Source organism: Variovorax sp. YR216, from assembly GCF_900107745.1.
In the GTDB taxonomy this organism is placed as follows: Bacteria; Pseudomonadota; Gammaproteobacteria; order Burkholderiales; family Burkholderiaceae_C; genus Variovorax.
In genome coordinates this window covers 1-56,799 of sequence record NZ_FNRO01000013.1, presented here as the reverse complement: position 1 = coordinate 56,799, position 56,799 = coordinate 1, and the positions used below count along the sequence as shown (strand labels likewise).

At 64.4% G+C, this 56,799-nt stretch carries 52 protein-coding genes and 3 pseudogenes (1 of these 55 only partly in view); 34 read left to right on the top strand and 21 right to left on the bottom strand.

The features are described 5' to 3' along the window. Positions 1–304 carry the end of a Bug family tripartite tricarboxylate transporter substrate binding protein gene (locus tag BLW05_RS25390; protein WP_093166349.1) on the top strand. 677 nt of this gene lie to the left of the window's left edge, so the window shows 304 of its 981 coding nt (coding positions 678–981); the start codon falls outside the window, past its left edge; its stop codon occupies positions 302–304. A gap of 36 nt (positions 305–340) precedes the next feature. On the opposite strand, the gene BLW05_RS25385 is transcribed toward BLW05_RS25390, so the two are convergent. After that, positions 341–1,150, bottom strand: coding sequence for an IclR family transcriptional regulator (locus tag BLW05_RS25385; RefSeq protein WP_093166348.1), 810 nt, complete (start codon positions 1,148–1,150; stop codon positions 341–343). Between the two features lie 87 nt (positions 1,151–1,237). Here BLW05_RS25385 and BLW05_RS25380 point away from each other — a divergent pair, with 87 nt between their 5' ends. The 14 genes and pseudogenes from BLW05_RS25380 to BLW05_RS35540 form a co-directional block, all read left to right on the top strand. Further along, positions 1,238–2,680: a carotenoid oxygenase family protein gene (locus BLW05_RS25380; RefSeq protein WP_093166347.1), complete on the top strand. Its 1,443-nt coding sequence runs from the start codon at positions 1,238–1,240 to the stop codon at positions 2,678–2,680. 4 nt (positions 2,681–2,684) lie between these two features. After that, positions 2,685–4,397, top strand: a complete 1,713-nt coding sequence (locus tag BLW05_RS25375) for a class I adenylate-forming enzyme family protein (RefSeq protein WP_093166346.1) — start codon at positions 2,685–2,687, stop codon at positions 4,395–4,397. Beyond that, entirely contained in the window at positions 4,394–5,086 is a 693-nt protein-coding gene (locus BLW05_RS25370; protein WP_256330489.1) for an alpha/beta fold hydrolase, read from the top strand. Before BLW05_RS25375 ends, BLW05_RS25370 begins: the two co-directional genes overlap by 4 nt. A gap of 29 nt (positions 5,087–5,115) precedes the next feature. After that, a complete protein-coding gene (locus BLW05_RS25365) occupies positions 5,116–6,102 on the top strand; it encodes a Bug family tripartite tricarboxylate transporter substrate binding protein (protein WP_256330488.1) in 987 nt (328 codons plus the stop codon). Then, a complete protein-coding gene (locus tag BLW05_RS25360) occupies positions 6,099–7,082 on the top strand; it encodes an NAD(P)H-dependent flavin oxidoreductase (RefSeq protein ID WP_093166345.1) in 984 nt (327 codons plus the stop codon). Before BLW05_RS25365 ends, BLW05_RS25360 begins: the two co-directional genes overlap by 4 nt. Further along, the gene (locus BLW05_RS25355) at positions 7,072–8,565 is read left to right on the top strand and encodes a carotenoid oxygenase family protein (RefSeq protein WP_093166344.1); all 1,494 of its coding nucleotides are present in this window, start codon (positions 7,072–7,074) and stop codon (positions 8,563–8,565) included. The genes BLW05_RS25360 and BLW05_RS25355 overlap by 11 nt, the downstream gene beginning before the upstream one ends. Beyond that, positions 8,562–9,803 (top strand): acetyl-CoA acetyltransferase, encoded by a 1,242-nt coding sequence (locus BLW05_RS25350; RefSeq protein ID WP_093166343.1) that lies wholly within the window; start codon positions 8,562–8,564, stop codon positions 9,801–9,803. The genes BLW05_RS25355 and BLW05_RS25350 overlap by 4 nt, the downstream gene beginning before the upstream one ends. Positions 9,804–9,844: 41 nt before the next feature. After that, entirely contained in the window at positions 9,845–10,255 is a 411-nt protein-coding gene (locus tag BLW05_RS25345; protein WP_093166342.1) for a nuclear transport factor 2 family protein, read from the top strand. Beyond that, a complete protein-coding gene (locus BLW05_RS25340; RefSeq protein ID WP_093166341.1) occupies positions 10,252–11,283 on the top strand; it encodes an SDR family NAD(P)-dependent oxidoreductase in 1,032 nt (343 codons plus the stop codon). Before BLW05_RS25345 ends, BLW05_RS25340 begins: the two co-directional genes overlap by 4 nt. Before the next feature lie 2 nt (positions 11,284–11,285). Beyond that, positions 11,286–12,272 (top strand): Bug family tripartite tricarboxylate transporter substrate binding protein, encoded by a 987-nt coding sequence (locus BLW05_RS25335; RefSeq protein ID WP_093166340.1) that lies wholly within the window; start codon positions 11,286–11,288, stop codon positions 12,270–12,272. Positions 12,273–12,344: 72 nt separating this feature from the next. After that, positions 12,345–12,551: a hypothetical protein gene (locus BLW05_RS36065; RefSeq protein ID WP_177142805.1), complete on the top strand. Its 207-nt coding sequence runs from the start codon at positions 12,345–12,347 to the stop codon at positions 12,549–12,551. 17 nt (positions 12,552–12,568) lie between these two features. Then, positions 12,569–12,750 (top strand): annotated as a pseudogene (locus tag BLW05_RS25330) (FAD-dependent monooxygenase); the annotation flags it as partial. A 228-nt stretch (positions 12,751–12,978) separates the two neighbouring features. Beyond that, entirely contained in the window at positions 12,979–14,004 is a 1,026-nt protein-coding gene (locus tag BLW05_RS25325) for a class I fructose-bisphosphate aldolase (RefSeq protein WP_093166339.1), read from the top strand. A 5-nt stretch (positions 14,005–14,009) separates the two neighbouring features. Further along, positions 14,010–14,141: pseudogene (locus BLW05_RS35540) on the top strand (IS630 family transposase); the annotation flags it as partial. Positions 14,142–14,401: 260 nt separating this feature from the next. On the opposite strand, the gene BLW05_RS25315 reads toward BLW05_RS35540, so the two are convergent. Both BLW05_RS25315 and BLW05_RS25310 read right to left on the bottom strand, forming a co-directional pair. Further along, positions 14,402–16,408, bottom strand: coding sequence for a hypothetical protein (locus BLW05_RS25315; protein WP_093166337.1), 2,007 nt, complete (start codon positions 16,406–16,408; stop codon positions 14,402–14,404). Positions 16,409–16,768: 360 nt separating this feature from the next. Further along, on the bottom strand, positions 16,769–17,680 hold the full coding sequence (locus BLW05_RS25310) for a LysR family transcriptional regulator (protein WP_371126972.1): 912 nt from the start codon (positions 17,678–17,680) through the stop codon (positions 16,769–16,771). A 165-nt stretch (positions 17,681–17,845) separates the two neighbouring features. Between BLW05_RS25310 and BLW05_RS25305 the strand changes: the two genes are divergently transcribed. Continuing rightward, positions 17,846–18,385, top strand: coding sequence for a VOC family protein (locus tag BLW05_RS25305; RefSeq protein ID WP_093166336.1), 540 nt, complete (start codon positions 17,846–17,848; stop codon positions 18,383–18,385). 199 nt (positions 18,386–18,584) lie between these two features. Here BLW05_RS25305 and BLW05_RS25300 read toward each other — a convergent pair whose 3' ends face one another. Together BLW05_RS25300 and BLW05_RS25295 are read right to left on the bottom strand one after the other, a co-directional pair. Next, positions 18,585–19,058 (bottom strand): hemerythrin domain-containing protein, encoded by a 474-nt coding sequence (locus tag BLW05_RS25300; protein ID WP_093166335.1) that lies wholly within the window; start codon positions 19,056–19,058, stop codon positions 18,585–18,587. Positions 19,059–19,508: 450 nt separating this feature from the next. Continuing rightward, on the bottom strand, positions 19,509–20,420 hold the full coding sequence (locus tag BLW05_RS25295) for a LysR family transcriptional regulator (RefSeq protein WP_093166334.1): 912 nt from the start codon (positions 20,418–20,420) through the stop codon (positions 19,509–19,511). A gap of 83 nt (positions 20,421–20,503) precedes the next feature. Here BLW05_RS25295 and BLW05_RS25290 point away from each other — a divergent pair, with 83 nt between their 5' ends. The 4 genes from BLW05_RS25290 to BLW05_RS25275 are packed head-to-tail and all read left to right on the top strand — an operon-like array spanning position 20,504 to position 25,280. Next, positions 20,504–21,520, top strand: coding sequence for a Bug family tripartite tricarboxylate transporter substrate binding protein (locus BLW05_RS25290; protein WP_093166333.1), 1,017 nt, complete (start codon positions 20,504–20,506; stop codon positions 21,518–21,520). A gap of 18 nt (positions 21,521–21,538) precedes the next feature. Continuing rightward, positions 21,539–22,771 carry an aromatic ring-hydroxylating dioxygenase subunit alpha gene (locus BLW05_RS25285; RefSeq protein ID WP_093166332.1) on the top strand — a complete coding sequence of 411 codons (1,233 nt, stop codon included), beginning with the start codon at positions 21,539–21,541 and terminating at the stop codon, positions 22,769–22,771. Between the two features lie 38 nt (positions 22,772–22,809). Next, positions 22,810–24,651, top strand: coding sequence for a DUF294 nucleotidyltransferase-like domain-containing protein (locus BLW05_RS25280; RefSeq protein ID WP_093166331.1), 1,842 nt, complete (start codon positions 22,810–22,812; stop codon positions 24,649–24,651). Further along, positions 24,648–25,280, top strand: coding sequence for a 3'-5' exonuclease (locus tag BLW05_RS25275; protein WP_093166330.1), 633 nt, complete (start codon positions 24,648–24,650; stop codon positions 25,278–25,280). The genes BLW05_RS25280 and BLW05_RS25275 overlap by 4 nt, the downstream gene beginning before the upstream one ends. On the opposite strand, the gene BLW05_RS25270 is transcribed toward BLW05_RS25275, so the two are convergent. Further along, positions 25,281–27,014, bottom strand: a complete 1,734-nt coding sequence (locus tag BLW05_RS25270; protein WP_093166329.1) for a cation acetate symporter — start codon at positions 27,012–27,014, stop codon at positions 25,281–25,283. Continuing rightward, the gene (locus BLW05_RS25265; protein ID WP_093166328.1) at positions 27,011–27,319 is read right to left on the bottom strand and encodes a DUF485 domain-containing protein; all 309 of its coding nucleotides are present in this window, start codon (positions 27,317–27,319) and stop codon (positions 27,011–27,013) included. The genes BLW05_RS25270 and BLW05_RS25265 overlap by 4 nt, the downstream gene beginning before the upstream one ends. A gap of 147 nt (positions 27,320–27,466) precedes the next feature. Here BLW05_RS25265 and BLW05_RS25260 point away from each other — a divergent pair, with 147 nt between their 5' ends. Then, positions 27,467–27,949, top strand: coding sequence for a Crp/Fnr family transcriptional regulator (locus BLW05_RS25260; RefSeq protein ID WP_093166327.1), 483 nt, complete (start codon positions 27,467–27,469; stop codon positions 27,947–27,949). Positions 27,950–27,962: 13 nt separating this feature from the next. Here BLW05_RS25260 and BLW05_RS25255 read toward each other — a convergent pair whose 3' ends face one another. From BLW05_RS25255 to BLW05_RS25235, 5 genes are read right to left on the bottom strand one after another with little or no spacing between them, the layout of a single operon-like run. Continuing rightward, positions 27,963–28,712, bottom strand: coding sequence for a metallophosphoesterase family protein (locus BLW05_RS25255; RefSeq protein WP_093166326.1), 750 nt, complete (start codon positions 28,710–28,712; stop codon positions 27,963–27,965). A 35-nt stretch (positions 28,713–28,747) separates the two neighbouring features. Further along, entirely contained in the window at positions 28,748–29,989 is a 1,242-nt protein-coding gene (locus tag BLW05_RS25250) for a type II toxin-antitoxin system HipA family toxin (RefSeq protein ID WP_093166325.1), read from the bottom strand. Beyond that, entirely contained in the window at positions 29,982–30,314 is a 333-nt protein-coding gene (locus BLW05_RS25245) for a RodZ family helix-turn-helix domain-containing protein (RefSeq protein WP_093166324.1), read from the bottom strand. Before BLW05_RS25245 ends, BLW05_RS25250 begins: the two co-directional genes overlap by 8 nt. 54 nt (positions 30,315–30,368) lie before the next feature. Then, positions 30,369–31,136 carry a response regulator transcription factor gene (locus BLW05_RS25240; RefSeq protein WP_093166323.1) on the bottom strand — a complete coding sequence of 256 codons (768 nt, stop codon included), beginning with the start codon at positions 31,134–31,136 and terminating at the stop codon, positions 30,369–30,371. Beyond that, positions 31,133–33,124, bottom strand: coding sequence for a hybrid sensor histidine kinase/response regulator (locus BLW05_RS25235; protein WP_093166322.1), 1,992 nt, complete (start codon positions 33,122–33,124; stop codon positions 31,133–31,135). The genes BLW05_RS25240 and BLW05_RS25235 overlap by 4 nt, the downstream gene beginning before the upstream one ends. 215 nt (positions 33,125–33,339) lie before the next feature. Here BLW05_RS25235 and acs point away from each other — a divergent pair, with 215 nt between their 5' ends. The 3 genes from acs to BLW05_RS25220 all read left to right on the top strand — a co-directional run bounded on the left by acs (position 33,340) and on the right by BLW05_RS25220 (position 38,132). Continuing rightward, positions 33,340–35,331, top strand: coding sequence for an acetate--CoA ligase (gene acs / locus BLW05_RS25230; protein WP_093166321.1), 1,992 nt, complete (start codon positions 33,340–33,342; stop codon positions 35,329–35,331). 115 nt (positions 35,332–35,446) lie between these two features. After that, positions 35,447–36,955: a DASS family sodium-coupled anion symporter gene (locus tag BLW05_RS25225; RefSeq protein ID WP_093166320.1), complete on the top strand. Its 1,509-nt coding sequence runs from the start codon at positions 35,447–35,449 to the stop codon at positions 36,953–36,955. A 118-nt stretch (positions 36,956–37,073) separates the two neighbouring features. After that, a complete protein-coding gene (locus BLW05_RS25220) occupies positions 37,074–38,132 on the top strand; it encodes an Ldh family oxidoreductase (protein WP_093166319.1) in 1,059 nt (352 codons plus the stop codon). 4 nt (positions 38,133–38,136) lie between these two features. On the opposite strand, the gene BLW05_RS25215 is transcribed toward BLW05_RS25220, so the two are convergent. Then, the gene (locus BLW05_RS25215; protein ID WP_256330487.1) at positions 38,137–38,733 is read right to left on the bottom strand and encodes an MBL fold metallo-hydrolase; all 597 of its coding nucleotides are present in this window, start codon (positions 38,731–38,733) and stop codon (positions 38,137–38,139) included. 165 nt (positions 38,734–38,898) lie between these two features. Here BLW05_RS25215 and BLW05_RS25210 point away from each other — a divergent pair, with 165 nt between their 5' ends. Further along, entirely contained in the window at positions 38,899–40,485 is a 1,587-nt protein-coding gene (locus tag BLW05_RS25210) for a TniQ family protein (protein WP_177142810.1), read from the top strand. A 127-nt stretch (positions 40,486–40,612) separates the two neighbouring features. On the opposite strand, the gene BLW05_RS25205 is transcribed toward BLW05_RS25210, so the two are convergent. Both BLW05_RS25205 and BLW05_RS25200 read right to left on the bottom strand, forming a co-directional pair. Then, on the bottom strand, positions 40,613–41,365 hold the full coding sequence (locus BLW05_RS25205; protein WP_143044917.1) for a hypothetical protein: 753 nt from the start codon (positions 41,363–41,365) through the stop codon (positions 40,613–40,615). Between the two features lie 537 nt (positions 41,366–41,902). Then, a complete protein-coding gene (locus BLW05_RS25200) occupies positions 41,903–43,402 on the bottom strand; it encodes a DDE-type integrase/transposase/recombinase (protein ID WP_177142809.1) in 1,500 nt (499 codons plus the stop codon). A gap of 662 nt (positions 43,403–44,064) precedes the next feature. On the opposite strand from BLW05_RS25200, the gene BLW05_RS25195 reads away from it, so the two are divergent. The 3 genes from BLW05_RS25195 to BLW05_RS25185 all read left to right on the top strand — a co-directional run bounded on the left by BLW05_RS25195 (position 44,065) and on the right by BLW05_RS25185 (position 46,413). Further along, positions 44,065–44,409, top strand: a complete 345-nt coding sequence (locus BLW05_RS25195) for a transposase (protein WP_177142808.1) — start codon at positions 44,065–44,067, stop codon at positions 44,407–44,409. Then, positions 44,406–44,738, top strand: coding sequence for an IS66 family insertion sequence element accessory protein TnpB (gene tnpB / locus BLW05_RS25190; protein WP_093166314.1), 333 nt, complete (start codon positions 44,406–44,408; stop codon positions 44,736–44,738). Before BLW05_RS25195 ends, tnpB begins: the two co-directional genes overlap by 4 nt. Before the next feature lie 127 nt (positions 44,739–44,865). Next, positions 44,866–46,413, top strand: coding sequence for an IS66 family transposase (locus BLW05_RS25185; protein WP_093166462.1), 1,548 nt, complete (start codon positions 44,866–44,868; stop codon positions 46,411–46,413). 268 nt (positions 46,414–46,681) lie between these two features. Here BLW05_RS25185 and BLW05_RS25180 read toward each other — a convergent pair whose 3' ends face one another. The 4 genes from BLW05_RS25180 to BLW05_RS25165 form a co-directional block, all read right to left on the bottom strand. Beyond that, entirely contained in the window at positions 46,682–47,383 is a 702-nt protein-coding gene (locus tag BLW05_RS25180) for a TnsA endonuclease N-terminal domain-containing protein (RefSeq protein WP_256330486.1), read from the bottom strand. Between the two features lie 353 nt (positions 47,384–47,736). Beyond that, complete coding sequence (locus BLW05_RS35535; RefSeq protein WP_143044915.1) at positions 47,737–48,105, bottom strand: hypothetical protein; 369 nt, start codon at positions 48,103–48,105, stop codon at positions 47,737–47,739. 403 nt (positions 48,106–48,508) lie between these two features. Then, positions 48,509–50,104 carry a TnsD family Tn7-like transposition protein gene (locus BLW05_RS36865; RefSeq protein ID WP_371126974.1) on the bottom strand — a complete coding sequence of 532 codons (1,596 nt, stop codon included), beginning with the start codon at positions 50,102–50,104 and terminating at the stop codon, positions 48,509–48,511. 34 nt (positions 50,105–50,138) lie between these two features. Further along, complete coding sequence (locus BLW05_RS25165; protein ID WP_177142806.1) at positions 50,139–50,651, bottom strand: hypothetical protein; 513 nt, start codon at positions 50,649–50,651, stop codon at positions 50,139–50,141. 264 nt (positions 50,652–50,915) lie between these two features. Here BLW05_RS25165 and BLW05_RS25160 point away from each other — a divergent pair, with 264 nt between their 5' ends. From BLW05_RS25160 to BLW05_RS25135, 6 genes are all read left to right on the top strand, one after another. Further along, the gene (locus BLW05_RS25160) at positions 50,916–51,620 is read left to right on the top strand and encodes a metallophosphoesterase (RefSeq protein WP_093166309.1); all 705 of its coding nucleotides are present in this window, start codon (positions 50,916–50,918) and stop codon (positions 51,618–51,620) included. Positions 51,621–51,624: 4 nt separating this feature from the next. Beyond that, on the top strand, positions 51,625–52,461 hold the full coding sequence (locus BLW05_RS25155) for a metallophosphoesterase (RefSeq protein ID WP_093166308.1): 837 nt from the start codon (positions 51,625–51,627) through the stop codon (positions 52,459–52,461). A gap of 63 nt (positions 52,462–52,524) precedes the next feature. Next, positions 52,525–52,953, top strand: a complete 429-nt coding sequence (locus BLW05_RS25150; RefSeq protein ID WP_093166307.1) for a hypothetical protein — start codon at positions 52,525–52,527, stop codon at positions 52,951–52,953. Further along, on the top strand, positions 52,950–53,507 hold the full coding sequence (locus BLW05_RS25145) for an antitoxin Xre/MbcA/ParS toxin-binding domain-containing protein (RefSeq protein WP_093166306.1): 558 nt from the start codon (positions 52,950–52,952) through the stop codon (positions 53,505–53,507). Before BLW05_RS25150 ends, BLW05_RS25145 begins: the two co-directional genes overlap by 4 nt. After that, positions 53,504–53,977 (top strand): HAD domain-containing protein, encoded by a 474-nt coding sequence (locus BLW05_RS25140; RefSeq protein WP_093166305.1) that lies wholly within the window; start codon positions 53,504–53,506, stop codon positions 53,975–53,977. Before BLW05_RS25145 ends, BLW05_RS25140 begins: the two co-directional genes overlap by 4 nt. 67 nt (positions 53,978–54,044) lie before the next feature. Then, complete coding sequence (locus tag BLW05_RS25135; protein WP_093166304.1) at positions 54,045–54,371, top strand: hypothetical protein; 327 nt, start codon at positions 54,045–54,047, stop codon at positions 54,369–54,371. 698 nt (positions 54,372–55,069) lie between these two features. On the opposite strand, the gene BLW05_RS25125 is transcribed toward BLW05_RS25135, so the two are convergent. Both BLW05_RS25125 and BLW05_RS36060 read right to left on the bottom strand, forming a co-directional pair. After that, complete coding sequence (locus tag BLW05_RS25125) at positions 55,070–55,717, bottom strand: hypothetical protein (RefSeq protein WP_143044913.1); 648 nt, start codon at positions 55,715–55,717, stop codon at positions 55,070–55,072. Between the two features lie 314 nt (positions 55,718–56,031). Continuing rightward, positions 56,032–56,799: pseudogene (locus BLW05_RS36060) on the bottom strand (aminopeptidase); the annotation flags it as partial.

The following is a 56,799-nucleotide window of genomic DNA, read 5'->3' as shown; positions in this document are numbered from 1 at the left end:
GACCGGCTCGCAGCGATCGAGTTGGACACCGGAAGTTGCCACCTTTGCGGAGCAGGGCTACAAGGGCCTGGAGCTGATGACCTGGGCCGGCCTGTTCGTCCCCAGCAAGACCTCGCCGGACATCGTTCGGCGCCTGCACGACGAGGTGATGAAGGTGGTGCGCGAGCCTGACGTGGCCGCGAAGCTGGCGGACCTGGGCTATGTCCCCGGCAATCGGTCGCAGGCTGCGTTCGCGCAGCAGGTGAGCGACGAGAAGCAACGCTGGGCCGTCCTGATCAAGCAGGCCGGCGTCCGCCTGGAGTAAGGCGCTCCCGCCCGGGCAGGGCGCAATGTCCTGCCTTCAGTTCAGGCGGCGTGCCAGGGCGAGCAGCTTGGGGCCGACCACGTCCTGCAGCCAGCGCTCGTTCAGCGAGCGGCGCTGAAAGGACAGGTTGATGGCCGCCAGCTCGCCGCGCTCGAGCCGCCCCAGCGGCGCAGCCACCGCCTGCACGTCCGCATAGACTTCGCCCACCGACACGCAGCAGCCCGTGTTCGGATAGGCGGCGAGGCTTTGCATCAGCCGCTCCCGGTGGCGTGCCCATTGGTCCGGTGCCTTCACCTGAATCTGGTTGAGTAGCGCCTGCCGCTCCTGCGGGGTGCATGCAGCGAGGTAGGCCCGTCCCACGGCCGTGCCGCACATCGTGTAGGTGCGGCCGATGTCGATCGGGTGCCCCGCGCGAGGCGATGCGCGAACCACCTCGATACACACCATGTCCAACCGGTCGCGCACCGCGATGGCGACCGTGCCGCCGAATTCCTGCGCGAGCTCGATCATTCCCTCGCGTGCGCGCTGGCGGACGGGGAAGGTCTCCAGCAGCGGGAACCCGAGTGACAGCACCGCCGAGCCGAGGCGGTACTTGCCGGAGTCGGCATCCTGGGCGAGGTAGCCCATGCACACCAGCGTGTAGACCAGCCGAGAGATCGTCGGCCGGGGCAACTGCATGCGCTGCGCGAGATCCTTGTTGCCCAGCAGGGGCTGCTGGGGCGAGAAGCAGCGCAGCAGTTCCAGACCGCGCGCCAGAGTGCTGGCGAACTGGCGGTCGCCCTCGTAGTCGGCATAGGTCCAGGGAACGCGCGAAATTCCGGGCTCGACTGGCGGTGCGTTTGACATATCGAAATTGTCTCTGACATAGCGAGCTGGCGGAGACCGGGTCTACCCGGCGATTCCTAGAGTCGCGGCATTGCAGGAGACAAACACATGAAGCCCGACGACCTGCCGGTGCACGAGATCCCCGCGCTCGACGGGAACAACGCACCGGTCCATCAGGAAGACACCTTCGAGGATCTGCCGGTGATCGGCGAGATGCCCGCCGATTTCAGCGGCATCTACGTGCGCAACGGCCCCAATGCCTACTTCACGCCCGAGTGGCGCTACCACGCCTACGACGGCGACGGCATGCTGCACGCCGTTCGCTTCGACAAGGGCCGGGTCAGCTACCGCAACCGCTGGGTGCGCACCTCGGCGCTGCAGGAGGAGCAGGCGGCCGGCCACGCGCTGTGGAAGGGCCTGAAGGAGCCGTTTCGCGCGGACCGGCCCGACGAGCCGCTGAAGAACACCTCCAACACCGACGTGAAGTACCACGCCGGCCGCCTGGTGACCATGTGGTATCGCTCCGGCCTGCCCTACGCGGTCGACCCCTACACGCTCGAGACCCTCGGCCCCGCGGATTGCGGTGGCGCACTCAGCCGCATCTCGGCACATTCGCGTCCCGACGAGCACACCGGCGAACTGCTGTGGTTCGACTACGGGCTGCAGGCCCCCTACATGCGCTACGGCGTGATCGGGCCCGACCGCCAGCCGCGCCACGAGATCGAAGTGCCGCTCGACAGCCCCGGCCTGCCGCACGACATGGCGGTGACCGAGCACTACACCATCCTGCACGACTTCCCGCTTCGCCCGGACCCGCAGGCGCTGGCGGCCGACCGCTACAAGGTGCGCTTCCAGGAGAACCAGCCCTCGCGCTTCGCGGTGGTGCCGCGCTACGGCAACGCGCAACAGATCCGGTGGTTCGAGGCCAAACCCACCTACATGCTCCACGTGGTGAACGCGTGGGAAGAGGGCGACGAGGTGGTGATGGTGGGCACGCCCTACCGTGTCCATGAGGACGCGCAGGGCGCGCCGGACCTTCGGCGGGTGGAGCGGACCATCCACCTGCGCCAGCGCGACTTCATGCTCTACGAATGGCGCTTCGACCTGCGCACCGGGCGCACCAGCGAGCGCGCGATCGACGATGTGCTCAATACCGAGTTTCCCGTCATCAACAGTGCCTACCAGGGCCGGCGCAACCGCTGGTCCTACCACGTGCTGTTTCCGCAGGGTGGACGCGAGGAGCCGCGTTTCCCCGGCCTGGTGAAGTACGACCTGCAGACCGGCGGCTATGTCGCGTTCAGCGCGGGCCCCCGCTGGTTCTACAACGAGCCGGGCTTTGCGCCGCGCAACAACCCGCGCAGCGAGGACGACGGCTACCTGGTCACCATCGCATGGAACCCGGCGGACGGGCAGTCCGAAGTCCAGCTCTTCGATTGCCGCGGCGCCAGGTTCGCCGAGGGCCCCATGGCGCGCGTGCCGCTGCCGCGCCGGGTGCCTCACGGCTTTCATGCCACCTACGTCAGTCAACAGGTGCTGGAGCGCTGGAGCTGAAAACATGATCCTGGTTTCTCAAGAAAAGATCGATCAGTACGTGGCCAGCGGCTGGTGGGGCGAGCAGACGATGGGCGAACTGTTCATCGCGACCGCCGTCCGGCAGCCCGACGCGGGCGCGGTCGCCGACCCGCCCAACCGGACGGCGATCACCGGCGAGTCCGCACGCCGCTGGAGCTGGGCGCAGCTGCTGGCCGAGGTGGGGCGGCTGGCCGCCCTGCTGCATGCCCAGGGCCTGCGCAAGGACGACGTGCTGGTGGTGCAGTTGCCCAACTGCGTGGAACTGCACGCCCTGTACCTGGCCTGCGCCTGCAGCGGGGTACTGGTGTCGCCCCTTCCCATGCAATACCGCAGCCACGAGATCGCCCATGTGCTGGAGGCCACCGGAGCGCGCCATGCGGTCACCTGTGCACACGTGGGCAGCTACCAGGCCGCGCGCAGCTGGAGCGAACACTTCAGCCAGCGGGTGCGCGTGCTGGCCCATGGCCGCGACCTGCCTGACGGCGTGCAGCTGCTCGACCCGATGCTGGCATCGACCGAGCCCTGGGACGCGCAGGAGCTGCGCTCGCACATGGCGCGCATCGGCCTGAGCGCGCACGACGTGGTCACGATCTGCTGGACCTCCGGCACCGAGGCGCGGCCCAAGGGAGTTCCGCGCAACCACAACGAATGGCTCATCGTCGGCCAGTCGGTGATCGACGCGGGCCAGCTGCAGCCCGGCGCCCGCATGGTCATCCCCTTTCCCTTCGTCAACATGGCGGGCATCTCTACCAGCCTGGCGGCATGGCTGCTGGTGGGGGGCGAGCTGCACCATCACCATCCCTTCGACCTGGATGTGTTCATCTCCCAGCTGCGCGACCACCCGACCGACTACACGGTCGCGGCGCCCGCGGTGCTGAGCATGCTGCTGAAGGACCCCGCCCGGCTGCAGGGCGTGCAGCTCGGGCGCCTGCGCCGCATCGGCTCGGGCGGCGGGCCCCTGGCCGACTGGCTGGTGGAGCAGTTCGCGGAGCAGTTCGGCGTCGAGGTGGTGAACTACTTCGGCTCGAACGAGGGCGCCGCCCTGTCGTCCACGCCGCAGGACGTCCCGGACCGCCGTCAGCGCACGCGCTACTTTCCGCGCATCGGCGTGCCGGGCTTCACCTGGACGCTGTCGAACGCGAAGAAGGTGCGCACCCGCCTGGTGGATCTGGACACCGGCGACGACATCCTGGAGCCCGGCCGCATCGGCGAACTGCGCTTCCAGGGGCCGACGATCTTCAGCGGCTACTTCAACGCACCCGAGCTCACCGCGCGGGCCTTCGACGAACAGGGCTACTACCGCACCGGCGACCTGTTCGAGATCGCGGGCGAGCGCCACCAGTTCTACCGCTTCGCGGGGCGCCACAAGGACATCGTCATCCGCGGCGGCATGAACATCTCGTGCGAGGAGGTGGAAGGCCTGCTGCTGGCCCATCCCAAGGTGCGCGAGGTGGCGCTCATCGGCTACCCCGACGAGGTGCTGGGCGAGCGCGTCTGTGCGGTCGTGGTGGCGCAGCCCGGGCAGGAGGTGGTGCTGGACGAACTGGTGTCCTTCCTGCGTAGTGGCGAACACGTGGCCGCTTTCAAGTGGCCCGAGCGGCTCATCGTGGTGGACCAGTTGCCGCGCAATCCGCTGGGCAAGGTGCTCAAGCGCGAGTTGCGCCGCCAGCATGCCGGCGAGGAGACCGCTGCGTGACGCCCGTCCTGTTGCTCATCCCGGGCATGCTCAACGATGCCGCCGTGTGGCATGGTGTCGTCGAGGCGATGGGCCCGCAGGTGCAGGTGCGCACCGCCGCGCCGGTGCAACCCTCCATCGCCGAGATGGCGCAAGCCGCGTGGGCCCTGCTGGCCGACGTTCCGGCGCAGCAGCCGGTCGTGCTCGCGGGCTTCTCGCTGGGTGGCTACGTGGCCATCGAGATGCTGGCGCGGCCAGCGCGCCCCTTGCGCGCGGCGCTGCTGCTGTCCACCTCGGCGCGGCCGGAAACCCCTGAAGGCGCCGCCACCCGCGAGAAAAGCATCGCGGCGATGCAGCGTGACTTTGCGAAGGTGGTGGACGGGATCGTGCAGTGGAGCACCGTCTTGCCATCGCCCGAACGCGTGCGCGAGCTCACCGACATGATGCTGCGCGTGGGCGCGGACACCGCCATGCGGCAGCTGCGCGCCATTGCCGCACGCGGCGACCACCGGGCGCCGCTGTCGCGGCTGGACCTGCCGGTGACCGTGCTGTGCGGACGCGAAGACCGCACCACGCCCGCAGCGCTGTCCGAAGAGATCGCCGCACTGGTCCCCGGTGCGCGTTGCGAGATCGTCGATGGCGCTAGCCACATGCTGCCCGTCGAGCAGCCGCAGGCCGTGGCCCGCGCCCTGCGCGAATGGCTGCACTGAACAAGAAAACACACCTGCAGGAGACAAGCGTGCTCAAGCGAAATTTCATCCAAGGCATGGCCGCCTTGCTGGCCACCACCTGCGCCGCCTGGCCGGCCGCGGCGCAGACCTTTCCGGAACGCCCGGTGCGGGTGGTGGTGCCCTTTGCCGCCGGCAATACCCTCGACGGGGCATTGCGGCAGGTGGCCGTGGACTTCCAGCGAAGCACCGGGCAGCCCCTCATCATCGACAACAAGGCCGGCGGCGGCGGCATCATCGCCGCCACCACCGTCGCCCATGCGGCCCCCGACGGCTACACGCTGCTGCTGAGCAACACCAGCATGCTGGCGATCAATCCGCACACCTTCGCCAAGCTGCCCTACGACGCCGACAAGAGCTTCAAGCCGGTGACCGGCTTCCTGGGCGCGTCCCTCGTGCTGGCGGTGAACGCAGCCAACGTGCCGGCGCGCACCTTGTCGGAGTTCATCGCATGGGCGCGCAGCAACCCGCCCGGCGGCGCGTCGTATGCATCCTTCACCGCCGGGAATTCCTCCCACTTCGCGGGTGTCATCCTCAACAAGCGCGCCGGACTGGAGATGGTGCACGTGCCGTTCAACGGCACGCCGCCGGCGGTGCAGAACCTGGTGGGCGGGCAGGTGCAGGCGGCCTTCCTGCCTCTGTTGGCCGTCAAGCCGCAGGTGGACAGTGGCAAGGTGCGCGTGCTGGCCGTCTCGACGCCCAAGCGCTCGCCGCTGATGCCCGACGTGCCGACCTTTCGCGAAGCCGGCTTTGCCGACCTGACGATCTACATCTGGTCCGGCCTGTCCGCCCCGGCGGGCACGCCGGATGTGGTCATCGCGCGGCTCAACACCGAGTTCCGCAAGCTGCTGGGCAATCCCGAACTGCAGCAGAAGTGGCGCGAGCTCGATTTCGAGGCCTTGCCCATGTCGCCCACCGAGTACCGCGATTTCGTGCAGGCCGACAGCAAACGCTGGGCCGAGGCGGTGCAGCTTTCCGGCTTCAAGGCAAGCGAATGAGCGGCGTCGATCTTCTTCTTCGCCTGCGCGTGCCGGTCGTGGCCGCACCCATGTTCCTGGTGTCGGGGCCGGATCTGGTGCTGGCTGCCTGTCGAGCGGGCATCGTCGGGGCCTTTCCCACGCCCAACGCGCGGCCCATCGACGTGCTGGAGCAATGGATGCGCCGGATCACCGAGGGCCTGGCTCGCGCCGGCGAGACGCAGGACCCGGCCACGCTGGGCCCCTGGTGCGCCAACCTCGTCACGCACTCTTCCAACACCCGTCTGCCCGACGACCTGCAACTGCTGTCGCGCTACCGGCCGCCGCTGGTCGTGACGGCCCTGGGCAGCCCGAAGCCGGCGCTGAAGCGCGTGCATGACTACGGCGGCCGCGTGATTGCCGATGTGACCAGCCTGACGCTTGCGCGCAAGGCGGTGGCCGCCGGTGCCGACGGCCTCGCCTGCATCTGCAGCGGCGCGGGCGGGCACACGGGCTCGCTCTCGCCATTCGCCTTTGTCAGCGCAGTGCGTGAATTCTTCGACGGGCTGGTGATCGTCGGCGGGGGCATCAGCGACGGATGGGGCGTGGCCGGCGCCATCGCGGCCGGCGCCGACCTGGTCTACATGGGCACGCGCTTCGTCGCCACCGCCGAAAGCATGGCCGACCCGGGCTACAAGAAGATGCTGGTCGACTGCGGCAGCGAGGACATCGTCGTCAGCGCCGGGCTGACCGGCACGCCCGCGAGTTGGCTCAAGCCCTCTCTGCGCGCCAATGGCATCGACCCGGACAACATGCCTTCCGCCCCGCCCAGGAGCTACGACAGCAACGACGTGGGCAAGCCCAACCGCTGGCGCGACATCTGGGCCGCGGGCCAGGGCGTGGGCGCCATCAAGGCCGTGGAGCCGGTGGCCGCCGTGGTCGATCGGCTGTGCGCCGAGTACCGGGACGCGGGGCGCCGCTTCGCCCGTCGAACCCAGGAGAGCCTGCATCATGCAAATTGACGTGATCGACCGGGTGCACTCGCCGCTGGTGGGCAGCACCCACCCCTTCATGAGCGGGCCGTTCACGCCCAATCTGGTGGAGCTCAATGCCCGCGAGCTGGAAGTCATCGGGGAGATTCCGCCGCGACTCGACGGCGTCTACCTGCGCAACACCCAGAATCCCGTGCAGCAGCCTCGGGGTACCTACCACCCCTTCGACGGAGACGGCATGCTGCACCTGCTGAGCTTCCGGCGCGGGCAGGTCGAATACCGCAATCGATTCCTGCGCACCAAGGGCTTCATCGAGGAGCAGCGCGCAGGCCGGGCGCTGTACGCAGGCCTGATCGACAAGCCCTCCCTGTCCGAGCGCCCAGGCTGGGGCGCACGCGGGGGCCTGCGCGACACCGCGGCCACCGACGTGATCGTTCACGCGGGTGAGGCGCTGGCCACCTTCTACCAGTGCGGCGAACCCTATCGCCTGGATGCGCGCACGCTGGACATGAAGGGCGTCTCGCCATGGGCGGCGCGGGTGCTGGCCGATGGCGGCATCTCCGCGCACCCCAAGGTGTGCCCGCGCACCGGCGACCTGCTCTTCTTCAACTACTCCAAGCAGGCGCCGTACATGCACTATGGCGAGGTGGACCGCAACGACCGGCTTGTGCACTACGTGCCGGTGCCGTTGTCGGGCCCGCGCCTGCCGCACGACATGTGCTTCACCGAGAACTACGCGATCCTCGATGACTTTCCGCTGCACTGGGACGAGGCGCTGCTGGCGCAGGGCCGCCACAAGCTCGTGTACCGGTCCGATCGACCCACGCGATTCGCCGTCGTTCCGCGCCGCCACATGGCCAGCCGCGAGATCCGGTGGTTCGAGGCCAGCCCCACCTACGTGCTGCACTGGCTCAACGCCTGGGAAGAGGGCAGCGAGCTGGTGATGCACGGCTATCACCAGAAGGAGCCGATGCCCAAGGCAGGCTATGACAACTCGGGCAACACGCTGGGCCCCGAGCGCTACGGGCCGACGCTCTACGAATGGCGGCTGGACCTGGCCACCGGAAAGACCACCGAGCGCCGCCTGGACGAGCGCCTGCTCGAGTTCGGCATGGTCAATGCGCGCCACTGGGGCAGGCCCTACCGCTATTCGTACAACATGGTGGCGCACCCCGGCTCCTTCCTGTTCGACGGCATCCTGCGCTACGACCACATCAGCGGCCGGTCGCAGCAATACCTGTTCGGCGAAGGCCGCTTTGGCAGCGAATCACCGATGGCCCCTTGCCATGACGCGCAGGCCGAGGACGACGGCTACGTCGTGAGCTTCATCACCGACATGAAGGCCGACCGGTCCGAATGCGTGGTGCTGGATGCGCGGGACATATCCCGTGGTCCGGTGGCGCGCATCGTGCTGCCGCACCGCATCAGCAGCGGCACCCATTCCTGCTGGGCAGATGGCAGCGAGATCAAAGAGACAGCACAAAGCCGGCAGGCGAAAGGAGACAGTGCATGAATTCCCCCGTCTACATCCTCGGCGGCCACCAGACCGACTTTGCCAAGGCCTGGGCGCGGCAGGGGCAGGACATCTCGGACATGACGCGCGAAACCGCGCTGGGTGCCATCGAAGCCAGCCGCGTCGACGCGTCCGACATCCAGAGCATCCACGTGGGCAACGCCTTTGGCGAACTGCAGCGCCGTCAGGCCCACCTGGGCGCCATGGTGGCGCAGGTGGCGCCCGAGCTGTGGGGCGTGCCCGCCATGCGGCATGAAGGGGCCTGCGCCTCGTCGTCGCTGGCGGTGCTCAGCTCAATGGCCGAGATCGAGGCGGGCCGCTACGACTGCGTGCTGGTGCTTGGGGTGGAGGAGTTCAAGAACCTCCCGGGCAACGAGGCATCGGTCAACCAGAACGCGGCGGCCTGGCAGGACCGCGAGGGCTTCGACTGCACCTTCATGTGGCCCGCCGCCTTCGGTCGCGTGGCGCAGGAGTATGGGAAGCGCTACGGGCTGGACCGGCGGCACCTGAATCGCATCGCTGAGATCAACTATGGCAACGCGAAGCGCAACCCGCTGGCGCAGACGCGTGCATGGCGCTTCGACGAACTTAGCTTCACCGACGACGACCAGGCCAACCCCCTCATCGAGCCCGGCACCCGGCGCCAGGACTGCGGGCAGATCACTGACGGCGGATGCGGCGTGGTCCTCGCCTCGGCGCGGTTTGCGCAGGCGCATGCACGGCGCACCGGCCAGGGCCTGGACCAACTGGCGCGCATCGCCGGGTGGGGCCATCGCAACGCGGGCCTTCGTCTTCTGGACAAGTTCGAGCGCAGCCGGGACCAGCCCTACGTGTTCCCCCACCTGCGCACCGCCATCGAAGATGCGTGGCGGCGTGCCGGCGTGCAGGACGTGCGGTCGATGGACGGCATCGAGACGCACGACTGCTTCACCACCACCGAATACGTCGCCATCGACCACCTGGGCCTGACGCCGCCCGGACAGAGCTGGCGGGCGGTGGAAGACGGCACCATCGCCCCCGGCGGCGCATGCCCCGTCAACATGAGTGGCGGCCTGATCGGCTGCGGGCACCCGGTGGGCGCCACCGGCTCGCGCATGCTGTTCGATGCCGCCCGACAGGTGGCCGGCAAGGCGGGCGATTGCCAGATCGAAGGGGCGCGTCGCATCCAGACCCTCAACATCGGTGGCTCGTGCGCGACTGTGGTGAGCTTCGTTGTCGAAGGCGGGCAGCCCGCGTGATGTCCAATCAATCTATAACTGACCAGCGAGACAAAGAAAGCATGACGACCTCGATCAGCAACGAGCGGAAGATGGAACTGTTCCGCACCATGGCGCGTTCCTGGCATGAGCAAGACTGGGAGACCTGTGCCGGCCTCTTCGCGCCCGACGGCATCCTGCACTCGGTGATGCTCGCTCCGGTGGTGGGGCGCCAGACCATCCTCGATCGCATCTCCAAGCTGGGCGGCGCGAACAAGCAGGTGACGCTCAACATCGAGCGCATGGGCGTCATCGACGGAGCCCTGGTCGTGCAACGCGTGGACGAGATCACCATCGACGGCCGGCGTGGCGACTGTCCGGCCGTGGGGGTCATCGAGTTCGACGGCGACAGGATCCGGTGCTGGCGCGACTATTACGACCGCGACATGCTGGCGCGCGCGGCTGGCCACGACATACAGAAGGTGCAGCCATGAGCGCATCCGGACAGGCTTCGGCTTCGTTGCCGCCCAAGAGCAACAATGCGCCGCTGAAGAAGATCATCAGCTTCTATGTACGCTTCACGCCGAGCTACAGCAAGATCGGCTTTCACGCGCGCAGCCTGTTCTGGCGGCGGCTCGATGCTGACTTCCGCGGCCAGACCTGGCTGGTGGTGGGCGGCTCTGAAGGCATTGGGGGATCGGCGGCGCGCTCGGCTGTCGCCGCAGGCGCCACGGTGATCTGCGTGGGCCGCGACCCCCGCAAGATCGAGGCCTTCGCAGGTTCCACGGCGCATCCGCAGCGCGTGATCGGCGAGGTGGCGGACTTCTCGCTCGTTGCGAGCGTGCGCGAACTGGCCGCGCGCCTGCAGGACCGCGGCGTGAAGGTGCATGTGCTGGTTAACAACGTGGGCATCCAGAAGCGCGACCAGATCCTCACCCGTGAGGGCCTGGAAACCTCCTTCGCCACTAACATCCTGAGTCACTACCTGTTCACCCGCGAGCTGCTGGAGCGGGGACTGCTGGCCGAGGATGCGACTGTCATCGAAACCTCCTCGGGCGGCATGTACAACCATCCCATGGTGGTGAAGGACCTAAACATCACCGGTTCGGGCTACCTGGGCGTGCGGGCCTACGGGCTGTCCAAGCGCGCGCAGGTGATGCTGACCGAATACTGGCGCCGAAGGTTCGCGGGCAGCCAGCGCCGCTTCTACGTGATGCACCCGGGCTGGGTGGACACCGCGGCCGTGGGCCGCTCCATGCCGCGCTTCAGGGAGACGCTCAAGTCCGTTCTGCGCAAGGATCCGCAAGGCGCGGACACCATCGTCTATCTGGCGGCAGCCCGCCCGCCACAGAAGGCCGACGAGGCCATCTGGTTCGACCGCAAGGAGCGCGCAGCGCACATCTTCCCCAGGACCCGACAGAGCACCGAGACGCCGGAATCGCTGGTGGCCTACCTCGACGGCTACGGCGGTGCGCCCGCTCCTCTCGGCTCGCGACCAGCAGCTGACCGGCAGGGGAGCTGAACATGGCACGCACCCTCGCGCGCGCGCTGTTGCACACCATGCTGCCGTTCATCGCATGCAGCGCATTTCTTTCGGCCGCTTTCGCGGACACCTACCCGAGCCGGCCGGTGCGGATCGTCGTGCCCTATCCGGCCGGCGGCGGATCGGACGCCATGTCCCGGCTGGCGGCCGAGCATCTCCAGGTCTCGTTGAAGCAGCCGATCGTGGTGGACAACAAACCCGGGGCCGGCTCGGTGATCGGCTCGGACTTTGTCGCCAAGTCGGCGCCCGACGGCTACACGGTGCTGTTCAACATCCCGTCGCTGGTGCAGGCGCCCTTGCTGCAAAAGGGCGTTCCCTTCGACCCGGTGCGCGATCTAGTTCCCGTGACCTCATTCGTGAGCGCGCCCGTGTGGCTGGCGGTGAGCGTGTCGCGTAGCAAGGCGACGAACGTCGAGGGCCTGCGGGCCGAGGCGCAGGCCTCCGGGCGCGGCCTGGAGTACGGCTCGTGGGGCAATGGCACCACCAACCATCTCTTTGGCGCGCTGCTGATGAAGAGGATGAACATGCAGGGTGTCCATGTGCCTTACAAGGGCAGCGCCCCGGGCACGCTGGCGCTGGCCAGCGGCGAGATCGTCTTCATGCTGGCCGACTATGTTTCGCTGCGCCCGCACGTGGAGACTGGGCGGGTTCGCATCCTGGCCTCCACCGGCACGCGCCGGCATCCGCTGACGCCTGCGGTGCCGACCTTGTCCGAACTGGGCTATGCGGGCTTCGAGTCGGTGGGCTGGGGTGGCTTCTTCGTGCCCAGGGGCACCCCGCCGCCGGTCGTGGCGCAGCTCGAGCAGGCCGTCGCCACGGCGGCACGCGATCCGGCCGTGATGGTGAAGATGGCAGGCCTCGGTTACGAGCCGGGCGGAAAGCTGCAGCCTGAGTTTGCCAGCGAGGTGAGGCAGGACGCGGAGCGCTGGCGGCGGACCTTCGAGGAAGTAGGCTTCCAGGCGGAGTGACCCCGGCTACCCAATGGGTGCAGCATCGCGTGAGTGCCGCCCGTGGGACAGCAGCGCGGTACGGAGCGCGGCGTGGCCGTGCTTGCGCCCGAAGAGCGTAAGCGCATGCGGCAAGAGCGCTCTTGCAAGCTGGCCGTTGCGTTGCATCAGCGGCTCACTGCGGAGCGGCAAAAGATGCCCGAAGGGCCAACTCTCGAAAAACGTCAACTGCCCACACAGGCGGCCAGCCGCATCGACGAATTGCTGCCCCATCACTGGCAACCAGCAATGAGCCCCTGATCGGCGCCCGTCGTCAAGAGGTCGGCCAGCGGGTGACGGACCAATTCGATGACGTGCCCGTCGGCAACACCAGCGGGCGTCTCCCACGCGTGTTCATCGCTGGCGACGCCTGCCACAGGAACTCGGCGAAGGCCGGGCAGGGCAGGGCATGAACGTGTCGATTCAGGACGCCTTCAATCTGGGCTGGACGCTCGCCGCGGCGCCGCCGCTCATTGCTGCGCGGCCAAGCGATCGGGGAGACAAGGCTTTTCCTCCATCGCCGGCCGGCCATCAGGCGGCGAGCTGACGGCGATCCCCTCACGTAGCTGACGCAGACGCACCCGAACGCGGCGCCCCGACCGGCCCGCGTCGCATGGCATCACGTCAACAGGGACTTGTGTCGCAGCGCCTCCCGCGAGAGACTGAACGTCCCGTACGGAGGATTTCCATGGCCACTCCCGACGAACTCCAAGCGACCATCGACGCGCTCGTTCAGAAAGGCAAGGGGATTCTGGCGGCCGACGAAAGCGGACCGACCATCGCCAAGCGATTCAAGACGATCGGCGTGGAATCGACCGAGGAGAACCGGCGCGCTTATCGCAGCCTGTTGCTGGCGACGCCGGACCTTGGCCGGTACATCAGCGGCGTCATCCTGTACGAAGAGACCCTGAGCGATCGCACGGATGATGGCGAGCCGCTGCCGCAGTTGGCAGTGCGACAAGGGATCGTGCCCGGCATCAAGGTCGATGCGGGAAAGATCCCGCTCGCGTTGGCACCCGGCGACGAGATCACGCAAGGCCTCGATGGGCTCGCCCAACGTCTCAAGGGCTACAAGCAGCAAGGCGCGCGATTCGCGAAATGGCGCGCCGTCTACAACGTCTCCGACACCTTGCCAAGCCGCGCAGCGATCGAAGCCAACGCGGAAGCGCTTGCTCGCTACGCCGCGGTCTCGCAGGAGCAGGGCGTGGTGCCGATCGTCGAGCCCGAGGTGCTGATCGACGGCGATCACACGCTTGCGCGCTGCGCGGAGGTGACGCAGGCCGTTTTGCACGAGGTCTTCCGCGCCCTGAGTCGCCATCGGGTGGCGTTCGAACACATGTTGCTCAAGCCCAGTATGGTGGTGCCGGGCAAGGCGAACGCGTTACAGGCAACGCCCGAGGAAGTGGCTTCGGAGACGATCCGCGTGCTGCGCAGGGCGGTGCCAGCGGCGGTCCCGAGCATCAACTTCCTGTCCGGCGGACAGTCTCCTGTCGAGGCGACGGCCAATCTGGATGCGCTGAACCGACAGGGCCTACAGCCGTGGCAGCTGAGCTTCTCCTATGGACGCGCGCTTCAGGAGCCTGCGCTGCAGGCCTGGCAAGGCCGGTCCGCCAACGTGCGTCAAGCCCAGGATGCGCTGCTCAAGCGCGCACGACTGAATGGCGCGGCCAGCGTGGGTGCGTACAGCGCGGACATGGAAAACGCCAGCTCTTGATCCCGCAAACGAGCCTGAGCCGCACCGGCGTCTTTGACATCTGCAAGCGTCATGAGGAGGCCGGCGCAAAGGCGCTGCTGGATGCGCCCGTTGGCCGCAAGCGAATGCCCGCAGAGGGCCAGCATGCAGTCCTCCGCACGTGCCGGGTTGGAAGACCGCTTTCGCTGCGCAGAAGGCTCGGTGTCGAAATGAAGACACCAAAGCATCCCCCGGTCCGCTTTCGATGCGAAGCCACGTGTGTAGGAGCTCCCCCAGGACGCGGAGTGGCAGAGGGTACAGAGGCTCTGCTACTCAAGGCCCATGCTTGGGGGCCACCGTGTCAGAGCAGGACGTTACGCCTGCGTGGGTGCGCAAGTACGCCGCAGAATTCTGCGGAGGAAGCGGTAGTCAAGCTGCCTCAGGCCGGATAAAAGCCATCGCCGTATCCCGAGATGACTGCAGGTCGGAAGCCGCGAGGAGCGAGCTCATCGAACGTCCTTTGGTAGCCGCTCGCATCGAGTCCATGCCGCGCTTCCCAGGCATTCACGGGAGCGCCCCCGCGGTGCCAGATCGCGGCGTAGTTGGCGACACCGCTATTGGAATAGCCGCTCACGCACACTAGACGGAAGCCGCGACCAACTGCATCGTCAAAGGCCGCTTGGTATTGACTGGCTCTCAGGTTGTGCCGGCCGATGAACTCGATGCCGGGCAGCTTTCGCCAGATGGCAGCAAACTGAAGGCCGAAGTTGACACGGTATCCGCAGACATGGACTGGGACAAAGCCGAGCGCGGCAAGGGCGTCAAAGGCTGCTTGATACTCATTTGGCAATAGACCGTGTCGTGCATGCCATTCGGGAGCAGGTCCTTGTTCGAAAAGCCCGACATATCGGGCTTCGCCATTCTCCGCGTAGCCCGACACGACTAGCGGCGAAAATCCATCGGCCACAAACTGATCGAATGCAACTTGATAGGCCGCGCCCGTGAGACCATGCCGAGCCGCCCAGGCTCGGCCGCCAGACTTGATCCAGACAGCGTTGAATCGTGCTCCGCGCCCTTCTGAATAGCCGCTCAGAAATGCCGGACGGAATCCCTGCGCGGGCAATGTGTCGAAGAGGTGTTGATAGGCGGTGGCGTCGATGCCGTGCCTCGCTTGCCATGTCTCGCCGCCCGCGGGGACGAACAGCGCGGCGAAGCGTGTATTGAAGCGGCTCAGTTCGACGGGCTCGTTCGTCACTCCACGTTGCTCGTGAACGTCGCCAAAGTCGAAGTCGGCCTCCAGCTTCACGCCAGTCAACGTCCCCGGCTGGGTCGGCGCAGTGCCGGACGCAATGAACGCACTCAAGCGCCGACCGTTGTCCATGAACTGGCCGTTGACGTCGTGGCGTCCATCCGCCATGTAAGCGTGTCCCAAACGCGTGGGTTGGCCGGGTGCCGGAAAATCCTCGGAGCGGCGAAGCAGCATTCGGAAATCCCCGTTCCGAGTCTTGACCCGCCAATTCCCCAGCCAGCAGGCCTGGTTCTGAACGAAGGTGGGGTCTACAACGCCGGTTATGTACCAACCGCTCAAGATCTGCCAGTTGGGATCGTTCTGGTAGGCAATCTCGATGAACTTGTTCTCGCCCCAATGGTTCTTCGCGATGAAGACCTTGCGGTCGCTGTCGAATCCGATGAGCGTCAGCACATGCCCCCCTACGGGCGCGGTCAGGTGCTGGACGTCACAAATGACCTCGCGATTGGATAGGATGACGTTCTCCAGGCCCTCGATGTCGGGATTCCCGCCAAGGCTGGCGAAACCAGTCGCGCGATAGCGGCAGTTGACGCGCGCAATGAGCGGAATGTGCTGCTCGCAAAACTCGATCGCGTCGAAGTCTTCCTGCGAAACGAGCGACGCCACGCCTGCGAATCCGAGAGTCGGCAAGATTCCCGTGAGCGCGGCCTGGCTCGGCAAGTAGGGCGCGAGCGCCTCGTTGGGGACCGCGTTCTCCGACAACTTCTTGGCGATGTCGCCTGCACCCTGAAAGCCGGTGAGCGATGAATTGTTCTCTACCGGCTGGGTCACCGGTCCGCCCGCTGCAGTTCTATTCAAGGCAAAGGTCTTTCCCATGTGGAAGATGTACTCCTCGGACAGATCCAGCGTCAGTCCAAAGTGCCGGTGGTAGGCTGCCTCCAGCGCTGACGCGCCTGCAAAGGCCCAGCAAGTGCCGCGGTCGGACTGATTCTTGAATGGTGTCTGGTCGGCGGCGAGCGACCACGAGTGTGGCCTTCCTGCGAGCAGTAACGAAACGGGTCCTCGTCGGCCGACGAGGCCGGCGCGTTCGGCCAACTGAAGCGCGGCCTTGATCGACGCACCGTGGATCGTCGAATCTAGCACCACCGGAAAATTGTGTGCCGGAACGCCTGCGGGCGCTGCAAACATGTCTGTCATATCGATCGCTCCCTATGAGTTAATTGCTCTCTCGATGGAACCGGAGCGGCTCACGTCGCGGGGGCAACTGCTACGACTAGATCACATGGTCGACCACGACGCATCCTCTAGTTGTGCGATGAAAGGAGATGTAGAAGGGAGCCCCTCAGGTTGCGGCGCGCCGGCCAAACGGCCGCTCCGCGAGGGTTGCAGCTTTGGCTAAGTCAACTACTCGACATGCCCAATGCCTAAAGGACGCTATGGTTTCCAACTGACCGGGCGCAAGGACAAAGCTTTCGTGAGCATTCGTTTCTGTGAGCTTTCCAGCGTGTTAGTCGTAGGTGAAAGTGATGCGGCCGATTCGTCTTTCGCCACTAAGGCCTAAGCCAAGTAAGGCAGGCCCCTAATCCTCGGGCCGATGAAGTCCAGGAAGCTCTGAGAGGCAGGCGAAAGCGAGCGCCCCTTACGGGTGAAGACATCGAAACTGCGACGGACCTCGGGATCGCGCAAAGGAATCATCTTCAGCCCGTAGCCGTCGATCAAGGAGGTTGCATAGGGGATGCAGAGCGCTACGCCCAGTCCGGCCTTGACCATCGACAGAGCCGTGGCCATGTAGGCCACCTCGTGCGTGGGGGAAAAGTTGACACTTCGGGAGGCGGTGCGCAGATCCTGTGCCAACCGTTCCGTGAACTGTCCCTGCAGAGCAATGACTGGGAACTCCATCAGATCGGACCAACGCAGGCGGCGGCGCCCCACAAGCGGATGCCCCGGCGGGCATACCGCCATGAACGGGCCGTCGAAAAGCTGTGTGGAGGTGATGTCAGAATTTGGCCCTCGTTCAGGGCCAATGCCGAGCTCTACCTCACCCGCATACACGCGAGCCATGACGGACTCCGCTGGGGCGTCAATCAGGCTCACCTGGACATTTGGATGCTCCCGTTGAAATGAAGCGATGAGGTCCGGCACCAGCGTTGACGCCAAGAGCTGCGTGGTCGCCAGCCGCACAACGCCGATCTTCAGGGCACGATGATCGTTGACTCGGTGAAGGACCGCATCGAGATCGTGGAGCACGCCATCCAGCAGCGGATGAAGCCCGTCCCCGATCGGCGTCAGATGCACACGTCTTGTACTGCGATCGACGAGTCGAACGCCCAGGGTCTGTTCCAGCTCCTTGATCAAGCCGCTCAGCGCTGACTGTGTGATGAAGAGGCTCTCTGCGGCCAGCGTGAAGCTACCGATGCGAGCAAGCGCGACGAACGCGCGCAACTGGCGCAAAGTAACATTCACATTCATCGGAACATCCTATAAATGCATCACAAAAAACCGTTGGAATGATAGATGAATATGCGATGCAATGAGGCCACTGGCATCAGTTGCGGACTCAAGGGAACTAGAAGGCGTGCTTGGCCACGGTCCTCTGAGACAGGCAGATGCCGCCTTCAACCCTCGGAGACTTTCATGAAGATTGATCGAATTCACCACGTTGCGTACCGCTGCAAGGACGCCAGGGAGACCGTCCTGTGGTACCAGAAGATGCTCAAGATGGACTTCGTTCTGGCCATTGCAGAGGACAAGGTGCCTTCAACCAAAGCTCCCGACCCCTACATGCACATCTTTCTGGATGCGGGGCAGGGCAACGTCTTGGCGTTCTTCGAACTGCCGACGCAGCCGGAGATGGGAAGAGATCCAAACACGCCTGAATGGGTTCAGCACATTGCATTTCGCGTCAAGGACCGCGACGAGCTGCTGGAGTTTCGCAGTCATCTAGAAAATAACGGCGTGGATGTGCTTGGCGTCACCGACCACGGCGCGTTTCATTCCGTCTACTTCTTTGACCCCAACGGCCATCGGATCGAGCTTGCGTGCCCGGACCCCGCCGAGGAGGAAATGCTGCGCCGGCTGGATGCGGTGAAATGGGAAATGCTGGAAGAATGGTCGAAGACCAAGCGCGCGCCCAAACATGCCGAGTTCCTTCACGCGAGGGAGTTCGCCCATTGAGTCGTGTTCGCACGACGAGCGCGACGCGCTTGGTGGCAACAGCGGAGAGGGTGAGCGTCTGGCTGTCGCCTTGGCGCTGGACGCTCGACGACCGTATGCGCATCTGTTTATTCGCCGATCGATGCATGGCGAAGCGAGCCTGCAGGCCGGCAGAGCCATCCTTGTAGTACGAAGAGACCGCTTCTTGAGGCCCCCCAGACTAGGTGCGGCAAGTCGCGGACGCGCAGCCGCGAATCTCCTCTGCCGGCAGGGCATTCGGGATGCTGACGACACCTGTGATCACGTCATAGCCCACACGCCGGAGATGCAGCGCAAGCGCGGCGTCCATGCTTTGGGTGTGCTGCAGAAACCACTTCGCCAGTTCTCTCGCCATCACACGGATGACCTCCGGACGACCAGAGTGATAGGCGGTCTCTCCCTCGCGGATGACCTGCAACACCACTTGGTGCTGAGTCGTGTGGCAGTTGACCGACGAAAAACGTGTGTCGCGCATCCATTGGTCTTCACGTGCGAAGTGATCCTCGGTGTGATCAATCAACACGCGCCACCTCGTCACCAGGTGCTCGTCCGGTGAGTCCTCGACCGCGCCCAGTAACTCGACGAGTTCACGATGCGTGTCGTCCATCGTCGGCAAATCAAGTGACAGGGCCTCAGACCATTCCAGGTAACTCATGCCGTCTTCCTCACAACACCACCGGCGCACCGGTCGGGCGACACGAAAAGTCCGTCCAGCACCGTGTCTTGAAGTCGTACAGCTTGCAGCGGCGCGCGGTTTCCGCGGGCGGGCTCAAGTCCTGTATCGGATTCAAACGAAGATGACATCGGCGTTGGCGCAGATTGAAGGCAAAGGCATGAAGCCTAAGACCAGCGCTTGCGAATGTCCTTGATGACGGTCAAGATGCCTCCGGGTTGCCAGAGCGCGGTCGCTTCATGCTGGGCTCTTCGCCTGGATCGGCTTAAGGCGCGAATGCGACTCTGCTCACTGCCTCCGCGGATCTCTCCCGATGGCAGGAATGCCCAGCACGTCGCCAAGCCCGCGCTGATCTGGCTATCAAATTTGACATAAGATAGATTGTATCTACGAAGGCGATCACGTCGCCGAGCCGCTCTGGCCGCAGACGCGCTACCGCAATCGCCCCATGCGCACCAGCGCCTCCTTGAGCCACATGACCGCCTCGTCCCCATTCGACCGCGCATCCCAGCACACGTAGAGGCTGTAGCTCGGCAGCTCGAACGGCAGCGGCATCGCATCGAGCTGCGCCGAGTAGCGCTCGGCCACGCGCTTCGGAAAGACGGCCATCGCGTCGGTCCTGGCCAGGAGATCCGCCATCTGGCCGAAGGTCGTGACCGCGGCCTGCACGTGGCGTGCGCGCCCCTGGCGGGCGAGGATCTGGTCCATCGTGTCGTCGAGTACCGAGCGGCTCTGCCCCAGGACCACGTGCCGCGCGGCGCAGAAAGCTTCCATGCTCATGCCGTCCGCGAAGCCCGGATGCCCGCGCCTTGCGACCGCGATGTAGGCGTCTTCGTAGAGCAATTCCGATTCGACCCCAGCGGCCGGCGCCATCTTCGGTAGCAGTCCGATGTCGATGTCGCCCTTGCGCAGTTGCTCGGGCATGCGGCTGTAGTCGGCCAGCTCCCACGCGAGCCGGATGCGCGAACCGCAGGCATGCAGTTCGCGGCAGAGCTCGGGCAGCATCGTGTGGCTGCTGTGGTCGCTGCCGCCGATGCGCAGGATGCGGTCCGAGGTCGCCGGGTCGAACGCGCGGTCCGCATGCAGCAGTTGCTGGAGCTCCTGCAGCACCGCTTCGACGCGCGGCGCAAGCGCGAGCGCGCGCGGGGTCGGCACCACGCCGTGCGCGGTCCGCGTGAACAGCGGGTCGTCGAAGGTCTCGCGCAGCCGCTTGAGCGACGCGCTCACCGCCGGCTGGCTCAGAAAAAGGCGCGAGGCCGCGCGCGACACGCTGCGCTCCCTCAGCAAGGCATCGAAAGTCCGCAGCATCGCGAGATCGACGCCGCGGATATCAGGGCGGCCCATATCAGTTATCCAAATGTTCGAATTGATTCTCGTGGAGCGGACTTCTATCGTACGCGGACCTCACAAGAACCTAGGAGACAAGCATGTCCGCTCGCCCCCACGATGGCGGCTTCTTCGCGCGCCGGCGCGCCTGCGTCACAGGCCTGGCCACGCTCGCCCTCGGCGGCGCGTTGCCCGCCGCATTCGCCCAGCAGGCTTCGACCACCTTCCCCACCAGGGTCGTGCGCATCATCCCGTTCGGCACCGCCGGCGGTCCGATCGACGTGATCGCGCGCGTCTACGCCGACAAGCTCCAGCAGCGCTGGGGCCAGAGCGTGATCGTGGAACCCAAGCCCGGCGCGAGCGGCATCATCGCGAGCGATGCGGTCGCCAAGGCGCCGCCCGACGGGCACACGGTGCTCTTCACGCTGCCGCTCACGCACATCAACAACGCGATCCTCCAGCCCAAGCTGCCCTACGACCCGGTGAAGGACTTCGAGCCGATCTCGCAGCTCGCGAGCGGCGGGCCGATGCTGGTGGCGCGCGCCGATGCGCCCTACTCCAACCTCAAGGAATTCGTCGCCTACGCCAAGGCGCATCCCGGGCTCACCTACGGCACCTGGGGCAACGGCTCGCAGGCGCACCTGATGGGCGAGCTGCTGAAGCGGCAGTCCGGCATCTCGCTCACGCACGTGGCCTACAAGTCCGAATCCGGAGCGCACACCGACATGATCGGCGGCGTGCTCGACTTCGCCTGGGCCAACCCGTCCACTGCGCGCGCGCAGTCGCAGGCCGGGAAGATGAAGGTGATCGGCATCGCGGGCAGCCGCCGCGTCTCGACACTGCCCAACGTGCCGACCTTCGCCGAACAGGGCTTCGCGGGCTTCGACCTCGACAGCTGGATCGGCGTCTATGCGCCCGCCAAGACCCCGCCGGCGGTCATCGAGCAATGGAACCAGGCGTTGCGCGAGATCACCCGCATGCCCGAGGTGCAGAGCCGCCTCGTCGCCTTCGGCTTCGAGCCGCTGGGCAACTCGCCGGCGCAGTTCCGGGCCAGCTACCAGGCGGACTTCCCGCGCGTGGCCGAGCTGATCAAGGCCGCCGGCGTCACCGCCGAATGAACGACAAGGAACCCGATGATGAATCCCTCGACCGCAGAGACCGCTGAAAAGAAGGTCATCCCGATCACCGTCGATACCGGCACCGCCTACGGCCGCAAGCCGGGCGTGCACAACCCGCTGCTGACCGAGGTCGGTCCCGGCACGCCGATGGGCGAGCTGCTTCGCCGCTACTGGCACCCGATCGGCCTTTGCGCCGATGCCAACGACACGCCGCGACAGGTGCGTGTGCTCGGCGAAGACCTGATCCTCTTCCGCGACGGCACCGGGCGCCCGGGCCTCGTGCATCCGAACTGCGCGCACCGCGGCGCGTCGCTGTACTACGGCAAGGTGGAAGAACACGGCATCCGCTGCTGCTACCACGGCTGGCTTTTCGACGTCGAAGGCCATTGCGTCGAGCAGCCCTGCGAGGCCGAGATGGGCAAGTCGCGCGGCCGGGTGCGCCAGCCCTGGTACCCGGTGCAGGAGCTCTATGGCCTGATCTGGGCCTACATGGGCCCGCCCGAGAAGAAGCCGGTGCTGCCCCGCTATGACGCGCTGGAGCGCCTCGACGAAGGCGAGTTCCTCGAAACCAACGACGCGAGCATCGGCGGCGGCGGCCCGCAGGTCATTCCGTGCAACTGGCTGCAGCACTACGAAAACCTCGTCGATCCCTTCCATGTGGTGGTGCTGCACTCCACTTTCAGCGGCACGCAGTTCGTCGAGCAGATGGCGGCCATGCCCGTGGTGACCTGGGACACGGTGGAACTCGGTGTGCGCACCACCTCGATCCGCCATCTTCCGGACGGCAAGGTCTTCCGCCGCGTCAGCCAGGCCGGCGTGCCGACGCTGCGCGTGATCCCGAGCCCGCGCGTGGGCAAGTACGGCCGCCTCGAATCGCTGGGATGGGTGCTGCCGATCGACGACCACAGCTTCCGCATCTACGTGGTCGGCCGCGTGAGCTCGGAGGGCGAGCTCACCCGGATGCGCTCGCGCATGAACGGCCGGCTGTGGGAAGAGCTCACCGAAGCCGAGCACCAGCGCATGCCCGGCGACTACGAAGCCATGGTGAGCCAGGGCGCGATCGCGAAGCATTCGGAGGAGCACCTCGCGACCTCCGACCGCGGCATCGTCATGCTGCGCCGCTACCTCAAGGCGCAGCTGGAGCGCATCGAGCGCGGCGAGGACCCGGCGGGCGTGTCCTTCGACCCCGATGCGCCGGCGGTGGAATTCGACGCCGGCAACTGGCTCGAGGAGCCCGGCACGAGTTCCTGATCCGGACATCCCGCGCCGCCGTGCGCTATTGTGCGCGGATGCCCAACGCCTTCAACTTCCAGGCGTCGCCCTTCGATTGCCTCGCCGGCGACGAGCAGCAGGTCGTCCGCGCCGGGGTCGACATCGCCTACTTCCGCGAGGGCGATGCGATCCTCGATGAGGGCATTCCGCCGACGCACCTCTTCGTGGTCATCAAGGGCTTCGTGCGGCAGTACGAGCTGGGTGGCGCGGAGCCGGTCGCGGGCTTCGGGCCCAACGACACCTTCGACGGACGCAGCCTGCTGACCGGGCAGGTCGCGGGCCGCTTCGTCGCGGCGGAAGAGGTGCTGGCCTACCAGCTTTCGCGCGAGCTGGTGAACGGGCTGATCGCGCGCAACGCCACCTTCGGCGCGCGGCTCTTCTCTGATCTCTCGAACAAGCTGGCGGCGATCGCGGGCCAGCGTGGGCGGCACGAGCTGCAATCGCTCGAGATGGCGCGCGTGGATGCGATCGCGATCCGAGCGCCGCATTTCGTCGATGCGGACTGCGACGTGCTCTCGGTGGTGCGGCTCTTCCAGTCGGAGCGTGCCACCAATGTGCTGGTGCGCGATGCGCGGGCCGATCCACCGCGCCTCGGCATCTTCACGGTGACCGCCTTGCAGCGCGCGGTGCTGCATGGCGCGCCGCTCGATCGGCTGCCGGTCGGCGAAGTCGCCAGCTTCGGCCTCGTCAGCGTACGCGCCGGCGACCCGGTGGGCGATGCGCTCACGGTGATGGTGCGTCACAAGGTGCATCGCGTGGTCGTGATGGCGGACGATGCCGGCGAGCAAGTCATCGGCGTGCTGGAGGCGATGGACCTCTTCAGTTTCCTCGCGAACCACTCCTACCTCATCAACCGCGAGATCGCCGAGGCGCGTGACCTTCCGGCGCTCGGGCAGGCGTGCGACCACATCACGCGGCTCATCGGCCTGCTGCATCGCGGCGGCACCCGCGTCGGGCAGATCGCCACGCTGGTGCAGGCACTCAACGCCAAGCTGTTCGAGCGCACCTGGCAGCTGATCGCGCCGCCGGAGCTGGTTGCCAACAGTTGCCTCATCGTGATGGGTAGCGAAGGCCGTGGCGAGCAACTGCTCAAGACCGACCAGGACAACGGCCTGCTGCTGCGCGACGGCTACGCGCCACCCGAGGACTTCGACGCGATCTGCGCGCGCATGACGCAGGCGCTGGTGGATTTCGGCTATCCGCCCTGCCCCGGCGGCGTGATGCTGTCGAACCCGCTCTGGCGCGGCAGTGGGCGCGAGTTCGCGCAGCGCGCGCAGGACTGGCTGCTGCAGCCCGATGGCGACAACCTCATGTCGCTCGCGATCTTTCTCGATGCACATGCGGTCTGCGGCGATGCCTCGCTGCTCGCGGGCGTGCGGGAACGCCTGTTCACGATCGCCACCGACAACGAGCCGATGCTCGCGCGGTTCGCCTCGGTGGTCGATGCCTTCGCAGCCGACACGGGCTGGTGGCATCGCATCCTCGACTTCGGCGACGACGCGGAGCGCAGCCTCGACATCAAGAAGCAGGGCCTGTTCCCGCTGGTGCACGGCGTGCGCAGCCTCGCGCTGGCGGCGCATCTGGCAGAGACATCGACCGCCGCGCGCCTGCAGGCGCTGGCCGCGCGAGGGCAGATCGAACGCACGCTGGCCGACGACGTGCTGCAGAGCCTGCACTTCTTCATGAACCTGCGCCTCGCGGCGGGGCTGGAAGAGCGCGAAGCGGGCAAGACGGTGAGTGGCCGGGTCGATCCCGCGAAACTCAACAGCCTTGACCGCGATCTGCTGAAAGACACGCTGCAGGTCGTCAAGCGCTTCCGCCGCATGCTGCGCCTGCGCTTTCATCTGGACGCGGTGTGACCGGCGCATTCGCCGAGATCAAGCGTCGGTGGCTGCTTTACCACCTGGGCGATCCGCGCTTCAGTTTCATGTGGGATGCGCCGCCGCCCGACGAATGGATCGCGCTCGATTGCGAGACCACCGGGCTCGATGTGCGCCGCGACGAGATCGTCGCCATCGCCGCGGTGCGCATCCGCGGCAATCGCATCCTGTGCAGCGAGCGGCTCGAGCTGCTCGTGAAGCCCGAACGCCGCGCAGTGTCGGCCGACAGCGTGCGCGTGCACGGCCTGCGCGAGCGCGACGTGGCGCAGGGTATCGCGATGGACGATGCGCTGAAGCAGTTGATGGTGTTCATCGGCAGCCGGCCGCTGGTCGGCTACTACCTCGAATTCGACGTCGCGATGATCGACCGCGCCCTCTTCCCGATGCTCGGCATGGGGCTGCCGCAGCCCAAGATCGAAGTCTCGGCGCTCTACTACGAATACAAGAACCGCCAGCGCCCGGTGCACGAGCGTGGCGGTGACATCGACCTGCGGTTCGCGACCATCATGTCGGACCTCGGCCTGCCGCAGCGCCCCGCGCACGATGCGCTGAACGATGCGGTAATGGCCGCGCTGGCTTTTCTCAAGCTGCGCGGCCTCGGTTCCTGATCAGTGCGCGGAAGCGGTCGACGCACCCAGCCCGGTTTCCGAACGCACCTGCTGCGCCGGGAACGCCGCCCTCTCCTTCTGCGCCTGCTTGCTGCGGTCCATCAGCGAGAAGATCCAGATGCCGACGAAGGCGATGACCATCGAGAACAGTGCCGGCGATGCGTAGGGGAACAGCGCCGAACCCTTCGGATTGCCCAGCGTCGCTTCCCACACCGAGGGCGAGACGATGGTCAGCGCCACCGACGAGATCAGCCCGAGCGATCCGCCGATGACCGCGCCGCGCGTGGTGCAGTCCTTCCACAGCACCGACATGAACAGCACCGGGAAGTTGGCCGACGCCGCGATCGCGAAGGCCAGCGACACCATGAAGGCGATGTTCTGCTTCTCGAACGCGATGCCCAGCAGCACCGCAACGATGCCGAGCGCGACCGTGGTGATACGCGAGACCTTGAGTTCGGCACGGCTGTCGGCCTGGCCCTTCTTGATCAGCGTGGCGTAGACGTCGTGCGACACCGCCGAGGCACCCGAGAGCGTGAGGCCCGCCACCACCGCAAGAATCGTCGCGAAGGCCACCGCCGAGATGAAGCCGTAGAACACGTTGCCGCCCACCGACTTGGCCACCAGCACCGCCGCCATGTTGGCCGCACCCGCACCGCCCTTGATGCTGCCGGTCGCGACGTCGGCGAACTCGGGGTTGGTCAGCACCAGCGTGATCGCGCCGAAGCCGATGATGAAGATCAGCAGGTAGAAGTAGCCGATCCAGGTGGTGGCCCAGAACACCGACTTGCGCGCTTCCTTCGCATCGGGCACGGTGAAGAAGCGCATCAGGATGTGAGGCAGGCCCGCGGTGCCGAACATCAGCGCCATGCCGAACGAGATGGCCGAGATCGGGTCCTTCACGAAGCCGCCCGGGCCCATGATCGACAGCCCGATCGCCGAGGCTTCCGCCGGGCTCTTGCCACCGTTGGCCGCGATCTGCGTGCGCACTTCCACCGACTTGGCGAACAGCGCCTCGGGGCTGAAGCCGAAGGCCGCGAGCACCATGATGGCCATGAAGGTCACGCCCGCGAGCAGCAGCACCGCCTTGATGATCTGCACCCAGGTGGTGGCTGTCATGCCGCCGAAGAGCACGTAGATCATCATCAGCGCGCCGACGATGACCACCGCGACCCAGTAGTCCAGCCCGAAGAGCAGCTTGATGAGCTGCCCCGCGCCGACCATCTGCGCGATCAGGTAGAAGGCCACCACGACCAGCGTGCCCGACGCCGCGAAGCCGCGGATCGGCCCGGGCCTGAAGCGGTAGCCCGCGACATCGGCGAAGGTGAACTTGCCGAGATTGCGCAGCCGCTCCGCCATCAGGAAGGTGATGATCGGCCAGCCCACGAGGAAGCCGATCGAATAGATCAGCCCGTCGTAGCCTGTGGCCATCACGGCCGCGGAGATGCCGAGGAACGATGCCGCCGACATGTAGTCGCCCGCGATCGCGAGTCCGTTCTGGAAGCCCGTGATGCCGCCGCCGGCGGTGTAGAAGTCCGCCGCCGACTTGGTCCGCGACGCGGCCCACTTGGTGATCCACAGCGTGAGCAGCACGAAGCCGGAGAACATGCCGATCGCGATCCAGTTGGTCGGCTGCTTGGCGACCTGGCCGACGTCGCCGCCCGCGGCGCATGCAACGCCTGCTGCGCCGGCGAACGCGAGCGCGAGGGCCGCGCGTGAGAGTGCCCGGTGTTTCATCGCGTCGCCTCCTGGATGATCTCGCGCGTCAGCCGATCGAACTCGCCGTTGGCGCGGCGGATATAGAAAGCCGTGATCGCGATGGTGAACACGATCACGCCGAGCCCGATCGGGATGCCGATGGTCGTGACGCCGCCGCCCACGGGCTGCGCGAGAAAGGGCTTGTTGAATGCAATCAGCGCGATGTAGCCGTAGTACACGATCAACATCAACACGGTCAGCCAGATGCCGAAGCGGTTGCGCTTGTTGCGCAGCTCGCGGTACTTGGCGCTGGCCAGGATCTTTTCCGCCACGGGTTCGCTCATCGTCGGTCTCCTGATTGGGGTTCGAAACGATTCTGCGAGGCACTCATCCGCCGCGGTGGGCGATGCAATCATTCGTCACATTGGGTCGCACCGGTGCAGCATTGCGGTGCACTCGCCCACGGCACGACCCTTGCCTGCCACTCGCGCATGGACGAATTGCTGCACTACACCGTCGGGCTGCCGGAGATCACGCTCGCGCCCGGCGACACGGTCGTGCGGGAGGGCGAAGCCGGCGGAGGGCTGTGGGTGCTGGTGTCGGGTGTGCTGGAGATCAGCAAGGCCGGCACGTCGATCAATTCCATCAGCAAGCCGGGCGCCGCCATCGGCGAGATTTCGCTGTTGCTGGATTCGCCCATCAGCGCCACGGTGACGGCGAGCACGACGTGCATCGTCCGCCATGCGAGCGATGGCCGCGCCTTTCTCATGAGCGATCCGGCCGTGATGCGCGCGGTCGCTCGCGGTCTGGCCGAGCGGCTGCACTTCGTCACGACCTATCTCGCGGACCTGAAGAACCAGTACGGCGACTCGCCGGGCCTCGCGATGGTCTCGCACGTGCTCGGCCAGCTCGCGCACCGCCAAGGCCCGCCGGCGCAGCCCGGCTCGGCGCGGGAGCCGCATCCGGACTACTAAACCCGAAGGCCCGTCAGAAAACCGACCGCGCCGGTGCGTGATCCGCACCAAGCTGGAGCGCTTCCTCGCCCATCAGCGAGTGCCACGACGCGGTACCTTCGTCGAGGTCGATCACGATGTGCGCGGGTTCCGGCCCGATCTGCCGGCCGGGATTGAAGACCCAGGTGGCGCCGATGCGGTCCGCCCACGCGCCCGCGGGCTTGAACGGCGGCTCGTGCACATGGCCGGTGAACACAAAGTCGGGCCGGTATTGCGCGATCCAGTCGGCCACATCGGCATCACCGTAGTGGCGCTTGCCGGTCCAGCAGGTCGGCGACCCCACGGGCGGCCAGTGGTAGATCCACATCCAGCGCGCGGGGCGGCGTTGCGCGTCCGCCGCCAGTTGAGCTTCGAGCGCGGCGCGCCCCACCGGCCCGTCCCACCACGGGCAGACGGTGACGAGCGTGTCGCCGACCACGAGCGAATCGCCGTCGATCGCGATGCCGCAGCGGCGGCTTTCCGGCAGCCAAAGGGCGGCGCGTTCGCCATGCGGGCCCGCACCCGTGAGGTCATGGTTCCCGGAAGCCACCACCAGCGACCTGCCCGGCCTGGCCAGCGCGAAGTAGCGAAGCAGCACCACGGATTGCGTGTCGAGCGACACCGGCGAACTCACGTCCATGTGATCGCCCGCCAGCACCACCAGGTCGTAGTCCGGCGCTGCGCGAACCACCCAGTCGAGCTGGCGCAGCGCGTAGTGGAGGTCGGAGACGAGCAGGATGCGCAAGGAGTTTCAGTACTGCAGCGGCGGAGCTCGCATTGTCAGCGCTGGAAGCCCATGGCGGTCGATTTCTGCGCGCCGAGCCTGTCGTTATCGAGGTACTGGGCGAGCACGTCCATGTCGTTCGGAGAGATGCCGCAAGCCTTGAACGCGCGATGCCATCCGCTGACCGCCACGGCGATTTCGTGCGCGATGTTTCTTGCCTCTCGTGGCTTCAGCCCGAAGGCGCGAGCGCTGGAGAGCGCGTTGTCAAGCGTCGAGGAAGCGCCTTCGCGGCCGATCGCCATGGCTTGATACCCGAGCCCGCTCATGCTGGGAACGATGTCGAATGCGGGAGACAGCGACCAGCTTCCGTCAGGCTCGCGCAGCAGCGCATGGTTCTTCTCGTGGTCGTCGGTGTTGTCCATGAAGACATTGAAGACCATGCGCCGGAACAACTGCGCCTGCTGGCGCGCGATGTCTTCGGGCCGCGCCATGCGGCGCAACTGCTGCGCCAGTTGCGGATAGCCGTATTCCTCGCCTACGGCACGCAATACAACGTGGGCCGAGATCGCATGGCGGCGCATGCCGGGCGCGCGATCGAAGCGGCGCACCGCGATCGCATGCCGGTCACCCACCCGCAGCGCGCGCGTCGGCGCGACCTCGATGCCGCAGCGGGCGGCCAGCGACATGGTGGCGTGCTCAATGAGCGGCGTGTCTTCGGGCTCGCCCTCTGCGAACTTGACCAGCCAGGGATGGCCATCGATTTCAACAACGGACTTCGGTCGCGCGCCACCGAGCGACACACCAGGACGCAAGAACCGCTCCTCGATCTTTCCGACGGGTTCGTTGGCGATGATCTTGCGGATCACCTCCTGCATCGCCGGGAGGTCGCCGAGCGTGGGCATCGGCGATGCCGGCCAAGGCTCGTAGGTGTCCGGCTGCTGGCTCACACCAAGCGCACCGTAACGGTCGTCACCGGCGAAGAGCAGGTATTCGAGCAGCGACATCCTCGGCGAGCGCTCGAATTTCCGGATGACGCGCTCGCCCCATCGATCCGGGCGGGCGTCATCGACGGCGCCGACGGCCTCCTGCTTTCGCGAGGGCACGAAGAGTTCATCGACGAGTGGCAGGTCCTCGCTGAGTGCGAAGCCGCGGGCACGCCACTGCTCCGCGTATCTGAGCGCCACGCCTTGCCCGCCAAGCGCGAGCGAAATCTCGCCCACGAGAACAGGATGCCGCGGGTCAGCGAGCATCCAGAGGCTCAGGACGTCCTTCGGCACATAGGGAGATCGCTCAGACATGGGTCGCCTTCCTCGCGCCGCGACGGGAAGCCGCCTGAACCTCGTTCTCCAGCGCCGCCAGGTCCTGCCTGGGGTCCGCAAGGGAGGCGAGCGCCTCGTGCCGCTGGATCATCCAGAGCGCCGTCGCATACACACCGGCGGAGACGGTGGGGTCGCCTTTTTCGAGCTTGACCAGGGTGGGCACCGAGACATTCAACCGGAGTGCCCAGCTTCTCAGCGACTGCTTGCGCCGCTTGCGCGCCAGCGCGAGATCGGCCCCGAGGCGGCTCAGTGCGGCCGTCGCGGCGGATGGAAGGTTGTCGAGCGCATCCGAACGTCGTGGCATGAAACTATTTTTTCACAACATGAGTCTGTTGCGAAATAATAATTTCATCTTTTGTCACTCCCAGCCCACGTCCGCCGCAAACAGATACCCCGCCCCATACACCGTCTTGATCACCGCCGGATCATGCGGATCGGCCTCGATCTTCCGCCGCAGCCGCGAGATGCGCACGTCGATGCTGCGGTCGGTTGGCGCGAGGTCGCGCGAGCCGGTGAGCTGCTCGCGGGTGAGGATCTGGTGCGGGCGCTCGATGAACGCGCGCAGCACCTGCATCTCGGCCGTACCGACCTGGTGCTCGGCGCCGTCGGGCGCGCGCAGCAGGTTGGCAGCGCAGTCGACGCGCCACCCCAGAAAGCTCGCGTAGCGCCGCTTGCCGGGCGACTGGCCCGGCGCGAGACCGCGCCGGCGCAGGATGCTGCGCACGCGCGCCACCAGTTCGCGCGCCTCGAAGGGCTTCACCACGTAGTCGTCGCCGCCCATCTCCAGGCCCATCACCCGGTCGGCCGGATGGCCGCGCCCGGTCAGGATCAGCACGCCCGAGTTCGATGCGGCGGTGATGCGCCGCATGAGATCGAAGCCATCCATGTCGGGAAGACCAAGATCAATGATGCACAGGTCGGGCTTTTCGACCTGAAGTCTTCGCAGCGCCGCCGCTCCGCTGCCGAAGGTCTCGCAGTTGAAGCCGAATTCCTGCAAGGCCGAGATCACCAGGCGCGCGACGCCGGGGTCGTCCTCGATGACGTATACCAGCGCGCGCGTGCCCGCCTCCTCGCCCCCGGCGCGATGCACCGTGCCGGTGCCGGCGTGCGGCTCTTTTTCGCTCATGGCGGTGTTCCCTCTTCGATGGCCCGGCCGAGTTGCTCTGAAGTGAAGGGCTTGGTCAGCAGCGGAATGCCCGGGAGCCTCGGCAGGTCGCCGGGCGCATTGCCGCTCATGAGGACCACCGCACCGGCCCGCCCCTGCGTGCGCGCCGCCTGCGCGACCGCACTTCCGTCGATCTCGCCGCCCAGCACCACGTCCGACAGCAGGAGCGTGATGCCCGGCGTGTTGGCAAGGAGCTTCAGGGCTTCGGCGCCGCTGTCGGCTTCGAGCACCACGTAGCCCAGTTCGAGCAGGCTGCGCCGGATCGCACGCCTCACCTGCGCGTCGTCGTCCACCAGCAGCGCAAGCCCTCGGTCGGCCGCGCGATGCGCGCCCGTGCCGGCTTCGTCGGGCCCTGCATCCGACGCAGGTGGTTCCGCAGCGGGCAACCAGACCGTCACCGTGGTGCCGCGCCCCGGCGCGCTGCGCACGTCGATCGCGCCGCCCGACTGCTTGATGAAACCGTACACCACGGCCATGCCCAGCCCGGTGCCGCGGCCCGGCGCCTTGGTGGTGAAGAAGGGCTCGAACAGATGCGCGAGCGTGTATTCGTCCATGCCGCTGCCGTTGTCCTCGACCTCGATGCGCACGCAGTCGCCTTCCGACAGCTGCAGCGGCGCGGCGACCGTCGCATCGATGTGCGCTGCCCGTGCGCGCAGCGAGATGCGACCGTCCGCGCCGCAGGCATCGCGCGCATTGAGCACGAGATTGAGCAGCGCCTGCTCGAGCAGGGTGGCATCGATCCACGTCCAGAGCGGCACGTCGCCCACGTCCACGTCGAGGCGCAGCGTCTCCGGCAGCGACCGGCGCACCAGCCGCGCCACCGTCTCGACCAGCGCGCCGACATGCACGGCTGCAGCCTGCAGCGGCTGCCGGCGCGCGAAGCTCAGGAGGCCGCGCACCAGATCCGCACCGCGCCGCGCGGCCTCGAGCGCCGGCTGCACGTATTCGGGCAGCGCGGGGTCGGCGGGCCGTTCGTCGGCGAGCGCCGCGAGATTGCCGATCACCACCGTCAGGATGTTGTTGAAGTCGTGCGCGAGGCCGCCCGTCAGATGGCCCAGTGATTCGAGCTTGTGTGCACGCGCCAGCAGCGCCTGCGAGCGCTTCTCCTCGGTGATGTCGAAGGTGAGCTCGAAGCAGCCGGCCACGCTCCCGTCCGGCCCGTGGTCGGGGACGAGCGAAGTCCGCACCGCACGCCGCTGGCCTTCGTGCGTGAAGAGTTCGTATTCGAAACTGCGCGTCTCACCCGCGAGCGCGCGCAGCACATGTGGCTTGACGACTGCATACACGGACTCGCCCAGGAAGCGCTTGGCGCTCACGCATTCGGGCCGCGCGGTATCGACCAGGAACCAGTCACGGTAACCCCGGTTGAGATACGCATACACGCGCCGGCGGTCGAAATACGCCACCAGTGCGGGGATCGAATCCATGATGAGCCGAACCCGCTCTTCGCTGCGCTGGAGCTCGCCGGTACGCGCCGCGACCCGCGCTTCGAGCTCTGCGTTGTGCTCGCGGATGATCCGCTCGGCGCGGCGCTGCTCGGTCACGTCCAGATACAAGGTGACGAAGCCATGCCCCGGCACCGGTTCGCCGCGGATGCGAAGGACGCGGCCGTCGGGCCGCACCCGCTCGATCTCATGCGGCGCGAAGGTGCGCGCGACGGCCACGCGCTCGGCCACCAGCGCATCGGGGTCGCCGGGCCCGTATTCGCCGCGGCGGGCGTTGTAGGCGATGAAGCTCTCGAACGGCGCGCCCAGGTAGGCCATCTCATCCGGAAAGTCGAGCAGCCGCACATAGGCCTTGTTCCAGGCCACCAGCCGGAGATTGCGGTCGAAGATCGACAAGCCCTGGTCGAGCAGGTCGAGACCGGTCTGCAGGGTGAGGTAACGCTCCAGCGGCGCCGGCGCCGGCGCCGGGGCCGGTTCGGCGACGGATGCGGCGCCGGAACTCATGGCGCGTCTCCTCGGCTGCAAACATTCGTCATCTTCTTGTGTGTCTCCTGAAAAGTTCGTGGGCGATCCTTCAGCCACTCATTCTTGAGCACAAGACCGAAGGCAAGCATGACACGCGTCAAACCTCGCGCAAAGAGGCCGGGTGGAAACCCGGCCGGTGCCGGGGCCTCGGCGCGGCCGGGTTGCCGGGGTCGAACGAACCTTCAGGAGCCGACATGACCAGCGCCACGCCCGCGACAACTTCCGCTTCCTCCGCCCTCTATGCGCCCGACGAAGCCCTCGTCCGCCGCGCCCATGTGTCCGGCCGCGAGGCCTATGACCGACTCATCGCCGAGGCCGATGCGGACCATGAGGCCTACTGGGCCCGGCTGGCCCGCGAATACCTGGACTGGAAGCAGCCCTTCACCCAGGTGCTGGACAGCAGCCAGGCGCCGTTCTTCCGCTGGTTCGGCGACGGCACGCTCAACGCCTCCTACAACTGCCTGGACCGCAACGTCGAGCGCGGCCTGGGCAAGAAGACCGCCCTGATCTTCGAGGCCGACGACGGCCAGGTCACCCACGTGAGCTACAGCGACCTGCTGGAGCGCGTCTGCCGCACCGCCAACGCGCTGAAGTCGCTGGGCGTGAAGAAGGGCGACCGGGTGGTGATCTACATCGCGATGTCGATCGACGGCGTGGTGGCGATGCAGGCCTGTGCGCGCATCGGCGCGATCCACTCGGTGGTGTTCGGCGGCTTCTCGGCGCAGGCGCTGCGCGACCGCATCGCCGACACCGGGGCGGTGCTGGTCATCACCGCCGACCAGCAGGCGCGCGGCGGCAAGCACCTGCCGCTCAAGGCCATCGTCGACGAGGCGCTGATGCTCGGCGGCTGCGACAGCGTGCGCCACGTGCTGGTGGCGCGGCGCACCGGCGGCGCAGTGCCCTTCCAGGCGCCGCGCGACCTGTGGCTGGCCGACGTCGTCGCCGCGCAGAGCCCCGCCTGCGAGCCCGAGTGGGTGGAGGCCGAGCATCCCCTCTTCCTGCTCTACACCTCCGGTTCCACCGGCAAGCCCAAGGGCGTGCAGCATTCGACCGGCGGCTACCTGCTGCACGCGACGCTGACCTGCCACTGGACTTTCGACCTGCGGCCCGAGGACGTCTTCTGGTGCACCGCCGACATCGGCTGGGTCACCGGACACACCTACATCACCTACGGGCCGCTGGCGCTCGGGGCCACGCAGGTGGTGTTCGAGGGCGTGCCCACCTACCCGGACGCCGGACGCTTCTGGAAGATGATCCAGGACCACCACGTGACGGTGTTCTATACGGCGCCGACCGCGATCCGGTCGCTGATCAAGGCCGCCGACAGCAACCCCGCGGTGCATCCGTCACGCTACGACCTGTCGAGCCTGCGCATCCTCGGCTCGGTGGGCGAGCCGATCAACCCGGCCGCCTGGGAGTGGTACCACGAGCATGTCGGCGGCCGCCGTTGTCCGATTGTCGATACCTTTTGGCAGACTGAAACAGGTGGCCACATGATCACGCCGCTGCCGGGCGTCACGCCGCTGGTGCCGGGCTCGTGCACCCTGCCCTTCCCCGGCATCGCCGCCGCGGTCGTCGACGAGACCGGGCAGGAAATGCCCTGGGGCGAAGGCGGCATGCTGGTCGTCAAGCGGCCGTGGCCGTCGATGATCCGCACCATCTGGAACGACCCTGACCGGTTCCGGAAAAGTTACTTCCCCGACGAATTCCAGGGCCGCTACTACCTCGCGGGCGACGGCGCGATCCGCGACGCGAAGACGGGCTATTTCACGATCACCGGCCGCATCGACGACGTGCTCAACGTCAGCGGCCACCGCATGGGCACCATGGAGATCGAATCCGCGCTGGTCGGCAAGACCGACCTCGTGGCCGAAGCCGCCGTGGTCGGCCGGCCCGACGACACCACCGGCGAGGCGATCTGCGCCTTCGTGGTGCTCAAGCGCAACCGGCCGCAGGGCGACGACGCGAAGAAGATCGCGGCCGAACTGCGCGACTGGGTCGCGAAGGAAATCGGCCCGATCGCCAAGCCCAAGGACATCCGCTTCGGCGACAACCTGCCCAAGACCCGCAGCGGCAAGATCATGCGGCGCCTGCTGCGCAGCGTGGCGGCCGGCGAAGCGATCACGCAGGACATCTCCACGCTGGAGAACCCCGCGATCCTGGAGCAGCTCGATAAGACATATTAGGAGGCCGCGCTTCGCGCGGCGCGGCGCGAAACGTATGAATTGGCCCAGCAGGCGCTGACTGCTACCCTTGCAACCCGACGCTTCTGCCGAAGCACCCAGCGAAGGGACTGCATTCATGAGCATCAGCACGAAGGAGCCCGTCCGCACGCAGCCGGCCGCCCAGGCGGCTGCGCGCAAACCAGTCCCCTGGGGCCTCTACCTCGCGGCCGCGGCGATGCTCGCGATCCTCGCGCTGCCGCAGCCCGAGGGCCTGCCGGTCGCGGGCCAACGCATGCTGGCGATCCTCGTCTTCGCGGTGATCGTCTGGATCAGCGAGGCGGTGAGCTACGAGGCCAGCGCGATCATGATCACCTCGCTGATGGCCGCGCTGATCGGCCTTGCGCCCAAGGTGGATGCGCCCTCGACAACCTATGGCACCGGCGCGGCGCTGGGCATGGCGCTCGCGGGCTTCTCGAGCACCGCACTGGCGCTGGTCGGCGCCGCGCTGTGCATCGCGGCCGCGATGACCATCACCGGACTGGACCGGCGCATTGCGCTGGTCACGCTGTCCACCATCGGCACCACCACGCGGCGAATCCTCATCGGCAGCATCGTGGTCACGATCGTGCTGTCGCTGGTGGTGCCGAGCGCCACGGCGCGCAGCGCCTGCGTGGTGCCGATCATGATGGGCGTGATCACCGCCTTCGGGGTCGACAAGCGCTCCAACATCGCGGCCGGCATCATGATCATGGTCGCGCAGGCCACCAGCGTGTGGAACGTCGGCATCCAGACCGCCGCCGCGCAGAACCTGCTCACCGTCGGATTCATGGACAAGCTGCTCGGCGAACGCGTGAGCTGGATCCAGTGGCTGATCGCCGGCGCACCGTGGGCGGTGGTGATGTCGATCGTGCTGTATTTCCTCGTGCGCTGGCTGCTGCCGCCCGAATCCGAATCGATCGCCGGCGGCAAGGAGGCGGTGCAGCGGGAGCTGGCCGCGCTCGGCCCGATGACCGGGCCGCAGAAGCGCCTGGCAGCGGTGTCGATCGGCCTGCTCCTCTTCTGGGCCACCGAAGGCAAGCTGCATGACATCGACACCGCGTCGATCACCTACGTCGGGCTCGTGATCCTGATGCTGCCGCGCGTCGGCGTGATGGACTGGAAGGCACTGCAGAGCCGCATCCCGTGGGGCACGCTGATCGTCTTCGGCGTGGGCATCAGCCTGGGCACGGCGCTCTTGTCCACGCAGGCCGGCCAGTGGCTCGGGCGGTTCGTGGTCGCGCATTCGGGGCTGGCCACGCAGGGCACGGTGATGGTGTTCGCGATCCTTGCGGCCTTCCTGATCCTGATCCACCTCGGCTTCGCGAGCGCGACCGCGCTGACCGCAGCGCTGCTGCCGATCCTCATCTCGGTGCTGCAGACCTTGCCCGGCGACATCCACAAGGTCGGAATGACGATGCTGCTCGGCTTCACGGTGAGCTTCGGCTTCATCCTGCCGATCAACGCGCCGCAGAACATGGTCTGCCTGGGTACGGAGACCTTCAATGGCAAGCAGTTCGCGCGGGTGGGGGTTCCGGTCACCATTGTCGGGTATCTGCTGATGCTGCTCTTCGCCCTTACCTACTGGCGCTGGCTCGGCTGGACTTAGGATGAAGCTCTCCCCCAGGCTCGCGCACTTCGTGTCGCTCTCCACCCCCCTCTCCGGGGGCGCACCCGGCGGCCCGGCAAAGCCGGTTCCGCGGGTGCCTGCGAACAGGAGAATCCCTATGAAAATTTCCCTCGACGACGCCCGCTCGCTGGGCACACGGATCCTCACGACGCAGGGCGTACCGGACGACATCGCGGCCGATGTGGCGGAGCACCTCCTCGAATCCGACCGCTGCGGCTACACCAGCCACGGCCTCTCGATCCTGCCCAGCTATCGCAAGTCGATGCAGGGCGGCCACCTGCACGGTGATGCGCACGCCGAGTGCATTGCGGACCGCGGCGGCCTGCTGATGTATGACGGTCACGGCGGCTTCGGCCAGCATGTCGGCAAGGTCGTCATGCAGGCCGGGATCGAGCGGGTCAAGCAGACCGGCCACTGCATCCTGACCATCCGGCGTTCACACCACCTCGGCCGCATGGGCCATTACGGCGAGATGGCGGCGGCAGCAGGCTATGTGCTCCTGAGCTTCACCAACGTGATCAACCGCCCGCCGATGGTCGCGCCCTATGGCGGCAAGGTGGCGCGCCTGACGACCAACCCGGTGTGCTTCGCCGGCCCGATGCCAAACGGCCGGCCGCCACTGGTGGTCGACATGGCGACCAGCGCGGTTGCCTTCAACAGGACGCGCGTGGCCGCCGAGAAAGGCGAGCCGCTGCCAGAAGGCTGCATCATCGATGCAGACGGCCTGCCCACCACGGACGCCTCGGTGATGTTCGCCGACCCGCCGGGCGCGATCCTGCCCTTCGGCGCGCACAAGGGCTACGCGCTGGGCGTGGTGGCCGAGTTGCTCGCGGGCGTGCTGTCGGGCGGCGGCACGATCCAGCCCGAGAACCCGCGTGACGGCATGGCGGTCAACAACATGTTCGCGGTGCTGATCGATCCGGCGATGGAGTTCGGGCTCGAATGGAAGAGCGCCGAAGTCGAAGGTTTCCTCAACTACCTGCACGACACCCCGCCCGCGCCCGGCTTCGACCGCGTGCAATACCCCGGCGAATACGAAGCGCAGAACCGCGAGCGCAACGCCACGCACCTGGAGATGGCGCCTGCGATCTGGCGCTCGCTTTCGGGGCTTGCGGAGTCGCTCGGCGTGGCGGTGCCGGCGCAGGCGCAGCCGTAGACGGCTACATCTGCGCCTCGCAGCCAACGGCGCACTTGCCGTCGGCGTTGAACTCCATCGTGCGGCCCGACAGGGGAACGAAGGTCGGCACCTTGACCGCCTTGATGAAGGCCTCGGTCTTGCTGCCCGGCCGGATCTTGCCGTTGACCGTGCCGACCTCGTTGGCATGCGAGGCGATCACCGACACCGGCTTGACCAGCTCGTTCATGATGAAGGCCGACTCCGCCGGCCCGGTCGTGAAGCCGTCGCCCATGTTCATCACCGCGAGCTTCGCGTGGTAGAAGTCGCGCACCACGCGTTCCTGGTCGGCCACGATGCCGGTATCGCCCGACAGGTACGCCACCAGGCCATTGCTGAAGCGCAGCACGTAGCCGGTCGCGAGGCCCACGTCGCCGGCGATGCCCGCATCCTTCATCGCCTTGCCGAGCTCGCCGCCGATGTAGTCGGGATCGACGCCGTTGCTGTGCAGCGCGGTGACCGTCGCGATGCGCACGCCGCTCACCGTCACGCTGCCGCCGAAGCGCGCGAGGATCGAATCCGCCGGGTTGCCGCCGTTGGCCTTGAGCTTGTGATCTCGACAAATTAAGTCGTGAACTCCCACCAAGCGTCCATGCGGCCTGCAGCCCGGGTGGCATGAGTACTGGATCAACGCGAAGTCGCGAACCCAACAATGAGAGTATTGCACTGTGGACGCTAGTGTCGCGAACGCTTCCCAGTCAGGTGAGGGCCTCGTACGATCACCTTGACTAGAGAAGTAGGGGACGCCGTGAAACCATTCGTCTTTACTCACATTCTTCCCGGAGAACTGGCGGAAGGCTACGAAGGACACGTCTACGGCCTAAACGGAGTATCCCCAGAGGCGGGAAATGAATTGCTCCGCGCGACGTTCGGTCTAGACGACAACGGACGTCAAATCAAAGGCAAGGTGGAAGTCTTGGCAGGGGCGCTGGGACTCAGTGCGCAAACGCTGATCTGCGAACACACCATTCAGCCATTCGCACGCGCTTTTGTGCGATTCAGTCCTGGCATCCCGTTCGGCGCGCCGAATGCGACGGCCAATTTTCGTGCGTCAGAGCACCTGCGATCGCCTAATGCCTACTTTTGCCGGGATTGCATCCGCGATGACATCCAGTCTGCGGGCAGGGCGTACTGGCACCGTGAACACCAAATTCCAGGAATCTACTGCTGCCATATCCACTTTCGCTCACTCGCGTCTACGACGAAACCACACCCATTTTTGCATCCACCGTCCGCGCATTCCGACGAGGTCTCTTTGTTGGAACACCAATGGGCCGAGAGGATGAGAGCAAGCGTGACTGCAATGGCATATGCAGAGATCGCAATGAATCTCCTCTTCATGTCGGCCCCCCTGTCCGGGTACGGAATGGTTCAGGAGTTGAAGCGCAGAGCGGCCGAACAACTTGTTGAGGCAAATTCAGAACGTTCTCTAACGGATCTTCTTCGGCGCAGCTTCGACTCCGCTTGGCTTGAGCAGGTCATTCCGGAGTTTCGTGACCGCGGAACCACTGCTTATCCCACCATCGAGAAGGCAATCACGGTTCGCCGCGCTTCCATACGCATTCCCGTCTACGTTGCCGCCCTGGCCGCACTCTACCCCTCAGCCTCGGACGCTATTGAGCGAATGCTCACTGCGGGATCAGTCGAGAACGACTCACACACCATCGGGTCGCCCTCACTCTCAGGCGAGCAAACTCGTCAGATCGAACGGGCATACGTTAGGACGACTGGCAATCTCAGTCGCGCTGCACAGTTGCTCGGCTCCTCGATCCCCGCAACTAGACGCGCGCTGATCTCACGATCGCTTCCATCGTTGGACGGCATATCTCCCCACCTTCTAGCATGTTTCCTGAAGAAGTTCGTCGATCAACGCAAATCGTTCCGCGAGGCCCTATTCACTGTGGGACTTGATCGAAAGTCCGCCGAAAACATAAGCCGACAGTGCTTGCAGACTACTCGCGACGTGGCAGAACGCCTCCGTCGGAGGTTTCTGAATTCTGGTCGAGTCAGTTGCACAATATCTGATGCGATGAACGTTCAAGTCTGCGACGGCATCCCTCGACTGGTCCTTGAAAGCCAACCGGACTTCGAACTCCATCAAGTCTTTAAGTTCCTGAATGCCTTTGTCGCTCGAAGACTATCGCTGCAAGCGTCCGCATACTCAGGCGGCTTGCCAGTGTCAGCTGTAGAAGGTTTTCTTCGAATCGCGCTTTGCGCTCTATCTCGGACGATCGCGCAAGTTCAGTCCATTGATCTAATCCAGCAACTGAGAGTTCTTCACCCTGATCGTGTTGCACTTTTTGAAGAACTTGAACGACTCATTGATGAGCCCTAATCCTCTATCCGACGGCCTCGCAGGAGTGGACGGCGATGACCCCACCCCTCAGGTTGCACCGATGCGGCCACAGGGCGTTAGTAATCTTCGATTCAACTGCAACGCACTATGTTCAAAGTCCAAACGGCTATTGGTCACCCCATTGGTGCCCCGTTCGCGCCATGTCTTCATATCTTGCAAGTGCCGCAGTGTCGCCTGACCTGAGCGCCGCGACTGCATGGCGCACCGCCTGCGGGGCGCTTTGGGCAGCAACCTCAAAATCATTCAACTCCAAAACGTCTCGCGGATTCTCCTCCAATTCCAATCGCTCGAATGCTCGGCGGTGTGACATCCGCCACAACGTTATGATCAACCGCAGGACACCTCCGGTAAGTTCCAACAAACGATCCTGAACGGTGGCGTCTATTGCCATTGGCTCCGCGAAGTACTGATACTTTGAGAGTTCCTTAAAGAAAAGCTTGCACATAGGGTCGTTGACAGATCGAAACGTCCCGAACTCATGGTAGCCCGCAGTCGTCAGTTTCTGAGCCGTGCTGAAGCGAGAGAACAGTGCACTAACTCCATCATGTGTCCCCGATACTGCGACCGCCAACTGACCAAGATTGACGACCTTCTGGATCCAAAGCAGTAGCTTGTCCTCGACGATGCTCAACTCCTGTCGATCGTCCGATCTGGTCCGAGTTCGAAGGGGAGCTAGCTTGAACAGATTCTGAACCTCATCAACGTGCAGCACGCCTAAGAATCGGCTCCGAGCGACTTGCAGCCACTCGTCCAAAACCTGAATCCCGCTCGGCTTCTTCAGTTCCCTGATCCTCGAAAATCTCTCCCTATCGCCAGTGACCCTCTCGTAGTCATGGATCAACTCCTTGGCGAATGCCAATGAGGTTCCCTCAGAGGGGACTTCGATTGACGTCCAAACAAGTTGCTGGAATTCTCCGTCGACTCCGGGAAACGACTCGTGCGATACCAATTGCGGGAAGCATCTCAGCGTCAAGTCGTGAGCCACTGACTTGCCAGTTCCAGAGATGCCTTCGCTAACAGACGCGGGTCCGTTGGAGAGCGGCCTACGAGGTATCTTTTGCTCGGTAGACTCCCCTACGAGCGCGGACCACGTCTTTGGTAGAGCTGGATCGCGATCAGCGAGAGATTGCCGGATAGCCAAGTCCAGTGTCGTGTGAACCCGCATATCCGTCGATGTGCAGACCCGAAAGCCCCGCACCGCGGTTTCCATGAAATGCCGTCGGAGGTGCGGCGGCATCGACTTGATAGCGTCACGAGGCGGGACATCCGGGAGGACCGTGTGCGCGGCTGAAATCTCCTTGGTCGAAGGAATCGCACCAAGGCCTCGAAGCAATACATTTCCCCCGTAAGGGTTGCTCCAGTTGGATTGAGGCGATTGCATGCAATCCTTGGTCGCCTACTTCAGGCGAGCGATGATGCCTGACATCATCTTTGCGAAGCCCTCCTCAGTTGCCAGCGTGTCGGGCACACTGGGACTCTTGGGCGAGACAGATTTCCGCGCCGCCGGATTCGCTTCGCTGCGGCGAGCTTCTTGGAATGAAGGCTTCTTCGTGCCTGCAGCCTTCGCTTCAGCCTCGTTGGTCAGCGCAGTGGCCTTTTTTGTCAGCTCATCCACCCTCCGCTTCGCATCCACCTCGGTAGTCACGGCCCGATGTTCTTGACTGGGACGCGCTGCCACTTGAACAGCGTGCGCGTCCGCGAACTCATCGTAAGTTGTTCCTTCGGCGACGAGGCTCTCATCTACTAGATTGAGCTGCAGCAATTCGTCCACTTTAGGATCAAACGGGATCCAGATCTTGGACATCGGCCCCGGATACCGAAAGCCGGAAACGGTCCACGAACCGAAGTTCCTGGCCAGGGTTGTCCATTTAGCCTCGTCTACCTCCTTTGCCTCATAATCGCAACCGCCTTGTCGCACGCGGTCCCGTAGGACGCTGACATCTGTCGGTACCAAGAGTTTTCGGATTAGCTCACTCTGCGGGATTGTTCGAGTTAGTCCGATCCCCGTTTCGTGTCCCCACCGCCAAAGCCCCGCGGGCGTGGGAACGACCCCGTCGGCGATCATTCCAGCGTCCAAGCGCTTCTCTCGGTTGGCGGTTGCGTTGTACAGATCAAAAATGATCTTCAAGTACGCTACGTACTCCTGCAAGGTGTACTTGCTCAAAGCCGGGTTGAGCTTTTTCTTCTCCATTTCCGCGCGTCGAATATCCATGGCGCCAGGCACAAATGAATACTGTTTGTCCTTTACTATTCGGTGGAGCACTTCCACCATCCCTTTCAAGTCTCCCCTATAGGGGGGCGTGTAGCTCGTCATAGGCAGCAGCTCGAGCGCAAGTACTTTGTGCGACTTGCTCAGATACTCACCTCGATCGCACAGCAAGTTGAAGCAGAGTGTGGGTTCCGGAAAAAGCACAGGCTGCGGCACGTCGAGCCCCCAAGTGGTGGCGAACAAGGGGCCCGCAACCGCATTGAACAAGGCGGCTCGAGCCTCCTCCCACCTCGGACCGGACAGGCACACGTGGAAGCCGACAATTGCTGTAGACCAGACATCGACGATGACATAAACAATAGGGCGGCCGATGATCCAGGCACGATTGACTGAGCTTCGGAGGAATACCTTTCCAACAGTCGAGTCAATGGCCCACTGATGCCCTGGCCCTCCGACACCTTGCCAGTTTCTCCCTGAATAGCCGCGCCGGTTGGCTTCGAAATGGCGCGCCGTAGTCTTCTCGATAGCCCGCTCGAGAAGGGTCTTGGAGCCTCCCAAGACCCGCTGAACTTGCCGTCGATTTGGGTACTCGCCGATCGGCGGGATGACATAGCGAACCTTGCCATCTGCTTCTTCGATCAATTTACAGAAGGCAGATTCCAAAATCGTGGTTACTCGATCCGGCATCTTTGGCTTCGGCGAAGGTATCAGGAGATCAGCCGCAAGGATCCTCGCGGTCCAATCCGTAGTCATGCCAGGCTGGACTGGCGAGGCTCCAACTGCACTAGCCTCGGATTTCGGGCCCGGCTTACGCCGTGTCCAGACACCGGTCTTCTTGTCTCTGTCACAGGGCCTTGAAACTCCCGGTGCCCCGCACCGTTCACGATGCAGCCGAAGGCTCCCCTCCCTGAATCCGTATCGGCACAGAAGAGAGATCAAGGTGTAGACGTACGTCTTGCTGACTTTGTGGGACTCAACCACCTGTCCCACCAGCCTTCCCCACCCGTGCTCGCTCAAAAGGCAATCTTTCAGAGTGGGAAGATGCAGGAACGGCTCCATGACCAACAGTCGCATCTTGTACTTCGCATCGTCGCCATCCGTGAGCTTCTTCTTGCGCGCTGGGGACGTCAGGGTCAACGGTACGACGTTCCCACTCTCCCATAGCTCCACCAGTTCGCGGTGGCTGGTCCATATCAAGGCGGTATGCAATGACGCGTGCGGCGTATGCGTCCGGCAAACCCATCTTGAACGCGGCTTAGGAGCAAAGGATGCTCGTATCCACTACGACTGTTGGTGGACACGTGCACACTATCGCTCCTCAGGCTTCGGGCGACCGGCGACGCCGCCGGTTGCATAGCGACGAATTCAAGGCCCATGCGGTCGCTTCCGCGGCGCAGCCCGGTGTCTCCATGGCATCCGTGGCGATGGCGCTGGGCATCAATGCAAACCTTCTGCGCCGCTGGGTGCGTGACGCGGAGGTGTCGCCTGGCGGAGTGGCGGAAGGCACCGCTCGCAAGGCTTTGCCCAGCTCTGAGGCGTCGTCGTCCTTCGTGCCCGTGCAACTGCCTGCGCCGGTCACGCCAGCGAGCGACATTCGCATGGAAGTCAGACGAGGTTCCACGACCATCGTGGTGACTTGGCCGGCGGCACTTGCCACCGAGTGCGGCATGTGGCTGCGCGAGTTGCTGCGGTGATCCGCATCGAGGCCATCTGGCTGGCGGTCGAACCGTTGGACATGCGCGCCGGCACTGAAGCGGCATTGGGCCGCGTGGTGAAGGTGTTCGGTGAAGCCCGTCCGCATCACGCCTACATGTTCGCCAACCGCCGAGCCAACCGCATGAAGGTCCTTGTGCATGACGGCATCGGCGTGTGGCTGGCGGCCCGACGACTTAACGCGGGCAAGTTCGTCTGGTCGGCTGATAGCGCGCACACCCTGAGCTTGAGCCGAACGCAGTTCGATGCGCTGGTGCTGGGCCTGCCGTGGCAGCGCTTGGGAGAAGCCGGCATCATTCGCGTGATCTGAGTCAAGGCCCTTGAGGCGTGGCAATTGCTGGATATGCCGATGTGATCGACGCGGTGAGGCGCGACGATCACACTCCATGATCAGCGCGCAGCAGCTGGAAGTCTTGGACCCGCAGGTGCGGCAGGCGATGCTGTCGTTGATGGCCGAGGTGGCCGCGCGCGACGAACAACTGCGCGCCAAGGACGCACTGATCGAGCGGCGCGAGCGCGACGTGGCGTTCAAACAGGCGCTCATCGACAAGCTCACGCACGAAGTGGCGGTGCTCAAGCGCATGAAGTTCGCCGCGACGAGCGAGAAGTTCACCGGCAGCGTCGAGCAAAAGAGCCTGCTGGAGGACACGCTGGACGAGGACCTGGCCGAGCTCTATCGGGAGATCAAGGGGCTGGGCGTCGACGGCGATGCTGCCAGCGACAAAACCGACAAGAAGACGCCCAAACGGCAGGCACTGCCGCCGCACCTGCCACGGCGCGACGTGCATCACGAGCCTGAGTCCACCGTGTGCGGTTGCGGCTGCCAGATGCAGCGCATGGGCGAAGACGTGGCCGAGAAGCTCGACTACCAGCCCGGCGTCTTCACCGTGGAGCGCCACGTGCGCGGCAAGTGGGTCTGCCGGCACTGCGAGACGCTCGTGCAAGCTGCCGTACCGGCGCATGTGATCGACAAAGGCATCCCCACCACGGGCCTGCTGGCCCAGGTGCTGGTAGCCAAGTTCCTGGACCACATGCCGTTGTACCGCCAGGAGGCAGTCTTCGAGCGCGCCGGTCACCTGATCGCCCGTTCGACGCTCGCGCAGTGGGTGGGCGAGTGCGGCGCGCAGCTCCAACCGCTGGTGCAGGCGCTGGCCGACGAGCTGCGCAGACACGCGGTGCTGCACGCCGACGAGACACCGGTGGCGATGCTCAAGCCGGGCAACGGCAAGACACACCGAGCCTATATGTGGTCTTACTGCACCCCGCGCAGCAATCCGACGAAGGCAGTGGTGTTCGAGTTCAGCGAGACCCGCAGCGGGGAGAACGTGCGCGAGTTCCTGCAGTTGGAAACCCCGAGCGCATGGAAGGGCACCCTGGTTACCGACGGGTTCAGCGGCTACCGAGCTTGCTTCGACAAAGGAGTGACCTCGGCGCAGTGCATGGCGCACGCCAGGAGGAAGTTCCACGAACTATGGGCCAACCACAGTAGTGAGGTGGGGCGCCAGGCACTGCGCTTCCATCAAAGCCTGTTCCGCATCGAGCGCGAAATCGAGAACAAGACGGCCGAAGAGCGAAGACGAATACGGCAGCGCAAGTCGCGGCGGGTGCTTGCCGTGTTCCACCGCTGGCTGGTGGCGCAGCGCCAACTGGTGCCGCCGGGTTCCGCGACGATCAGGGCTATCGATTACAGCCTGAAGCGCTGGGGCGAGCTCACGCACTTCGTCGATGACGGCGACGTGCCGATCTCCAACAACTGGGTGGAAAACCACATCAGGCCGATTGCGCTGGGAAGATCGAACTGGCTGTTCGCAGGAAGCCTGCGCGCGGGCAAGCGGGCGGCGGCGATCATGAGCCTGCTGCACTCAGCGCGCATCAACGGGCACGAGCCCTATGCGTATCTCAAGGATGTGCTCGAGCGGCTCCCGACTCATCCGGCAAGCCGTATTGAAGACCTGCTGCCGCACCGCTGGATGCCGTCGGCCTAAACGCAGCCGCCGACTACACGCTCGCCCGCTCGGGGGCAAGGTGACTTGGCCAGACGCATACCGTGCGGCTTCTTTCTTTTACGCTTCAAATCACGATCAACATGCTTTGGTCGCCCTCCGGTACCGCGGGAATAGGTGTCTTCAGGAATTGCGACGAGAACTGTTGCATCACTGCGGATGTCATCGACGACGCAACGGTAGATCAATCCCGCTTTCGCGGTCGACGTAGCTCTTAAGAGCTTGAACGTAGCGTCATGCGAAAGCTCTTTTAGACTTCTTGTGGATCGACTTTGGGCCATGCAGACCTCCTTGATCTCACTGGGTTGAGGCTCCAAAACTCCGCCTCCGAAATGTGGCGCAAAGGCAGGTAAGGCCTCCAAGAGCGTCGCAGGTCGATCGGAAGCTCTCCTCGCCAGATCGATTGCCACAGGGAAGCCTGCGCAGCCTCCATGCTCCCCAATGCTTGCGCTGTTGCTTGAAGTATTTGTGAAAGGCTCGCATGTCGATTGGCCTTTGCGATTCGGACTGCTTTGGCCTTTTCATCAGATTGAACGCTGTCAGCCAACGCCCAAGGAGCCGATCTTCTGAGTTCCTTCACCACTCGCGCATCGAACTCATCCGAAGTGATGAGGAGCCACTCGACGTCTCGCCTTTTCCAGTACTCTCGCTCGATCCTCAGAAGCTCCTTCTCTCTTCTGTCACGAGTGGACAGAGTGGCTAGCGGGTCGGGCTTCCGTGCAACGGCGAGTAGCGATGGACCACCGTTGAGAATCGCGACAAAGTCCGTTGTCATTCGCCACGGGCCAGATCCATCCCTCATCCACGGATGCTTCAATCCCAGCTCTTCCGCGATCTGAAGCGTTCCAGGGTACTCCGCTTGACTATCACATCCATAACGACAAAGTGGATGGAGATCGCTGAACCAATCCAAGGGGTACTGCTCCACGAGATCCTTGAGTTCCGGCAGCATGCAGAAAGAGAACTCGACGCTCAGTTCACCGTCAGAAAGCAAGCTTCTAAGGCGGGAGCGCCACACATGTAGGTGACTGCGTCCGCTACTAGCCGGATCCCCTCTTGAGACTTGGTGATACGGGGAGTAGTCTGCAAACGCTCCTAGTCCTCTCCCCTCTCGTTCGAAGCGCTCGATCACCTTGCCTGTGAATCGCTTGGTGGTTCGCATATCACACACCCTCCAGAAGGTCGCAGGCTGCTATCGCCGAGTTTTCGAAGAGTGACTTGGTGAACCTCGTCTACCGGCTCAGCACCATGCGTCATGCTGAGATCACTTGCGTCCCGCATCCTTAGATCGGCAGCGACTGCGGCCTACCAGTACCCGGACCGGGACCCGGACCGGACCGGGACCATGATCGGCAGTCGATTCGGTCTCGTGTCCCACAAGCGCAGATACCGGTAAACAATGCAGCACTGTTCACTGATGCACTTGCCACAGAATTCATATCGGGTGAAGACAACTCGACAATCCTCCACATGGAGGAAGTTGCGATCGCGCCATACCACGAGTCCTGCAACCGTCACGGCGGACAGAAAACTGATCGATCGTGACGGATCGCCTGCGGCGAGAAAGCGCGAGAACTCACGCATGCGCGCCACGGCACACCTTTCGCGTTCGCCCCTATGTTCTTGCTGCTCGTTCGCACTCCCATGTTTGTTGGCGTGCTTGATTTTTTTCATGGCGTCATCTCCGTTCTGAGGTGGGACCATCATGGTTGGAGCGACCTCAGCGATGCGCACAAAAAGTACAGTCGGCAAACCGACAAGTTTGGGTTCGTGACTCAGAGGGTGCCTGATTGGTGGCGCTAAGTCATTGATTTTTCAACAACTTTTCCTGCGAATTAAGGTCACTACGCCATTAATAGAAACTAGCTCAAATGCGAATTGAAAAGCTTTTTTCTATGGTGAAATATGTTGCAGTGCCATTCGGCGCAGTCGCCCACAACTAGCGAAGAAGGCGCTCCCAAGCCATGCCGCCTGGAACACACGAGGCGCGCATGCAAGAGGCATTTCAGCGGACAGCGGCTGCTTTGAAACCTGAAGCAGCGCTTCCGACGAGGGGCGAGGCCGCGCTACACCGGCATCAGCGTTTCGCTCGTGCTCGACGGTACGGCATGAGGCGCTCGGCGGTCATGGGCAGCCGGTCAATCGCCGCCATACGCATCCGAAGCTCAGGAATTCGCTGACAGATACTCCAAAGTCTTAACCGTTCGCGATCCACTGAGGTCAATCCACCTATATACGCGTCGATCTTGCCCGCCAATAACTGATCTCGCGCCTGCCAATCAACCGACGAACGACGGGGCTGCTGCCCTAGCCACTCAGCATCATGCTTATACAGCCACTGGTAGGACGCCCTAGTTGCAGCGCGATCGGATGCTTGGTTCCGTTTGAGCCAGGTCTCGCGATGCTCAGCAAGGACCCGTGAGAACCCTGCAGCTTTCCACGCATCGTGCAGGCCCACATTGCTTCGCAAGAGGGCTCGTAAGTCCGCGACCGAAACACCTACCCCCTCACTCACTGCCCCTAGCGATTCGCCACTAGCCAATCTGGTGATCGCAGACGATTGCTTGCCGGACACAAGTTCCGACCGCTTGGGCCCTCGCTGAGGGTTTAGCGAAATCGCTGCTTGGCATGCTTGTGCGGCTTTACGCACATTCTCCGGAAGCATTACCGCCGCCCCTCCGTCGTCCGGTTCGACTGATTCCAAATCAGGAAGGCTCAGCTCGTCACTCGGCATCTCAGAGCGACCTTCGATTGATTCCCACAAGCTCAGAAAATCCACAAAATCTCGAAAAAGCCAACTAATTCCTAGCAGCCAGCGTAAAGGGTGTGAGCTTTGCCTCCCAGCTCCGACTAGGTCGTGTACTTGGGCCACCGCGCCGGTGAGTGTCCGTGGAGTCCAGGCGAACACATCGGAAGTTTGACGCAGCAGGTGAGCGTAGGCTAGGAGACTACTTGCGCTCTCAGCTAGCAACAAGCGTCCGTTAGCGGAGCGAACAGCCCCAAGCTGAGACAAGCGAGCTCTAAAAACGACTTTGAGCCGCGCAGGATCCAACTCTCCGTCCTGCCATGCGCGCGACTGAAGTTCGGTGACAAGCGTGGAGAAATGCTTTGCACCTGTTGGTTCGCTACTCGCATCTTCAAGTTGCGCATCCGAGGGAAGGAACCACAAAAACCTTCCAACTCCGTTAGCTTTGACTTGCGACGTGGTCAATGGCTTCCCATGCAGCTCGCAATACAAGACGCCTGGAAACTGGTGCTCTAGATGCCAGTACGTCCAGCCATACTTGGCTCGATCCTCGCACATGCACATCGAGCACGCTTTGAGCGGATGGTTTGCCCTCAGCCCTGAGGTAAGAAGACCCAATTGGTACTTCAGATGAGCAACGGAAGGGCCCTTCATCAGAGCAATGGCTTTCTCAATCCTTTCGACAGAGAGAAATGGCCTGTAGAAGGAGAGTAACGTCTTCGTAACGGCTATCTCTCGAAAAGTACCCCAAATCCCTCCCGCGCGGACCTCCAGTTCGCCAAGTCCTCCAGGTAGATCGTGGTATGTACCTGCTCGCTGCGAATCTCCGAACAAAACTCTCGCACTTTGACTGCTAGTCGTTGTTCCCCACACCCGATGGTGCCTAGCACATATGCTGAAGAGCGTTTCGCCCGGCAACCAGGGCATGCGGGGCCACGGAAGGAACTCCATAGGCGTTACCTCAGAACGATCGGCGTTGCAACTTAAGAAGATCAGAAGTTCGTAGGATGCGGAGATGCATTGCCGGTGGCCGTTCAAAGTGTGAGAACCATTCATCATCGATGACTGCCGTCATCCGATAGCGCTGGCCAAGCGCCCAAACGACAAATTCACCGATCGAGAGCTCGCGCAGTCCTTCCAGAAGAACTGCACTCGGGTCGCACCGCACCGATGCCGACCATCCTGGCAACTGAACACGGCGTAGAGTACGTAGCTGCGATAGCGACTCAATGATTGATGTCGACCGATCTCCCTCTGCTATGAGGAAGTATTCAGCAGCTTCTGTAAGGATGACGTGCCGCTCATCCGTGATGGTCCTCGCAAGTGCTTGCGGGGACATTGCAAGAAGCGGCCTTGCATCGGGAAAAGCAAGAGTGCCTCTCTCATGCTCATGCTCATGCTCATGCTCATGCTCATGCTCATGCTCATGCTCATGCTCATGCTCACGCTCATGCTCGTGCTCGTGTTCGTGCATAGGATTTCTCAATCTGCTGGGACAGTCAGAGAACATCGTCACGAAGAGATCTTCTATCGATGACCGTATTGAATCCTATAGGATTCGTAGCTAAAGACTATGCGGCTTCTTCTGATTGACGAGATTCGATGAATCCTATAGCGTTCTCTCTTGTTGCGCGCCATATAGGCTTGTTGGCAGTTTTGGTCTCCCTTCAACCCACTTTGGTGACGCAACTTGGGGGCAAAGTTGGAAAGAATCTCGTTTGATTCGAAGTCGTTCGCCATGAACCGAAAGGGCCGCGACCTCGCCATAGGCGACATTCACGGCTGCTTCGCAGAGGTGAAAGCGGCCTTGGGGATGGTTCAGTTCGACGGAAGAGTCGACCGCCTGTTCTGCGTCGGCGACTTGATCGACCGCGGGCCGCAGTCGGATCAGGTGTTGGAGTGGCTCGGTGAGCCGTGGCTGCACGCGATCATGGGCAACCACGAGCAGATGGCGTGGCGCAGCGTCAATGGTGCACCCTTCGACCGCCGGTTCCACAAGATGAACGGCGGCGACTGGCTGGAGCTTCTACCGGCAAACGAACAGGTGGCCATCGCCGAGAGGCTGTCCGCGCTGCCTCTCGTCATCGAGGTGGAGACGCCTATCGGAATCGTCGGACTCGTTCACTCGGACTCCTATGTCGACGACTGGTCCGAACTGCGATCGATCGATTGGGCGCAACTGGACGACGACCACCCATTTGTTCGGTGCTGCCTCTGGGCACCCCTTCGCTTCAAGCGCCAGTACCGTCGCGTCGTGAAGAACGTTCGGGCCGTCATCCACGGTCACGTGACGGTGCCTGGTGTGACGGTGCTCGGCAACGCGTTCCACATCGACACGGGCGGTTGGATGCCGGAGGGCCATTTCACCCTGCTCAATCTGCATACGCTGATGCCCGAGTTGCCGCCGGACACGCCGGACGGCTCAGCCGGGGGAAAGGCTTGACGTCATGCGCCTGCTCGTCTTGTCCGACCTGCATTGTGAATTTGGGAACTTCGAGGTCCCCACGCATCTCGAGTTCGACGTCGCCGTGCTCACCGGTGACATCTATCAGCCGGGTGAGCTGGCGGTCCAGTGGGCTTTGCAGAGCGAGGCGCTGGCGTCTAGGCAAGCGATCCTCGTGCCCGGAAACCACGAGTACTACAGACGGTCACGCCAAACTCGGATGGACAGAACGTTGGCGGCTATGCGGGAGCTGGCCGCACGCACCCACGTGCACGTTTTGGATGCCGACGAACTCGTGCTAGAGGGCGTGAGGTTCCTCGGCGCTACCCTCTGGACGGATTTCGCGTTGGCGATCGAGACACCCCAGGGCCCGCAGACCAATGTGGAACTGGCCGAGCGCCTGGTCGAGAACGCGCTGAACGACTTCCGGTTGATTCGGGTGCCCAACCGAAGCGCACTTCCTGGGACCTGGCAGGAGCGCGAGGGAAGGATCTTCCGGGGTGAGGACGCGCGGCGCATTCACCACGAGCAGCGCCGATGGCTGAAGCAACGGCTCGAGACCCCGTTCGATGGAAAGACCGTGGTCCTGACCCATCACGCGCCGCACCGCGGGTCGCTGGCGCCGTGGTACGCGTCCGATTGGGTTTCCGCCGGTTTCATCAGCGAGTTGCCCGACGAGTTTTTTGCGGTTCCGGTGCTCTGGGTCCATGGGCACACGCACACCTCGTTCGACTATCGAGTGGGCAACTGTCGAGTACTCAGCAACCCGCGCGGGTACATGCCGGCGTCTGGGGTTGCAGAGAACGCTCAGTTCAACCCGCGCCTGGTCGTGACGGTGTAGTCCCTCAATGAAGGACAAACGTACCGAATCCAGGTACAGAAGTTTGACTCGAAGGAGCGATTCATGAATCCCATCTATCGTCCCGGAGACGCGGAGTTCCTGCCAGGCCTGCTGATTGTCAATCGCAGAGCCGCACCGCCCATCGAGCAGCAACCGCATATGGAGTTGGTCCAGTGGCGTGTGCTGATGAGCGGCGACGGCGACATTCACCTCATCGGCTTTCTGCTCGAACGTCCAACGATTCGCTTGACGTCTGCGGTCCTCTCCCTGTGCATGCGCGAGGCGATCACGTCATCCGGGAGGCGATACAAATTGGTGGGCGCACCAAGCGAAGACGAGCACGCCAGGGCGTTGATCGAGATGCGGGCCATCGAACTCATGCCGCCGTGGCGCGATGTCACCGACTTCTACTGGGCACGGCAAGAAGGCACTGACCCTTCCCACAGCGGGCGGGACCCCGACTCGCCGCTCCCTGGAGAGTCAGATGAATGAAATCGCGGGGTCGGGGTTCATCTCCCGGCATCGAGCGGATCCGTGAGGACGCCATGCAATCGAAGGCGAAGCGGGGTACGCAACATTCGCGCGTGAAGCAAGGCCGCGATCCACGCGGCGAAGCCTTTGCATTCTGTGTGCTGATGTCTATTGCCGATGGATGGACGCGCATCGCGGTGGTCGAGCAGGGAGTGCCCGCGCATGTCGTTGAAGATCTCGCTGCGCTGATGGACGTGCCGCTGAACTTTCTGACCCGAGCACTCGGCATCTCGGCGGCCACGCTGAGAAGGCACAGGAGGGACTTCAAACCTCTGGCGACTGGCGACGGCGATCGAGCAATTGGACTGGCTTGCCTCATTGGCTGCGCTGCTGTCATGGTGCAGGAGGCCGGCGGCGCCGATGACTTCGATCCCGCTCGGTGGATAGCTACCTGGCTCAAGTCGCCGGTTCCGGCGCTTGCAGGACGGCGCCCTGCCGAGTTCCTGTCCACGCGGTCCGGCCTGACGTTGATAGACGACCTGTTGGGAAAGATCAGAAGCGGAACGTACGCGTGACTGCGCCCGACAGCGCGCCCGGTCTCAATCTTGAGGAAGATGAATTAAGGGATGAGAGCAGTTTTCACTTCGATGGCGTCTTGCATCCGGCGGGAGAGCCACCTGGCACGACTTTGCCGTTCGAATGGATTGACCTGCTCGCGGCGCTGCTGGAGCCCTTCGACGACGTCCAGGTCGTCATTCATTCAAGCTGGCGTGAACATTTCTCGGCACCAGAGCTCACGGATTTTCTTGAGCCGGTGGCTGACAGGCTGCTTGGAGCTGTGGATGAAGGGCCCAAGGCAACCGCGATCGAGCGATTCCTTCGCGAGCATCCGCAAGTCACGGATGCGCTCGTTCTGGACGACCAGGTCGATGAGTTTCCTCGTGGGTTTCCGGCCACCTTGCTGGCGTGTGAGCCCGGGACAGGACTTTCGAGCAAGGAAACGCAGCAGCGACTGAAGAACTGGCTGCTCCGTGTTGCCGTATAGGACCGTCCATGCAAGGCGACATGGGAGCCCTCACGCTTGCCCGGACTAAGCCTCAGGAAGGCTGCAGATGACACCAACCAAGATTCCCGAGGACTTTCCACGCGATCCGCGGCCTGGCGCCGTGCCCGGCGCCCAGCCCAAGCTGCTGCTTCGCAAAGTCGACGACGCCTTCGTGTCGGGGTGGACCGACGAAGAGCTTGCGTTGCGGTACGTCGTCTGCGCAGACTTGGTGACGCAGTTGAGTCGTTATGCCCGCCGAAAGCTCGAGGCCAATCCTGCCTGGGACCGCGCGGAACTCGAGAGGCGAATGGCGGTAGGTATTCGAGCCAAGCCATGGGGGTTCACCGAACCCGAGATCGACTGGATGGTTCGACGCGCATGCAAAGGAATCTGACCGAGAGCGAGGCTCACCTTGCCAGCAGCGACGGGGGGCATCGGTACCCGTGTTCCTCCCAGATGGCCGTTGCGGTCGGGCCCGCGCGACAATCCGCTCGTTACCGAGATGGGCAGCAATGCCGTGAACTCCGATCCCAAAGCAGCCGGCGACTCCAGTAGGGTCATAAGACAGGCCTTGGGCTACTCGGATGCGGCGTCGCACCTCATCCGCAGCACATCAAGGCCATGGACGCCGGGCTCATGCAACGCCTCCAATAGCTTTCTCAAGGACATTGCAATGACAGCACAGGAACGGCTTGACCTCGCGAACTGGGCAATTGCAACGCTCACCCCATGGGTACGCGCCGAAGGCAAATACTCAGCCTGGGAGCCCAACATGCCTGGCCATTGGGTATTGGAAACCTCCGAGTTCAGAATATTCCTGACCGAGGGCATCCTCCTGTTTCCAACTGATGCCGCTACGTCATGCCTTATCGATGTGTGGCCGGCAGGAACATATAGAAAGCTCTTGTCGGTACGCTGGATGCCGGACAGACCTTGGGACCCACCGCATCTCGTCACGAAAGCCAAGGACGATGGATGGCTGGGTGCGTTGGGTTGGGCTCCGTCCTAATCTGGCAAGCATTCGTCATACCGAGCAAAAGATGGACGAACAAATGAAGCATCCTGTCGCGTTCGGGACCATGCGAACTCACTTCATCGCTTGCCCTGACCCAGCGGAGTCGACAGCATTTCCACGAGCGTTCGAAGCGCCGGTGCGGAGAATTCATGGCTGATGCCAAGTCGGTCGAGCATCTCGAAAATGTTCGGCTCGAAGTCTAGCGCCTCAAGATCTACCGCCATCGACCAGCCTCCCGCCAGTTCCCCGACGGCGCTGTTTTGTCGCAGGTAGACCGCTTCTTGCGCTGGATCGTCAGGATCGACTTCCAAGCTAAAGAGAAACGGATGCCTCAAGTGACGCCGCAGGCGATCACTCCATGGCCTCTGCCGCCCTTCCACGCGCCCGGAGACAACGACCACAAAGGTCCGGTCCAAGGGAACCAGATAGTCTCTGATCTGGCGTTGGGCCCCTCCAAGAAAACGTCGCTTGGCTGTATGGATGTGCGAATTGCGAAGGGCGGGACCCAGCGGCCTGTGTAAATCCGCGGTGTAGAGCAAATGACCCGCACGCAGGAGCAGACTGCCCGTTTTGCTCAGATCCCGCCTTACCGCACGAATGACCCGGGCGAGGAGCAACACGGCGACCTCGTTCATATCGAGGAACTCTCCCGGCATGATGTACCTGAAGTGAAACGCCAGAGTAATTTGGCGAGGAGAGTTCGCAGGCAATGAGGCCGGTTTCATCGTGACACCATGGGCGATTGGCGGCCCGATTACAAGTGAATAGCGGTTCGCTGTGAGTGAAAGTCGAAAGCCGATATTGCGACCGAGCAGAGAGCGCGCGAACGCATCTCCGGGACCGGCCTGCTCGCTGCAGTGGAAGCAACCCTGGCTCTTTTCAGCGTTTGCAAGCGTTGGCGATCGAGAGCCTGCGGCACACTGCAGGCTCGTTTCTGAATAGTCCCATATCCAGAAATGGATGGCTGGGCCCGTTTGTACAGGTTTGCAAAACCAGCAGATATTCCTTTGCTGGATACGCGAAGGCCCCGTCCATCGGCTCACGCCCGGCCGCGGACCATGTCGAGCAGGCGACCCACGATGCGCTCGCCATCGGCCCGCAGGCCGTTGTGGGCGTACTCGTTGGTAACCCAGGCCCGCAGCCCACGAACGCCACGGGCCGTCTCCTCGGCAAATGATCGCTCTACGTAGACATCGTCGACGTACACGGTTGCTGCCACTGGGACCTCATTGCGGGCGAGGCGGTCAGCGTCGTACAGGCGCGGCCATGGATGCTCGGCCAGAAGCTGCGCCACCTCGCGGTGCGCGCGTAAGCCCGCGTAGTCGTCCCACATCCAAGGGAAGACGTGCTCCGCGCCGAGGAGGTCGCCAGTCATCGCCTCCTCGGGCGCGAGCCGGTGTGCCGACCAGCGAGTGGCACCCCCGTCGGCGTACGAGGACTCATGGAGCGTCGCGTAGATCGGATTGCGCTCCCAGGATGACGCCATCTGCGCGTCGACCATGAATGCGGCCGAGCCGAAGGGCAGCTCGAGCAGGTGGTGCAGCCGTTCGAACCCGGCGCTGTCGCCGAGCCACATTCCGGTCTGCCGAAACCGACGCGATGTGAGGCGGTCGCCGTTGGGCAAGCGGACATCGTCCTCGTCGAGCCGGCGCAGGATCGTCCGCAAACGATCGAGGTCTCCTGGGTATCGCGCGTGATAGCGCTGGTTCGCTTCGCGCACGCGCGCCCATGTCGCCGCGTAGACCTCGTCGACCGGCCGATTCGTGATCGGCGCGAGGCCGCCGGTGATCAATACCTCCCGCAGGCC

Excerpts from the sequence above, each read along its gene's own strand:
- BLW05_RS25160 (WP_093166309.1), top strand. The coding sequence starts at position 50,916 with ATGAACCGAAAGGGCCGCGACCTCGCCATAGGCGACATTCACGGCTGC.
- BLW05_RS25350 (WP_093166343.1), top strand. The coding sequence starts at position 8,562 with ATGAATTCCCCCGTCTACATCCTCGGCGGCCACCAGACCGACTTTGCC.
- BLW05_RS25250 (WP_093166325.1), bottom strand. The coding sequence starts at position 29,989 with ATGTCTGAGCGATCTCCCTATGTGCCGAAGGACGTCCTGAGCCTCTGG.
- BLW05_RS25335 (WP_093166340.1), top strand. The coding sequence starts at position 11,286 with ATGGCACGCACCCTCGCGCGCGCGCTGTTGCACACCATGCTGCCGTTC.
- BLW05_RS25235 (WP_093166322.1), bottom strand. The coding sequence starts at position 33,124 with ATGAGTTCCGGCGCCGCATCCGTCGCCGAACCGGCCCCGGCGCCGGCG.
- BLW05_RS25185 (WP_093166462.1), top strand. The coding sequence starts at position 44,866 with ATGCTGTCGTTGATGGCCGAGGTGGCCGCGCGCGACGAACAACTGCGC.
- BLW05_RS25290 (WP_093166333.1), top strand. The coding sequence starts at position 20,504 with ATGTCCGCTCGCCCCCACGATGGCGGCTTCTTCGCGCGCCGGCGCGCC.
- BLW05_RS36865 (WP_371126974.1), bottom strand. The coding sequence starts at position 50,104 with ATGCCCTGGTTGCCGGGCGAAACGCTCTTCAGCATATGTGCTAGGCAC.
- BLW05_RS25220 (WP_093166319.1), top strand. The coding sequence starts at position 37,074 with ATGAAAATTTCCCTCGACGACGCCCGCTCGCTGGGCACACGGATCCTC.
- BLW05_RS25240 (WP_093166323.1), bottom strand. The coding sequence starts at position 31,136 with ATGAGCGAAAAAGAGCCGCACGCCGGCACCGGCACGGTGCATCGCGCC.
- BLW05_RS25325 (WP_093166339.1), top strand. The coding sequence starts at position 12,979 with ATGGCCACTCCCGACGAACTCCAAGCGACCATCGACGCGCTCGTTCAG.
- BLW05_RS25265 (WP_093166328.1), bottom strand. The coding sequence starts at position 27,319 with ATGAGCGAACCCGTGGCGGAAAAGATCCTGGCCAGCGCCAAGTACCGC.
- BLW05_RS25180 (WP_256330486.1), bottom strand. The coding sequence starts at position 47,383 with ATGCTGCCGGAACTCAAGGATCTCGTGGAGCAGTACCCCTTGGATTGG.
- BLW05_RS25245 (WP_093166324.1), bottom strand. The coding sequence starts at position 30,314 with ATGCCACGACGTTCGGATGCGCTCGACAACCTTCCATCCGCCGCGACG.
- BLW05_RS25135 (WP_093166304.1), top strand. The coding sequence starts at position 54,045 with ATGACACCAACCAAGATTCCCGAGGACTTTCCACGCGATCCGCGGCCT.
- BLW05_RS25270 (WP_093166329.1), bottom strand. The coding sequence starts at position 27,014 with ATGAAACACCGGGCACTCTCACGCGCGGCCCTCGCGCTCGCGTTCGCC.
- acs (WP_093166321.1), top strand. The coding sequence starts at position 33,340 with ATGACCAGCGCCACGCCCGCGACAACTTCCGCTTCCTCCGCCCTCTAT.
- BLW05_RS25125 (WP_143044913.1), bottom strand. The coding sequence starts at position 55,717 with ATGAAACCGGCCTCATTGCCTGCGAACTCTCCTCGCCAAATTACTCTG.
- BLW05_RS25355 (WP_093166344.1), top strand. The coding sequence starts at position 7,072 with ATGCAAATTGACGTGATCGACCGGGTGCACTCGCCGCTGGTGGGCAGC.
- BLW05_RS25375 (WP_093166346.1), top strand. The coding sequence starts at position 2,685 with ATGATCCTGGTTTCTCAAGAAAAGATCGATCAGTACGTGGCCAGCGGC.
- BLW05_RS25260 (WP_093166327.1), top strand. The coding sequence starts at position 27,467 with ATGGACGAATTGCTGCACTACACCGTCGGGCTGCCGGAGATCACGCTC.
- BLW05_RS25360 (WP_093166345.1), top strand. The coding sequence starts at position 6,099 with ATGAGCGGCGTCGATCTTCTTCTTCGCCTGCGCGTGCCGGTCGTGGCC.
- BLW05_RS25340 (WP_093166341.1), top strand. The coding sequence starts at position 10,252 with ATGAGCGCATCCGGACAGGCTTCGGCTTCGTTGCCGCCCAAGAGCAAC.
- BLW05_RS35535 (WP_143044915.1), bottom strand. The coding sequence starts at position 48,105 with ATGAAAAAAATCAAGCACGCCAACAAACATGGGAGTGCGAACGAGCAG.
- BLW05_RS25225 (WP_093166320.1), top strand. The coding sequence starts at position 35,447 with ATGAGCATCAGCACGAAGGAGCCCGTCCGCACGCAGCCGGCCGCCCAG.
- BLW05_RS25200 (WP_177142809.1), bottom strand. The coding sequence starts at position 43,402 with ATGCCGGATCGAGTAACCACGATTTTGGAATCTGCCTTCTGTAAATTG.
- BLW05_RS25315 (WP_093166337.1), bottom strand. The coding sequence starts at position 16,408 with ATGACAGACATGTTTGCAGCGCCCGCAGGCGTTCCGGCACACAATTTT.
- BLW05_RS25165 (WP_177142806.1), bottom strand. The coding sequence starts at position 50,651 with ATGCACGAACACGAGCACGAGCATGAGCGTGAGCATGAGCATGAGCAT.
- BLW05_RS25310 (WP_371126972.1), bottom strand. The coding sequence starts at position 17,680 with ATGAATGTGAATGTTACTTTGCGCCAGTTGCGCGCGTTCGTCGCGCTT.
- BLW05_RS25300 (WP_093166335.1), bottom strand. The coding sequence starts at position 19,058 with ATGAGTTACCTGGAATGGTCTGAGGCCCTGTCACTTGATTTGCCGACG.
- BLW05_RS25155 (WP_093166308.1), top strand. The coding sequence starts at position 51,625 with ATGCGCCTGCTCGTCTTGTCCGACCTGCATTGTGAATTTGGGAACTTC.
- BLW05_RS25385 (WP_093166348.1), bottom strand. The coding sequence starts at position 1,150 with ATGTCAAACGCACCGCCAGTCGAGCCCGGAATTTCGCGCGTTCCCTGG.
- BLW05_RS25285 (WP_093166332.1), top strand. The coding sequence starts at position 21,539 with ATGAATCCCTCGACCGCAGAGACCGCTGAAAAGAAGGTCATCCCGATC.
- BLW05_RS25145 (WP_093166306.1), top strand. The coding sequence starts at position 52,950 with ATGAAATCGCGGGGTCGGGGTTCATCTCCCGGCATCGAGCGGATCCGT.
- BLW05_RS25150 (WP_093166307.1), top strand. The coding sequence starts at position 52,525 with ATGAATCCCATCTATCGTCCCGGAGACGCGGAGTTCCTGCCAGGCCTG.
- BLW05_RS25380 (WP_093166347.1), top strand. The coding sequence starts at position 1,238 with ATGAAGCCCGACGACCTGCCGGTGCACGAGATCCCCGCGCTCGACGGG.
- BLW05_RS25280 (WP_093166331.1), top strand. The coding sequence starts at position 22,810 with ATGCCCAACGCCTTCAACTTCCAGGCGTCGCCCTTCGATTGCCTCGCC.
- BLW05_RS25345 (WP_093166342.1), top strand. The coding sequence starts at position 9,845 with ATGACGACCTCGATCAGCAACGAGCGGAAGATGGAACTGTTCCGCACC.
- BLW05_RS25295 (WP_093166334.1), bottom strand. The coding sequence starts at position 20,420 with ATGGGCCGCCCTGATATCCGCGGCGTCGATCTCGCGATGCTGCGGACT.
- BLW05_RS25305 (WP_093166336.1), top strand. The coding sequence starts at position 17,846 with ATGAAGATTGATCGAATTCACCACGTTGCGTACCGCTGCAAGGACGCC.